This is a genomic window from Streptomyces bohaiensis (genome assembly GCF_012033785.1).
Taxonomy (GTDB): Bacteria; Actinomycetota; Actinomycetes; order Streptomycetales; family Streptomycetaceae; genus Streptomyces; species Streptomyces bohaiensis.
The window spans coordinates 1-51,945 of the sequence record NZ_JAAVJC010000008.1; the positions used below are offsets into that span (position 1 = coordinate 1).

A 51,945-nucleotide genomic window follows, 5' to 3' on the forward strand; every position below is an offset into this window, starting at 1 on the left:
GCCGGAACGGCCGCGGCGGCGACGCCGACCGCGGCTGACGGCGGACCGGGTCGAGGCCGGGCGCGGCGGCGCCGTCCGATGCCGTGCCGCGCCCGGAGGGTGGGGTCCCGGTGCGAGCGGCCCGTCCCCCGTGCGGTCAGGAGGAGAAGTCCACCCGGCTCGTCTCCCGTCACGTGCCCTCCCGCACCCGCTCCAGCTGCTCCGGGTCAGCGCAGCTCGGTGGCGGTCGCTCCGGTCTCGGTCACCACACCCACCACCTCGGCCTCGGTGTCCGCCGACGCCGGCACCGACAGGGCGCGCCCGTCCGCCGCGCCCTCGACGTCGCCGCGGACGGTCAGATCGCCGACCCCCGGGCTGGCGGCGGCGATCAGGTACCAGCGGTCCTCCGGCGACTGCCAGAGCGCGGACGCCGTGAAGTGGTGCTCCCGCAGCGTGCAGTCGGCACCGCCCCGGGCGCGGGCGGTCACCACCCCGGGCTCGCCGAACTCCCGGCCCGCACCGGCCTCCTCGTCGGAGCGGTCGACCGGCGGGAGCTGGAGCTGGGTCATGGTCCGGACGCCCTCGCCCCGCCAGGTCTCGGCCCGGGTGCACACCCAGCTCGCCCGACCGCCGTCGTCGGGCAGGTCCTGCGAGGCGAACTCCCAGCTGTTCACCAACCGGACCCCGCTGCCGACCAGTTCGGGCAGGTGGCAGGCGGTGCGGGCGAGCCGGTCCGCGGCCGGGCCCCGCAGCGGGTGCCCATGGCCCACGCCCGGGGCGGCGTCGGTGACCGCCGCCGGAACCAGCTCGCCCATGTCGACGAGGACGCCGGTCGGCAGACCCGGCGGCGTGGTCAGCTCCAGCAGCGGGGACGTGGCGCACTCCGCCGCTCCGACCGACGTGGGGACCGGTCCCGTGACCCCGTCCTGGTCCAGGTCGACCCGCGCGGGGTCCGCCCCGGGGGCCAGCAGGTCGTGGACGTCGGCGCGCTCGACCCAGGGCGCCGTCAGGTAGCGGACGCCCGCCGCCTCGCGGTGCAGGACCACCGCGGGGTGCCCCCCGCTGGCACCGTCCACCCGCGCCAGTTCCAGGCCGGCGCCCGGGGCGGGCTGCCCGCGCCCGCCGTCGGAGCGGTCGGCGCGGCCCTCTTCCGTTCCGGGAGTCCCGGCCGAGCCGTCCGCGGGCTCGGTGTACCGCGCCAGCCGGAGGCCGTCGTGCAGCAGCACCAGTGAGCGGTCCGCCACCCGGCCCGCGTACAGCAGCCTGGGCGCCGCCGGCGGCGGGCCGGTCGCGGTGCCCGGGGTGGCGGTGACCGGCACCGCCTGGTCGCCGCCGGCCCAGGCGGCCAGCGCCCGGCCGAGCAGCTCCTCGTCGTCCACGGACGACCCGCGCGGCTCCCAGGAGGAGAAGTCCACCCGGCTCGCCTCCCGCCAGGTGCCCTCCCGCACCCGCTCCAGCTGCTCCGGGTCGGCGCTCGCGACGAGAGCCGGGTGGCGGGGCGCCGCCTCGCCGGGCCGCGCGTCGTCCGCCGCGGACGGGCCGCCGGAGTCGTCCCCGCCCCCCACGGCCGTCAGCAGTCCCGCACCGAGCAGCAGCGCACCGGCGGCCGCGACACCCGAACGCCGGTACTGGCGACGGCGCAGCAGGTCGCCCGGGCGCGCGCGGAGCGCACAGGGGTCCTCCAACGGCGGGCGGTCGCCGCCGGGGAGCGCCGCCGCGTCGGCGATCGCCGCTCGGGCCTCCTGCGGCCGCAGCCGGGCAGCGGTCAGCAGCCCCTCGACGTCCTCGGGTCCCAGCCGATCCAGTCGCGCCAGCGCGAACGCCGCCCGCACCGCGGGCGTGGCGCCCAGCAGCGCCTGCTCCATGGACAGCGCCTCCGCCCCGCCGGGCAGCGGGGAGAGCCGCAACCCCAGGACCTGGGGGAGAAGGCGGGGCCCGCGGCCCAGGCGCCGCAGCGCGCCGGCCGGGCCGCGGCGCTCACCTGCCGACCGGCGGGCCACCGCCAGCGCGGAGGTGACCAGGCGTTCCCGGAGGCAGCCGTAGCCGGGGTCGGCGTTGGCGCGCCCGGTGCCGTCCTCGTCCTCGGGCGCGTGCCCGGCGGCGGGCGGCGGGGGGAGGGGCCGGGTCACCTCGGGGCGCGCCGGCCGTGTCCTCCGGGAGCGGGGCAGCGCCCGTTGCGCGAGCGCGTGGGCGGCGACGACCCGGCGGTGCCGTGCCAGGTCGGGCGGCAGGATGAGGTACCCCAGCCGGACCAGCCGTGCGTAGTGCTCGACGATCGCGGCCTCTGCCACCTCCAGACGCACGACGGTGCCGGCCGTGCGGGGCGAGGCCCCGGTGCGGGGAGCCGGGTCGGTGGGCGAAGGCTGAGAGGGAGTCACATTGAGCTGAACGAGTGGTCCGGCGGGCGGTTACTTCACGCCGGTGTGTTGACGTTGGTCACCCGTCCGGACGCACGCGGCGGTCGCGCCGCCGGAGGGCCGGGCGCACGCCCGCGCCCGGCCCGAGGGGAACGCGCCGCCCGGGACGGTCCGCCGGGGGCGCACGCCGCGCCCGTCCGCCTCAGCCCTTCACGCAGACGACCTGCTTGAGCTCGGCCTCGACGGCGACCAGGTCGCCCTGGCGCGAGATGACCTCCTCGATGGACTTGTACGCGCCCGGGATCTCGTCCACCACCCCCGCGTCCTTGCGGCACTCCACACCCCGGGTCTGCTCCGCCAGGTCGGCCGGGCCGAAGGCCCGCTTCGCCGCCGACCTGCTCATCCTGCGCCCCGCCCCGTGGGAGGCCGAGTTGAACGACGCGGCGTTGCCGAGTCCGCGGACGATGTACGAACCGGTGCCCATCGAGCCGGGGATGATCCCCCGGTCGCCGCGGCCCGCCCGGATGGCGCCCTTCCGCGTCACGAGCAGCCGGACGCCGTCGTGGACCTCCTCCGCGACGTAGTTGTGGTGACAGGAGATCACCTCGCCGAAGCGGGGGGCCGCGCGGCGGAACTCCCGGCGCACCACGTCCTGCAGCAGGGCCATCATGAGCGACCGGTTCAGACGGGCGTACTCCTGCGCCCAGTACAGGTCGTGGCGGTAGGCGGTCATCTGGGGGGTGTCCGCGACGAAGACCGCGAGGTCGCGGTCGACCAGCCCCTGGTTGTGCGCCAGCCCGCGCGCCACCGAGATGTGGTGCTCGGCCAGCTCCTTGCCGATGTTCCGGGAGCCGGAGTGCAGCATCAGCCAGACAGCGCCGCCGGTGTCGGTGCACACCTCGACGAAGTGGTTCCCGCCGCCGAGGCTGCCCAGCTGCTTCTCCGCCCGGTCCCGCCGGAAGGAGACCGTGCTCGCCACGTCGTCGAACCGCTGCCACAGCTGGTCGGCGTCCCCGGTGGGGACGCCGTGCAGCCGGGACGGGTCGACCGGGGTGGCGTGCATGCCGCGGCCGACCGGGATCGTCGCCTCGATCCGGGACCGCAGCCGGGACAGGTCCTCGGGCAGGTCGTCCGCGGTGAGGGAGGTCCGCACCGCGGACATGCCGCAGCCGATGTCCACGCCGACCGCCGCGGGGCAGACCGCGCCCTCCATGGCGATGACCGACCCGACGGTGGCGCCCTTCCCGTAGTGCACGTCGGGCATCACCGCCAGCCCGCGCACCCAGGGCAGGGTGGTGACGTTCTGCAGCTGCCGCGCGGCGCCGTCCTCGATCGATGCCGGGTCGGCCCAGCTCCGGATCGGTATCCGCACGCCGGGTATCTCGGTGTGTCCCATGACGTGTTCACCCCCGTGGTGTCGCTGATGGGAGGCCCATTGTGATCACCGGGACCGCCCACGGGGCAACGGGTTTTGGGCCGGGCGGGACCACCGCACCCACGGACCCCGACCGGGCCGCCACCCGCCGACGGAAGCCCGCCGGCCGTCCCGGAGGATGGCTTCCATCCGGTGGGACCGGGTGCCGGCCAACGGCGCCGGTCCGCACCGCCGTGACCCGAGAACGGAGCCCGACCGCCATGACCGACCCGATCCGCCGTGTCCTCGTCCGCGCGCTCGACGACATCACCCTGGAGGAGGTGCCGGCGCCGCGCCCCGCCGCGGGGGAACTGCTGGTGCGCGCCGTGCTCGTCGGTATCTGCGGCTCCGACACCCACGCCGCGCAGGGCCACCACCCGTTCGTCGCCCTGCCGTACCGGCCGGGGCACGAGGTGGTCGGCGAGGTTGCCGAGGCCGGGCCCGGGGCGGGCGCGTACGCGCCCGGGGACCGGGTGGTCGTCGAGCCCGGCCTCGTCTGCGGACGCTGCCCGCAGTGCCGCGTGGGCCGCTACAACATCTGCCGGGAGCTCGCGGTCTTCGGCTGCCAGACCCCGGGCGGGATGGCCGACCTGTTCACCATCGCGGCCGACCGGGTCCACCCGGTGCCGCCGGGGCTGACCGACCGTCAGGCGGCGCTGATCGAACCGCTGGCCACCCCGGTCCATGCCGTGGCCAAGGCCGGGGACCTCACCGGTCGCACGGTCCTGGTGCTCGGCGCCGGCCCGATCGGGCTGCTGCTGGTGATCGCCGCCCGGCTCGCCGGCGCCCGGCGGGTCGTGGTCACGGACCTGCTGCCCGCCAAGCGGGAGCGCGCCCTGCGGCTGGGCGCCGACGCGGCGCTGCCGGCGGACGCGGCGGACCTCGCCGAGCGCGTCGCCGCGTCGCTGGACGGCCCGGCGGACGTGGTCTTCGACTGCGTGGCCCGGGCGGCCTCGATCGCGCAGGCCGTCGAGAGCGTCACCAAGGGCGGCCAGGTCGTGGTGGTCGGCGTGGGGGCCCCGGGCCCGACGCCGGTCCGGCTCGACCTCGTGCAGGACCGCGAGATCCGGATCGAGGGCACTCTGATGTACACGGCCGACGACTACCGCCGGGCCATGGAGATCATCGCCTCCGGGGCCGTCGACACCGACGAGCTCGTCACCGCCACCTTCCCGCTGGACGAGGCGGCGGCCGCCTTCGCCGCCGCCTCGGACCCCGCACACGTCAAGGTGCTGGTGGCCGTCGGCGACCCCTCGGGTACCGGTCCCGCCCCGAGCGGGGAGTGAGCTCAGCCCAGTGACCGGTCCAGGTTGGTCGCCGCGCTGATCAGCGCGAGGTGGGTGAACGCCTGCGGGAAGTTGCCGAGGTGTTCGCCGGTGAGCCCGATCTGCTCGGCGTAGAGGCCCGTGTGGTTGGCGTAGGTGAAGATCTTCTCCAACGCCAGCCGTGCGCGCTCGACCTGGCCGGTCCGGGTGAGCGCCTCCACCCACCAGAAGGAGCAGATCGAGAAGGTGCCCTCCTCGCCGCTGAGGCCGTCCGGCGTCAACCGCGGGTCGTAGCGGAACACCAGCCCGTCCGTGACGAGTTCCTCGGCGATCGCCTCCACCGTCGAGTGGAACCGTGGGTCGTTGGGCGAGACGAACTTGACCATGGGCATCAGCAGCAGCGAGGCGTCGAGCTCCGCCGGAGGTGTCCCGCCCGGGGCGTCCGCCAGCCGCTGGGTGAACGTCCCGCGGTCGTGGTTCCACCCCCGCTCCATGACCTGGCGGTAGATCGCGTCCCGCTCCCGCCGCCATCGCACCAGGTCGGCCGGCAGCCCGCGCTGGTTGGCGATGCGGATCATCCGCTCCACCGCCACCCAGCACATCACGCGGGAGTAGGTGTGGTGCTGCTGGCCCGCCCGGGTCTCCCAGATCCCCTGGTCCGGCGTGTCCCAGTGGTCCAGCAGCCAGTCCAGGATGCGGCCGAGGTTGGTCCAGGTGTCATGGGAGACGCCGCCGCCGTACTTGTTGAACAGGTAGACGGAGTCGATGAGTTCGCCGTAGATGTCCAACTGGAGCTGCCCGGCGGCGCAGTTCCCCGCGCGCACCGGGCGCGATCCGCGGTACCCGGCGAGGTGGTGCAGCTCCTCCTCCGGGATGCGGGGGTCGCCGTCGATGGTGTACATGACCCGCAGCGGCCCCAGCTCGCCGTCGTGGGATCGGTCCAGGCAGCGCGAGAGCCAGGCGATGAACGCCTGCGCCTCCGCGGTGAAGCCCAGCCGCAGCAGCGCGTACAGCGAGAACGCCGCGTCCCGGATCCACACGTACCGGTAGTCCCAGTTGCGTTCGCCGCCCAGGTGCTCCGGCAGCGCGGCGGTGGGAGCCGCCACCACCGCGCCCGTGGGCTCGTGGGTGAGCAGCTTCAGCGCCAGCGCCGAGCGGTGCACCATCTCGCGCCACCGTCCGGTGTAGGCGGACCGTGCCAGCCAGCCGCGCCAGAACGCGACGGTGGCGTCGAACAGCTGCTGCGCCGCCTCCGGGGCCAGCGGGCCGCGCTCGTCCCCGGCGGCGCCGGGGCGCCCCGGCGCCGCCGCGCCTCCCTCGTCGCTGCTGCCGGTGCCGGTGTTCGTCCCGGTGCGGACGGCGTGCCGCCCGCGGTCGGCGGGACCCGCCGACTCCGTCACCGACCCGCCGTCCCCGGACCCCTCCCTCCCCTCGCCCGACTCGGTGTCGGGCTCGAGGACGAACAGCACGGACTCGCCCTGGGCGATCCGGAAGACACCGTGGGCGTCGCCCCCGCGGTCCTCCAACGCCACGTCGCTGTGCAGCGTCAGGGAGGGAGCGGCACCGACGAACCGCACCCCGGTGGCCGTCGGTTCGATCCGGTGGCGAGCCCGGCCGTAGTCCGGCCTGGGCGCCACCTCCACCCGCATGCGCAGGTGCCCGCGCACGCTCACCACCCGCCGCACCAGCCGCTGCCGGTGGTCGGGGTCGTGCTCGCGCAGCACCGGCATGAAGTCCTGCACCTCGACCATGCCGTCCTCGGTCAGCATCCGGGTGATGAGGATGTTGGTCTCGGGGAAGTAGAACTGCTGCCGCGTCGCCACCTCGCACTGCGGTTCGATCGCCCAGAAACCGCCCTTCTCGGCGTCCAGCAGAGCGCCGAACACGCTCGGGGAGTCGAACCGCGGCGCGCAGAACCAGTCGATCCGCCCGTCGGTACCGACCAGTGCCGCCGTCCTGAGGTCGCCGATCAGCCCGTGCTCACCGATCGGCAGGTAGGGCGGGTCCAGCCGGCCGGGGGCCGCGTGCGGAGCCTCGCCGCTCATCCGCGCGACACCCGCCAACCGCGCTCACCGGCGAGGTCGAGCGCGGCCTGCGGGCCCCACCCGCCCCGCGCGTAGGACACCGGTGCCGGCGGGTCGGCCAGGACCGGAGCGCACACCTCCCAGAGCCGTTCGATCTCGGCGGCGCCGGTGAAGAGCGTCTGGTCGCCTCGCAACGCGTCCAGCAGCAGCTTCTCGTACGCCTCCAGCGGACGGGACCGGGCGAACGCCTCCTCGAACCGCAGTTCCAGACTGGCGGACGCCAGGGCGAAGTCCGCCCCGGGTCGCTTGGCCCGCAACTGCAGGGTGATCTCGGGCTCGTCGGTCAGTTCGAAGACCAGCTCGTCCGGGCAGGTGTCCGCGACCCGGTCGGCGAAGAGCCCGGCCGGCGGTTCGTGGAACCCGATCGTCACCACCCGGCGCGAGGCGCTCAGCGCCTTTCCGGTGCGCAGCAGGAACGGCACGCCCCACCAGCGCGGACTGTCCACCCAGGCCCGCAGCGCCACGAAGGTCTCGACACGCGAGGCGTCGTCGACGCCGTCCTCCTCCCGATAGCCCTCGTACTGCCCGAACACCACCTCCGACGGGTCCAGCGGACGCATCGCCCGGTAGACGCGGAGCTTCTCGGCACGCAGGGCAGCGGCGGTGAAGGACACCGGCTGTTCGAGCGCGACGAACCCGAGCAGCTGGGAGAGGTGGGTCGTCAGCATGTCGCGGAAGGTCCCGGTCGACTCCATGAAGCCCGCGCGCCCCTCGATGCCGATGCTCTCGGGGACGTCGATCTGCACGTAGGCGATGTGGTTGCGGTGCCAGGCGGGTTCGAACAGGCCGTTGGCGAACCGCAGCGCCAGGATGTTCTGGACCGCCTCCTTGCCGAGGAAGTGGTCGATCCGGAAGACCCTCTCCTCGGGGACCACGCGGTGGACCGCCGCGTTCAGGGAGCGTGCCGAGGCCAGGTCCTCGCCGAAGGGCTTCTCCATGACCAGCGAGGCGCCCTCCGCGATCCCCGTGCTGCCCAGCATGGAGATCATGGTCTCCGCGGACGCGGGCGGCACCGACAGGTAGACCAGGGTCCGCACGCCCGCGCCGAGCCGTTCCCGTTCGCGGCGCACCCGCTCCGCCAGCGCGGCACCGTCCTCGGCCGAGGAGGTGCAGAAGGTGATCCGCTCCGCCAGTTCCCGCCACGCCGCCGCGTCGAACGCCTCCGGCGGCAGGTGGTCGGCCACGGCCTCGCCCAGGGTGCGGCGGAACTCCTCGTCGGTGCCGGGGGAGTGGCGTCCGGAGCCGATGACGCTCAGCCGGTCGGGAAGCATCCCCGACCGGTACAGCCGCAGGAGTCCGGGGAACAGCTTGCGCCGGGCGAGGTCGCCGGTCGCACCGAAGATCACCAGGACGTGGGGGTCGGAGGCCGGCGTTCCCGTGGGCCCGTCGTCGGTCATGGCTGCTGCTCGCTTCCAGCGGTGGTCGGTGCGCCGCCCCGGCGCCCCGGTGGCGGGGCTCGCGTGCCCGCCTGCCTCCTGGATAGCTCTCGACCCGGTGGTGCGGCGGCACACCACGCCGGGTGATCCGGCGAAGCACGGGGAACGACGGCCGGACGTGCGGCCGTCCGGGGGACCGGGGCCCCGGACGCGCGGAGCGGCGGCGGCCCCCGTGCGCTCCGGTGCCCGGTGGCCGCGGCGGGTGACGCCGGCGGTCGGGAATCGGCGAGAATCCCTCGACGCGTTTCAACGAACGGCCACAGAACGCGGTTAGCTGATCGCAGGGACAGGACGATCGACCGTCCCGCGACCGCGCATGGGCGCAACCGTGCCCCCGAAAGAGTGAGTTGGAGACCCCGTGACCCACGAAGACCGCCACGGCGTCAGGTCCGGCCCGGTCGCTGCGGCGCCCACCGTGCCGCCGTGTCATCCGCCGGGCGGCAGCCCCCGCCTGCCCGGCGCCCGCCCGGTCCGCTCCGGAGTCGTCGGCGAGGGGGGCGCGTGAACGACCTCCCGCGCCGTTCCGCCCAGACGGTCCCCGACCTGGTGCAGTTGCCTCCCGCCTTCCACGCGTTCCACGAGCTCCACTACCCGGCCTACCTCTCCTACGTCGAACTGCAACTGGGCGACCCGAGCGAGGCCCGGGGCGTGGTGGAGGACGTCTTCGTCTACCTCGCCGTCAACTGGCAGGCGCTGATGCGCACCGAGGTCCCCGCGGCCGAGGCGTGGGCGGTCGTCAGGACGGTGGTGGTCAGTCATCTCGAGGAGCGCGGCCGGCAGCCCGCCATGCCGGAGACCGCCGTCTTCCGCCGGGTCGCCACCGACGTGCTCCGGCAGACTCGCGGCCAGTTCGAGGTCATGGAATCGGTCATAGGGCTGTACCCCGCCATCGCACGTCTGCCCGAACGGCTGTTCGATGTGGTGGTCCTCCGCTTCGTCCTGGGCTATCCGACCGGTCAGGTCGCGGCGATCATGGGGTTGGAGGAGGGCACTGTCCGCAGCCACATCCACCACGCGCGGGGCAAGCTCTCCCGTGAGCTCGGCTGCGACGACCCCGGCGGACGGAGGACACCGTGAGGACCGCATCGCAGGACTTCGACGCGTTCCTGGCCAATGCGGCGATCCCCTTCGCCACCACCCGCGCCGAACTCGACGAGTCCCGGCGCCGCATCGAGGAGCGCCTCGCCGCGTCGCTGCCGCACCGGGCCGCGCCGGCGCCGTCGGCCGGCCCGGCGGTCGGCCGCGAACTGCCGGCGCACCGCCGGGCCGGCGAGGATCTCCGGCAGCTGTGCGCGCTCGTGGTCCGCGACGCCCGGGCGGCCGCCAGTATCGCCGGACTGGTGAACTCCGTGCGGATCGAGCCGGACGGCGCGCTCGTCTTCGCCTGCCTGCTCCATCTCGCCGACCGTCCCGACGGCGCGCAGTTCTGGTGGCAGTTCAGCGCGGGCGCCGGGAGGGGCACCTCGGCCGTCTGCCTGCACCTGCTGCACCTGCAACGCGGGGAGCACCGCGATGCGCGCTACTGGGCGGCGCAGTTCGCAGCCCTCGCGCAGGAGGCGCCGTGGTTCGTCCACGACATGCTGCGCGCCCACGCCGCGCTCGGCGACCGCCGCGGCGCCCCGGCGACGACACCCGCGCTGGCCGACGCCATCCGGCGGCTGGACGTCGCCACCGACCAGGACTTCGGCCCGGTGCCCCGCCCGGACCCCGGCCTCGCCGCCCAGCTCGGCCGCTGACCGGGCGCACCCGCCCCGCACGCGGGGGCGAGTGCGCCCGGCCCGCCGTCACGGCCCGGCGGGCGCCTGCTCGGGGGCGACGGGGTAACCACTGGTGAGCGCCACCCGGTTCCAGGCGTTCATCACGACGGCCAGCCAGGCGACCGCCGACGCCTGCTCCGCGCCGAGGGCCTCCCCCTCCGCGGTCGCCGTCGCGGCGGCCGGGGAGGTGACCGACTCCGCCAGCCGGAGTGCCGCGCGCTCGTCGTCGCTGAAGTACTGCGACTCCCGCCAGGCGCCGAGCACGGCCAGTCGGTCCGTGGTCTCGCCGAGCGCCAGCGCGTCCCTGGTGTGCATCCGCAGACAGAAGGCGCAGCCGTTGATCTGGGAGACCCTGAGCTTGACCAGTTCGGCCAGCAGCGGGGGCAGCCCCGCGGCCTCGACCCCCGCGTCGGCCTGCTCGCTGAGGCGGAGGAGCCGGCGGTAGGCGGCGGGGTCACCGGTGGTGAGGTCGACGGTGGTCATGATGTTCCCTTCGGAGCAGTGGCGGACGGTGGGGAGGCGCGGCGCGATCGGTGCGCCGTGCCGCCCCGGTACCTTCGACGAGACAGCGCGCCGGAATGTGAGGTGCCGACCGGATGCGGCGCCGCGGCCGGTCCCGTGAGGACAGGGGGTCCGAGGTGGCTCAGGAGCGCGGAGCCGCCCCCGAGGGGGCGGACACCGGCGGCCCCGGGTTGCCGGTCGACCGCGAACGCGCCCGGTTGACCGGCATGGCCCACCGCGTTCTCGGCACCGTCGCCGAGGCGGAGGACGCGGTCCAGGAGGCGTATCTGCGCTGGTACCGGCTCGACGTCACCGAGCGGGGGCGCGTCGTCAACCCCGCGGCCTGGCTCACCCGGGTCACCGGCCGTATCTGCCTGGACCACCTGAACAGCGCCCGGGTCCGCCGGGAGCGGTACGTCGGACCCTGGCTCCCCGAACCCGTGCCGGAAGGCACCTTTCCCGGGGTCGGGGACGGCTCCGTGCGACCCGTCGCCATGGCGCCCGCGGCCGACTCGCCGTCCGAGCGCGCGGTGGCGAACGAGCAGGTCGGCACCGCCCTGCTCGTCGTCATGGAGTCCATGACACCGGCCGAACGCGTGGTCTTCGTGATGCACGACGTCTTCGCCGTGCCGTTCGCGGAGATCGCCCGTGCCGTCGACCGCACCCCGGCCGCGACCCGGCAGCTCGCCCGCTCCGCCCGGGGACGCCCGGGCTCCGGCCGCCGGACCCCCGCCGACCGGGCCGAGTACGCCCGGGTGGTGGCGGCGTTCGGCGCTGCCTGCCGTGACGGGGACCTCGCGCGGTTGGTCGCGCTGCTGGACCCCGCGGCGGTGCTCCGCTCCGATGGCGGCGGAGTCGTCCGGGCCGCCCGGCGCCCGGTGTCGGGGGCCCTCGCCGCCGGCCGGTTCCTCGTCGGCGTTCTCGCGAAGAACCCGACGCTCCGCCTGGAGCCCGTCGCGACCGCCGACGGCCCGGGCCACCTGCTGGTCGCCGACGGCACGACGGTGGGCGTGCTCACGCTCGGCGTCCACCGGGAGCGCGTGACCGACGTGTGGATCCAGCAGAACCCGGCCAAACTCACCCGCTGGCCCCGCACACGCGCCGTGCCCGACGCCGCCCGCCCCTCCGACCCCGGCCCGGCCGCATCGCGGGGGCGGCACAGGGACCGCCCGTAATCGACTACGCTCGGTGCCGAACCCGGGACACCGTGTCAAACCCCGGTGCTCCGGCCTGCCGTCCGCCCACTGGGAGAAGCACGTGACCGCCCCGCACCCCGCACCCAGCCGTCGCGGCAGACTGTTCCCGGTGGCGGTCATTGCCGTCACCGCCGTCGTCGTCGCCCTGCTCCTGCTCGGACAGCGCGGCGCAGGCGAGGCGGACGCCGGCGCCGGCGGAGACCGGGCGGCCGCCGGGGCGGAGCTCCCCGACCTGACCGGCCTGGAGCGTCGCGAGGACGGCGACCCGCTCGCGGAGGGCCCCACCGATGCGCCCGTCGGGCTCATCGTCTACTCCGACTACCAGTGCGGCTTCTGCGCCGCCTGGACCTCCGACACCCTCCCCGCGCTGCGCGAGTACGTGGCCGCAGGCCACCTCCGCATCGAATGGCGCGACATCAGCATCTTCGGCGAACCCTCCGACCGGGCGGCCAGGGCCGCCTACGCGGCCGGCCTCCAGGGCGGGCACGACGCCTTCCACGGCGCGCTCTTCGCGGGGGGCGGGACCCGCGGCGCGGACGGGCTCGAGCAGCAGGCGCTGGTGGACCTCGCGGCGGAGGTCGGGCTGGACGCCGAGCGCTTCGCCGAGGACCTCGCTGCCGACACCACCCGGGCGGCCGTCGCCCGCAACGCGGCCGAGGCGGAGAGCCTGGGAGCCGTGTCCACCCCCTCGTTCCTGCTCGCGGGGCAGCCGGTCGTGGGGGCCCAGCCCCCCGAGGTGTTCACCGCCGTCATCGACGAGGCGCTCGCCGCGGGCGACGGCCGTCGATGACGGACATCGGCCCGGCCGCGGCGTTCGCGGGAGGCGCCCTCGCCCTCCTCAGCCCGTGCGGCGCGCTGCTGCTGCCGGCGTTCTTCGCCACCACGGTGGGCGCCGGACCGCGGCTGGCGGCGCACGGCGCCGCCTTCTACGCCGGACTGTGTCTCACGCTGGTGCCGCTGGGCATCGGCGCCGGGGCCGTCGGCGCGACGCTCGTCGGCCACCGCGACACGATGGTGCTCCTCGCCTCCGCCGCCCTGGTGGCCACCGGTTTCCTCCACGCCGCCGGGTTCGGATTCGACCCGGCGCGACTCCTGCCAGGTGTCCGGGCACTGCAGCGGCGGACGGCGACGACCCCCACCGGGCTGCTCCGCAGTCTGCTGCTCGGCGCCGCCGGCGGCGTGGCGGGATTCTGCGCCGGCCCGATCCTGGGGGCGGTCCTGACGCTGGCCGCCGCGCGCGGTGACGCGACCACGGCGGGTCTCCTCCTCGCCGTGTACGCGGCCGGGACCGTCCTGCCGCTGCTCGCCCTCGCGGCACTGTGGCACCGCCTCGGGGAGCGGGGCCGCCGGCGGCTGCGCGGACGGGAACTCCGGTTGGGCGGACGGCGGCTGCACACCACCTCGCTGGCGACCGGCGGGCTCATCGCCGGGCTGGGCGTCTACTTCTGGGCGACCGACGGCCTGCTGAACGCCCCCGACCCGGTGCCCACCGCGATCCAGACCTGGTTGCAGTACGGCGTCACCCGATGGGCCGGCCCCCTCGTGGACGTCCTGCTGGTGCTGCTCGCCGCGGCCGTCCTGCTGGCCGGCTGGGCGCTGCGCTCCCGGCGGCGGCCGGCCCCGGCCCCCGCCGGGGACCCGGCGCGGGAGCACCCATCGGGCGCCGCCGCGGGGGCCGGCGCCGAGCGGCGCTGACCAGCGCGCGGGAATGCTCCCGGCCGGCGATCTGTTGGCACCCCTCATGCACGAAGCCGCTTCCCAACTCCCTCCCGCCCCGTCCGGGCGGATGCCCGTCGCCGTGTACGTGCTCGGCCTGTCCGTCTTCGCGCTCGGCACCAGCGAGTTCATGCTCTCCGGGCTGCTGCCCGCCATCGCCGACGACATGGACGTATCCATCCCCCAGGCCGGTCTTCTCATATCGGCCTTCGCGGTGGGCATGGTCGTCGGGGCTCCCCTTCTCGCGGTGGCCACCCTGCGATTGCCGCGCCGCACCACCCTGATTGCGCTCATCTCCGTCTTCGCCCTCGGCCAGGTCGCCGGCGCGCTCGCGCCGACCTACGAGACGCTCTTCGCCTCCCGCGTCGTCAGCGCGCTGGCCTGCGCGGGATTCTGGGCCGTGGGCGCGGCCGTCGCGGTGCAGACCGTGCCGAGGAACGCGCGGGCCCGAGCCCTGGCCGTCATGGTGGCTGGGCTGTCGATCGCCAACGTCCTCGGGGTTCCCGGCGGTGCGTTCCTCGGCGAGCACCTCGGATGGCGCTCCGCCTTCTGGGCGGTCGGCGCGGCCGCCGTCGTCGCGCTCGTGGGCGTGGTCGCGCTGGTGCCCCGCATCCCGCTACCGGCGGAACGGCCCCGGATCCGGCGGGAACTGGCCGTCTACCGCGAGGGACAGGTGTGGCTCGCGATCACCGCGACCGCGCTCGCCGGCGGCGCCGTGTTCTGCGCCTTCTCCTATCTCGCCCCGCTGCTCACCGATGTGGCCGGACTCGACGCCGGGTCGGTACCCCTGGTCCTCGCGCTGTTCGGCGCGGGCGCCCTGGTGGGCGCGACCATCGGCGGCCGGTTCGCCGACGCCCACCTGTTCGGGGTGATGGTCAGCGGTGTTGCCGCCTCCACCGTCCTGCTCGCGGGTCTGGCGGTCCTCGCGGCGCACCCGGTGGCCGTCGTCGCCCTGTCGTTCCTGATCGGGGTGTCGGCCTTCTACACCGCGCCGGCGCTCAACACCCGCATCTTCGATGTCGCGGCCGCGGCGCCGACGCTGGCCGGCGCGACGGCCACCGCCGCGTTCAACGTCGGCAACACCGGCGGGCCCTGGCTCGGGGGCGCGGTGATCGACGCCGGTCTGGGGTACGCCGCGCCGGCGTGGGCCGGTGCGGGGATGGGACTCCTCGCCCTCGCCGTGGTCGTGGTGGCGCTGCTGCTGCGCCGGCGGGGCTCCGCAGGACCGGACGGCGGTGCCGTCCCGCTGGAACGGGCGGCCGTGACCGGGGACGCCGCGGCGGAGCGGGGCGCGGCGCTGAACGGCCCGCGGTGACCGTCCGGCTTCCGCGCCCGGCTCAGGGGGCGATACCGACGCCCGGGAAACGGGACCAGAGCGCTTCCTGGAGCGCGTTCATCGCCGGCCAGTGCCCTCCGGCCGGGCGGACGTTGACCCGGTCGTGGTAGCCCGCGGGCCGGTAATCGGGCTCGAAGTGGCAGCCGCCGGGGTGGGCGGACGCGAAGGTGGCGCAGGAGCGGGCCACGTCGCCCGGGGTGGGGCGCTGTCCGGTCCCGACCCAGCCGGCGAGCGCGTCGAGCGCGGTGGCGTACCCGGCCTTACTGAGGCCGCTGTGCTCCGACTCGCGGGTGAAGGTCTGCACCAGGTGCCGTTCGCGCCCCGCCCCGCGGAGCGTCGCGCGGTAGGCGGCCTCGTGCTCGACGAACGCCGTCGCGTCCCCGACGGCGTGCAGGGTGAGGACCGGAACCGTCACCCGTCCGGTCAGATCGCTGTCGTAGGAGAGGTCGCGCCGGGCGGCGGGGTCCGCCGCGAAGCGCGCCACGCCGCGGTTGAGCGCCGCGTCGTCGTGGGAGCCGCGGTAGCGCACGCCGACGGTGGAGAAGGGGTTCCGACCGTCCAGTCGCTTGTGGACGATGTCGGCGAATGTCACCGTGGCGAACCGCAGGTGGGACTCGAGGGAGGACTCCGGGATGCCGGTGACGGCGGTGATGTCGTCGAGGTTCCGCTGCTGGAGCGGGGTGCGGTCCTCGGGGGCCAGGGTGTGGCCGGTGCACTCCAGCAGCCGGGAGCGCAGGTCGGCGGTGGTCATCGTCTCGCCGGCCGGCAACCCCTGCCAGAGCGGGTACTGGCGCTCCTGCGGGCGCGGGTGGTTGTTGCAGTAGTACTGGTGCACCACCCGGAGGTCGACCCGGTAGTCGTAGCCGCGGGAACCGCCGGCGAGGACGCCGTTGGTCAGCAGGAGGCCGTCGAACGGGCCGCCGTCGCGCGTGCCGTAGACCTCCGCTGCCTTCGCCGCGACGTTGCCGCCCCAGGACTGGCCGTGCAGCAGCGTGAGCTCGGGCTCACCGAACCGCTCGACGAAGACCTGGCGGACCGTCTCGGTGTCCTCCGCCGCCATGCGGGTGCCGTAGCCGCCGCGCCGGTAGGAGGAGCCGGCCCACGCATAGCCCTCCTCGACCATGACGGTCCAGCGCTCGAGGTCCCCGGCGCTCCGCTCGGGGTCCGACCCGGGCGTGAGGCTCGGCCCGCCGTGGGCATGGACGACCAGCGAACCGTTCCACTCGGTGGGGACGGCGAGCGTGTAGTACGACCCGTTGCGGTCGATCCCGCCGTAGCAGGTGGCGCTCTCCGCGATCGCCTCCGGGCAGGCCGCCGGCTCCGGTCCGGCGGGCTGCCCCGAGGCCGTGGCGGTGGAACCGCCCGCCAGGCCGGCCGCGAGGGCGGCCGCGGCGGCCACGGTGGCGAGGGCGGTACGCAGATACCCGCGCGCCGTGTCACGGCGCGCGGGTCGCGTGGGGGAGGTGCTCTTCACGTGGGGTGCTCCTCGGCTGGCGGCCGTCCGGGGCGACACCCGGACGGCCGATCGGTGCGAGTGGGCATGCTACGCACCGCCTGCCTGTCCTGACCATGACGACGCGCACCTCACCCATGTGATCCGGTGTGCACGTCGACGATCACTCGTGGTCGATTCACGTGTGAGAACCATGGAGTTCGGATCGGTTCTGATGCGAACTCCGCCTCCCCGGGCGGGGGAGGAGCGCCCCTGCCCGGGGAGAGCCGTCGCGCGGTCGCCTCAGGGGCGGAAGACGACCTTGACGGCGCCGTCCGCCTTCTGCTGGAACATGTCGTACGCGTCCGACGCGTCGGCCAGCGGCAGGTGATGGGTGGCGAACTCGTCCACCCCCAGCGGGTCCTGGTCCGTCAGCAAGGGCATGATCTCCGGTACCCAGCGCCGGACGTTCGCCTGACCCATGCGCAGCGTCACCTGCTTGTCGAAGAGGGTGAGCATGGGCATCGGGTCGGCCATGCCGCCGTACACCCCGGAGAGTGAGATGGTGCCGCCGCGGCGGACCATGTCGATCGCGCTGGTCAGGGCGCTCATGCGGTCCACGCCCGCGGTACCGGCCAGTTTCGCTCCCGCGTTGCCCGGCAGCGCCGCCGCCGCGTCCTGGAGGAACTTCCCGGTCCTGTTGCCGTGCGCCTCCATCCCGACGGCGTCGATGACGCTGTCGGCGCCGCGCCCCTCCGTCAGCTCGCGGACGGCCTCCGCCGGATCGTCCAGCTCCCGCAGGTCCAGTGTGCGGACGCCGCGGGCGCGCGCCCGCTCCAGCCGCTCCGGCACCAGGTCGATGCCGATGACCTGCCGCACCCCGCGGTGCAGCGCGACTCGGCATGCCATGTCGCCGATCGGGCCCAGGCCGATGACCGCCAGGGTGCCGCCCTCGGGCACCTCCGCGTACTCGACCGCCTGCCACGCGGTGGGCAGCACGTCGGAGAGGTACAGGAACCGGTCGTCGGGCGCGTCGGAGGAGATCCGGATCGGCCCGTACTGGGCCTGCGGCACCCGCAGGTACTCGGCCTGTGCGCCGGGCACGGCCCCGTACAGATTGGTGTAGCCGAACAGCGCTGCGCCCGCGCCCTGCTCCCTGACCTGTGTCGTCTCGCACTGGGTGGGCAGGCCCCGATCGCACATGAAGCAGTGGCCGCACGCGATCTGGAAGGGGACGACCACCCGGTCGCCGACCGACAGGTCGCGGACTCCGGGGCCGACCTCCTCCACGACGCCCATGGGCTCGTGGCCCAGGATGTCGCCCTCGTTCATGAACGGCGCGAGCACCTCGTACAGGTGCAGGTCGGAACCGCACAGGCCACTGGAGGTCACCCGGATCACCGCGTCGGTGGGTTCCACGATGCGGGGGTCGGGCACCTCCTCCACCCGTACGTCGCGCTTTCCGTGCCAGACCGCTGCCTTCATCGCACCGCACCTCCGGGGCCGTCGTGTGGCCCGGCGCCCCGTCCCGTCCCCGCGCCCGGTCAGCGGCCGCGGGGGAGACCGCGCCGGTCTCGTCCGTTCCTCCCGGGTTGCCTGGATACGGGGGGATTACACGTGCGGAGTCGTGGCAATACGCACAGCAGGCACCGCGTCCGGAGTACGGCGCCCCGACGGGTGCCGGTCGTCACGGCCGGGCCCCTTCCGTCCCTCGGCCGCGGAGCGCCCGCGCTACGCGCCGGCCCCGGCGAGGAACTCCGGTTCGGTCGTCGCCACGGCGCGCAACAGCGCCCGGACGCCCGCGCGTGCCCGGGGGTAGGGGGCGTCGGAGCCCGTGAGGACGGACTGGGTGTTGGACGACTCCCAGAGTGCCGTCAGCTCGAAGGCCAGTTGCTCGGCCGACCGGTGCGAGGCGATCTCACCCGCCTCCTGCGCCTCCAGCACCGTCTGCTGCACGAAGGTGCGCCACGCGGTGTCGGCCGCCCGGACGGCGTCCTGCACCGGGCCGGGGCGCGAGCTGTACTCGACCCGGACGCGCTGGAAGAAGCAGCCGCCGGGGAAGACCCGCTCCGCGGAGTACCGGAGCCACACCTCGCTCAGTCCCCACAGGCGGGCCAGCCCCGGCGGCCGGGCGAGGGCGGCGTCGATCACGTTGTCCTGGTAGATCCGGGAGGCCGCCCTGACCGTGGCCAGCTGCAACTCCTCCTTCGAGCCGAAGAGGGCGAACACGCCGCTCTTGCTGAGCTTCAGCTCGGCCGCCAGCCGGCCCAGGGAGAGGGCCTCCAGGCCCTCGGACGACCCGATGCGGACCGTCCGCTCCAGCACCAGCCGCCTGGTCTGGTTCCCTCGTTCGACCCGCCCGTCGAGACGCCGTTCGGCCACGTCGGTACTCCTCGCTCCGCGGGGCGCCGCGGGCCTCGCTCTGTCCGGGTCGCCAGGGTACTGACAAAACGACCGTGCGGTGAGTTTCGACCCCGCCGAAGCGCTGTGGGGCCGGCGCGGCGGGCTCGTCGGCTCGCCCCGTCCGGCACAGCCGCGCCCCGGGGGCACCGCTGTGCCGGATGGGGGCGATGGGTGGCGACGGGCGGAGAAGGACGTGAGAAGCGAACTTTCCGTGGCCGGGGTAAAACCCCCGTCCCGGCGATAAGAAGATGTTATTGGCCTCCGGTCTGGCCCTTCTCGTAGTGTCGGGTCAGCCGCCGCAGACGCAGAGCGGTGCTATTCGGTATTCCGATGTCGGCACGCCTGCGTCTGCTGTCTTTTCGGCTTCCGTTCTTCATGGGAGGGGAACCATGATTGTCGCGAAGCAGCCCGGCAAGACGCTGGGCGTCACCATCTCCGATTTCGACCCGGCGACCGCGTCGGCCGCCGATTTCAGCGCGCTCAAGAAGATCGTCCACACGGAGAAGATCGCGGTCCTCCGGGGGCAGGACCTCACTCCGTCGCAGTACGTGGAGCTCGGGCGCAAGCTGGGCCGCGTCGAGCGTTACTACCAGAAGATGTACTGGCACCCCGAGGAGCCGGACGTTTTCGTCTCCTCCAACGTGCCGCACAACGGCGAGCAGATCGGCGTGCCCCGGACCGGCAAGTTCTGGCACGCCGACTACGAGTTCATGCCCGAGCCGTTCGGGCTGACCCTCATCTACCCGCAGGTCATCCCGAAGGTCAACCGTGGCACGTACTTCATCGACATGGGGCGGGCCTACGAGGCGCTGCCGCAGCGACTGAAGGACGCGGTCGCGGGCACGGTCTGCCGGCACAGCGTGCAGCGGTACTTCAAGATCCGCCCGACCGACGTCTACCGGCCGCTCGTCGAGGTCCTCGCCGACGTGGAGGCCGAGACCCCCACCGTCACCCACCCCACCGTGACGGTCCACCCCGTGACCGGTGAGCGGATCCTCTACCTCAGCGAGGGGTTCGCGCTCTCGCTCGCGGACGCCGAGGGCAACGAGCTCGACGGCGGGCTGCTGCGGGAGCTGCTGGAGGCGACCGGACAGACCGACGACACCTTCAGCCACCCGGGTATCCACCTCCAGACGTTCGAGCAGGGCGACATCCTCGTCTGGGACAACCGGTCGCTCATCCACCGGGCGCTCCACACATCGCAGCCGGAGCCGACCTCGTCGTTCCGCGTGACCGTCCACGACGAGCATCCCTTCTACGAGGGCATTCGGGTCTGATCGCCCCGGGCCGGGCCGCGAGGGGAGGGGAGCGATGCCGGGCGACGGGATGTCACCGGGACAGCGCAGGGAATTCGCCGCAGGGCCGCGTTTCCGTGCCCCGGCCGTACGGATTCCGGGTATCCGGAAGTACATGACGGAAAATGTCCGCTGCCTCCCGGGAGAGGGAGCGCGGGAAACTCGTGTCGAATTCACCGTCGTGCCGGGTGTGTCACCGCCCGCCGCGACGGAGAACCGTTCGCCGGCCGCCCCGCCCCGGTGCCGCAGCACGCCGCCCGCGCCGCCGACCGCCGAGCGGCCCCCACCGACGGGACCCTCTGTCGCGCCCGGCCGCACACGCTGCAGGACCACTCCCTGTCGCCGGGTGGGCTCCGCCCGCTCCGCCCCCGCATCGAGGCGGTGGCCGAGGAGCTCGTGGACGCTCTCGTGGCCCGTGGGGCGCGGGAGCAGTCGGTCGACCTCGTCACGGCGCCGGCGGTCCCGCCGCCCCTCATGGTGATCGCCGAGGTGTCCGGGGTCCCGGCCGAACGCTGGGCGGAGTTCCGGCGCCGGGGACGCCGGAACGGGGCGACGGCCGGCAGCGCGGGGGCCGGCGAGGGCCTCCCGGGCCCGACCGGCGGAACCGACCCGGCAGCCCTGCGCCTCGACCCCGGCGACGAGCCGGCCCGGGCGCAGATCTCCCTCGCCGTCTCCACCCTGTTGCGCCGCGCCGGCGGTCTGCGGCTCACGGTCGCACCGCAGGACGTCCCCCGGCGCCGCGCCCACTGCATCCGCACACCGCTCCGACTGCCCGTCACGCTCACCGTTGCCGAGAGAGGGCGAGAATGACCGAGACGAGACCCGCACCGGCCGATGGCTGCCCGGTCGCTCATCGGACCACCGAGCCCGTCTTCGACGAGGCGTACTTCGCCGATCCCTACCCGCTCTACGACCAGCTGCGCACCGCCGGTCCCGCGCACCGCGTCACCGCGCCCGACGGCTCGGCCGTGTGGCTCGTCACCCGCTACGCCGACGTCCGCCAGGGGCTGGCCGACCAGCGCCTGGCCCGGCATCCCAAGTACAACAAGGGCGGGTACTCGGGCATCCCGCTCCCCGAGGACCTGCGGGTCATCCTCGCCACCACCGACCCGCCGCACCACACCCGGCTGCGGTCCCTGATCAACGCCGCCTTCACCCGCCGACGCGTCGAGTCGCTGCGGCCGCGGGTGGACGAGGTCGTCGACAGGCTGCTGGACGCCATGGCGGACACCGACGGCACCGTCGACCTCGTCGCCGCACTCGCCGCCCCCCTGCCCATCACCATCATCTGCGACCTGCTGGGCATCCCCGAGGACGAGCGCGGCGCGTTCCGTGCCTACACCGACGGCATCGTCGGAACCGATCCCGCCGGCGCCGCCCAGGGCTGCCAGGACATGGTCGCCTTCCTCAAGCGGATGATCGCGCTCAAGCGCACCGAGCCGGACGACGCGCTGATCACCGGGCTCATCGACGCGCGCGACCAGGACGACAGGCTGACCGAGTCCGAGATGGTCGGCATGGCGTTCATGATCCTCATCGGCGGGTACGACACCACGCTCAGCATGATCAGTTCCGGGGCGCTCGCCCTGCTGCGCGACCCCGAGCGGGCGGCGCAGCTGCGCGCGTACCCCGGGCTCATGCCGGCGGCGGTCGAGGAGCTGCTGCGCTTCGAGGCGCCGGTCCAGAACGCCATCCGCCGCTTCGCCACCGAGGACCTGGTCATCGGCGGCGTGCCCATCGAGGCCGGCAGCGCCGTGGTGCTGTCCATCGGCTCCGCCGGCCGCGACCCCGAGCAGTACGCCTGCCCCGGCCGGATGGACTTCGAGAGGGACGACACCACCCACGTCAGCTTCGGGTTCGGCCCGCACTTCTGCCCCGGCGCGCAGCTGGGCCGGATGGAGGTGGGCGCCTCGCTGCGGCAGCTCCTGATCCGGTTCCCGGAGATGACGCTCGCCGACGAGGCACTGCGGTACCGCCCGGGCTTCACCTTCCGGGAGCTCTCCACGCTCCCGGTCGTCCTCGGGAAGCAGGCCGGCCGATGACCACCGCTCCGTCGCTGCCCGCCGGCGCCGGCGCCGCCCCCGACGCGGCCGGCCACGCGACCGACGAGGCGCTGCTGGCACGGGTGCTGCGCGTCTACCGCCCCGACTGCCGGTACCTCCGGACGGCCGTCGTCGAGGAGACCGAGGACGGACTGGCCCGGGCGAGGTGCACCTTCTCGATACCGGCGCCGTTCTACATCGATGACACCGGCCACTTCAACGCCGTCGAGTTCAACCTCTGCTACAACCAGATGATGTACTACGCGGTCGCGAAGGCCGTGAAAGAGGGCATCATGCCGCCGTTCGCCGAGTGGTCCCTGGAGGACTACTGGCAGCGGCAGCTGCCCGCCTTCCTGATCGTCGACTTCCGCAGCACCTTCGCCAAGGCCATGGGCTCCCACCGCTTCCACGGCGAGATCACCTTCACCCGCGCCCGGCGGTACACCGGGGGGCGCGACCGCCGACCGATGATCGTCGCCGACACGGCCTGCCGCTACTGGGACGACGACGGCGGTCACTGCCACGGCGAGGTGCGCCTGGTGGTCACCGACCCGCCGGCACCCGCGGGAGGTGCGGCGCCGTGACCGCCGTCCCGACCCCCTGGCTGCGCCGCCTCGCGGCGACACCGCTCCCGGAGCGCGCGGCACTGCTGGAGGACCTCGTCGTGAGCGAGTTCCGCACGGTGCTGCTCATGGGCGAGGACGACGTGCTGCCCCGGGACGAGAGCTACTTCGCCCACGGGCTCACCTCGCTCGGCGCCACCGAGGTGGAGCAGCGGCTGGAAGCGGCCATCGGCCGCCCGATCGACGCCTCCGAACTTCTCAACAACCCCACCGTGGACCACCTCCTGACCCACCTGCGGACCGACGTGCTCTCGGACCACTTCCCCGCGCCCCCCGCGGATCCCGCGTCCCCGCCGGACGGTGCCCCCGGCCCGGCGGACCGCACCACCCGGCTGCTGGTGGACGACCTCCTGAAGTCGCTCTACTCCTGAGTGCGCCCGCCCCCTGCCGGCGGACCCCGGCCGTCGAACCGCCGTCTGCCGCCGGCGCGGGCCACCGGAGCGCCCCCTCCGCCCGGTGCCCCGCACCGCCACCCCCTTCGACCCCATCCACGCGCCGCACAGCGGGAGAGACGCCATGACTGACTCGGTTCCGGCCTCCGACAAGGACCACCTGCTCCGGCGACTCCTGCTGGAGAAGTACGAGCCCATCGCGGTGGTGGGAGTCGGACTACGGCTGCCGGGGGACAACACCACACCCGAGGGGTTCGCGGAGTTCCTCGCGCAGGGGCGGGACGGCACGGGGCCGGTCCCCGCCGCCCGCTGGGACACCGAGGAACTGCACAGCACGGAGCGCGGCACCCGGGGGCGGATCACCACCGCGGGCGGCGGCTTCCTGCGCGACATCGACCGGTTCGACCCGCAGTTCTTCAACATCGCGCCCAAGGAGGCCGCCTACGTCGACCCCCAGCAGCGGCTGGTGCTGGAGGCGTCCTGGCACGCGCTGGAGTCGGCCAACATCGATCCCGCCGCGCTGCGCGGCGGCAACGGCGCCGTGTACATGGGCGTCAGCTCCGTCGACTACAGCCTGGAGATGAGCGCACTGCGGGCCGAGGAACTGGAGGCGGCGGTCGGCACGGGCACCGCCCACAGCGCCGTCTCCGGGCGGCTGTCGTACGTCCTCGGGTGGCGCGGCCCCAGCATGAGCATCGACACCGCGTGCTCCTCCTCGTTGGTCGCCCTGCACCTGGCCGCCGGCGGACTGCGTCGCGGTGAGTGCGACATCGCGCTGGCCGGCGGTGTGAACGCCATCCACCACCCCCGCAACCACATCGTCTTCTCCCAGGCGAACATGCTCGCCGCCGACGGCCGGTGCAAGACCTTCGACGAGAGCGCCGACGGCTACAGCCGCAGTGAGGGAGTCGGGGTCCTCGTGCTCAAGCGGCTCTCCGACGCCCGGCGGGACGGCGACCGGGTCATGGCGCTGGTGCGCGGCTCCGCCGTCCGGCAGGACGGCGAGAGCGGCGGCCTCACCGTGCCCAACGGCATCGCCCAGGCCGCCGTCATGCGCGCCGCGCTCGCCGACGCCGTGCTCGAACCCGCCGACATCGGCTACGTCGAGGCCCACGGCACCGGCACCTCGCTGGGCGACCCGATCGAGATCGGCGCCATCGAGAAGGTCTTCGGAGCCTCCCGCACGCCCGACGCGCCGCTCCCCGTGGGGTCGGTGAAGACCAACATCGGCCACATGGAGGCCGCCGCCGGCGCCGGCGGCGTCATCAAGACCGTCCTCCAGCTGCAGGACGCCGCCTTCTACCCCCACCTCAACGTCACCGTCCCCAACCGCCACGTGCCCTGGGACGACTACCACGTCACGCTGCCCCCGGCCGGCCGGCCCTGGACGGACGCGCCGCGCCGCGCCGTCGTCAACTCGTTCGGCTTCGCCGGCACCATCGCCTCCGTCGTCCTCGAGCAGGCGCCGCCCGCGCTCGGCGACGCGGACGACCGGGACCCGGCGGAGCCCACCGCCACCGAGGCGGTGCTCACCCTCTCCGCCCGCGGACCGGCGGCCCTGCGCCGGCAGGCGGCGGCCTGGCGTGCGGCGCTGGAGGAGCTCGACGAGCGCGACCTGGCCGCCTTCTGCCGCACGGCCAACCTCGGCCGTTCCCACTTCGCCACCCGGGTCGCCGCCCCCGTCGCGGACCTGGGGCAGGCGCGTGCCCTGCTCGACCGCGTCGTGAACGCCGACGAGCGGACCCGGCCCGCCGGCGGGGACGACGACCTGCGCGACGCCCCCGTGGCCTTCCTCTTCACCGGGCAGGGCTCCCAGTACTCCGGTATGGGGCGCCCGCTGTACGACCGCTACCCCGCCTTCCGCGAGCAGGTGGACCGGCTCGACGCCCTGTTCCACCCCCACCTGGGGTCCTCCGTGCGCGCGGTGATGTTCGGAGAGGGCCCGGAGGCCGAGGCGGACATCCACCGCACCCGGTACACCCAGTGCGCGCTCTTCACGCTGGAGTACGCCCTCGCCCACCTGTGGGCCGCATGGGGGGTGCGGCCGAACGTCCTGCTCGGCCACAGCATCGGCGAGATCGTCGCCGCCACCGTCGCGGGGCTCTTCGACCTGCCGGACGCCGTCCGGCTGGTCGCGGCCCGCGCGCGGCTGATGCAGTCCGTGACGGCGCCCGGCCGCATGATCGCGGTCCGTGCCGCGGCCGACGCCGTCCGCCCGTTCCTGGCCGGCGTCCCCGACGTCAGCTTCGCCGCGGTCAACGCGCCCGAGCAGTGCGTCGTCTCCGGCGGCCGCGACTCCGTCGACCGCCTGGAACGGCAGCTGCGCGAGCAGGGCCTCGACGTCAAGGGCCTGCCGGTCTCCCACGCCTTCCACTCGCCGCTGATGGCCGAGGTCTTCGACGCCTTCCGCGCGGAGATCGCCGACATCGAGTTCCACGAGCCCACGATCAGTTTCGTCTCCAACGTCACCGGGCGGATCGCCCAGTACGACGAGGTCGCGACACCGGACTACTGGGTCCGCCACATCGGGGAGCCCGTGGCCTTCGCCGCCGGGGTGCGCACCGTGCAGCAGCGGGGGCGCCACGTCTTCGTCGAGGTCGGCCCCTCGGGAGCACTCACCGCCATGGGGCGTCGCAGCCCCGACGCGGCCGACCACCTCTGGCTCGCCAGCCTGCTCCCCGCGGACACCGACGGCAGCACGCTCCGCACCGCCCTCGCCCGGTGCTACACCGCAGGGATGGCGGTCGACTGGGCCGGCCACCACCGGGGCCGGCCCGGCCGGCTGCTCGACCTGCCGACCTACGTCTTCGACACCAAGCGGTACTGGCTCCCCACCGGTGACCGTCGACTCGGCGTCCCCGGCGCCCCGCCGCCCGCGGCGACCCTGCTGGGCGCCGAGAGCACCACCGACGCACAGCGTGCCGCGGGCACCACCGAGTTCCGCGCGCTGATCGGCCCCGACGCCCCCGCGCACCTCGCCGACCACTGCGTCATGGGACAGGTCGTCTTCCCCGGCGCCGGCTACGTGGCCCTCGCCCTCGACATCCAGGACGCCGTCCTCGGCGAGACCTCCCGCCCGGTGCGGCAGCTGCGCATCCACGAGCCGCTGTTCCTGCCCGAGGACGCCGCCACGGAGCTCCGCACCCGGTTGAGGGCCGACCCTGCGGGCGGCCACTCGGTCGACGTCGTCAGCCTCGCCGACGGCGGCATCGAACGACTGCACGCCACCGCCGTCCTCGCCGACAGCGCCGACAGCGCTGCGGGTACCGCCGCCGAGACCGCCGCCCGGGACGCCCGGGCGCTGCTCGCCCAGGCGGGGGACGCCGACCGGCACCACCCGGCGGACGAGCTCTACGCGGACTTCACCGAGGTCGGACTCGCCTACGGCCCGCACTACCGGCGCATCGAGCGGGCACGCTCGCACCCGGACGGCCTCGCCACCGCCGAGATCCGCGCGGCGGGGATCGGCGACGGCGGCCGCCTGCACCCGGCCGTGCTGGACTGCGCGATGCAGACCCTCGCCGTCGTGGCACCACCCGGCGCGACCTACCTTCCCGTCGCGTTCGACGAGGTGGTCCTCCACAAGAACCCCCGCGGCACCCTCACCACCGTCCTGCGCCTGCTGCCGCAGGAGAACGCCGAGGAGCTCACCGCCGACCTCTTCGCCCTGGAGGGCGACCGACCCGCCCTGACCGTGCGGGGGCTGCGTCTCAAGCGGGTCACGCACACCGGCGCCGCCCGGCACCTCGTCCACGAGCCGCGCTGGACCCGGCGTTCGCTGCCCGCGGCCCGGCCCGCGCAGGACCGCCGCGTCCTCGTCCTCGGCACGGACCCCGCGCAGTTGCCGCCCGCCCCGGCCGGCGTCACGGTGCGGACGCTCGACGCGGCAGCACGCGTCGACGGTGCCCCGCCGGTCGACGCGCTGCCGGACGACCTCACCGACATCTGCTGGTTCTGGGAGGGCGGCGACACCTCCCCGGCCCCGGACGACCCCGCGGCGGAGGCCGCGGTCCTGCGGGAGGAGAGCCGCCGCAACTACACCGCGCTGCTCTCGCTGCTCGCAGCCCTGGGCGACCGCGCCCCGCGACTGCTGCTGGTGACCCGGGGGGCCCAGCGGCTGCCCGAGGACGACCCCACCGAGCCGCTCGACCCCCGCCGCCTGGCGGCCGCGTCCCTGTGGGGCTTCGGCCCGGTGCTGCTGAACGAGCACCCCGCGCTGCGGGCCGCCCTGGTCGACCTGCCGGCGCAGGCCTCACCGGAGGACCTGGCGGCGCTGTGGCAGGAGTGCGCCGCCGGGGACACCGGCGACCACCGGATCGGCCTGCGGGCCGGCGCCCGGCGGGTGCAGCGCCTGCACCGGACCCGCACCGACGCCGGCGACGGCACCGGACCCACGGTCGAACTCACCGTTCTCGACCACGGGTCGTTCTCCGGCATCGCGCCGGTGCCGGTGCCCGACCGCGCCCCCGAGGGCGACGAGATCGAGGTGCGCGTCCACGCCGCCGGGTTGAACTTCAAGGACGTCCTCAACGCGCTGGGCATGCTGCGCCGGCACGCAGAGGAGACCGACACCGCCTACGTCCCGCTGCCGCTGGGGTTCGAGGCGTCCGGCACCGTGCTGGCCGCCGGACCGTCCGCGGAGTTCGCCCCCGGCGACGAGGTGCTGCTCAGCCACCTGGGCTGCATGCGGTCCCGGGTGACCGTCCCGTCGGCCGTCGCGGTCCGCAAGCCCGCCGCCCTCGGGTTCGCGGAGGCCGCGGCTCTCCCCACCGCCTACGTCACCGCCTGGTACTCGCTGCACGACCTCGCCGGGATCAAGCCGGGCGACACGGTGCTGATCCACGCCGCCGCGGGCGGGGTCGGACAGGCCGCCGTGCGGATCGCCCAGCTCGCGGGCGCCGAGGTCCACGCCACGGCGAGCCCCGGCAAGTGGCCGCTGCTGCGCCGGGCCGGCGTCCGGCACCTGATGAACTCGCGCACCCTCGCCTTCTCGGAGGAGGTCCGCGAGGCGACGGGCGGCCGCGGCGTCGACATCGTCCTCAACAGCCTCAACAAGGACTTCGTCCCCGCCGGGCTCGACTGCCTGGCCGAGGGCGGCCGGTTCGTCGAACTCGGCAAGATCGGCATCTGGTCGGCGGAGCGCACGGCGGAGTACCGACCGGACGTCCGCTACCACAACTTCGACCTCAGCGAGCTCCCCGAGGCGCAGCTCAACCGGCTCAACAAGGAGATCCTCACCCGGGTCGTCGCCCACATCGAGGCCGGAGAGCTCGGTGCGCTGCCCACGACCGCCTACACCCTGGAGGAGACCGAGGAGGCGTTCGGCGTGCTCAGCCGCGGCGCCAACGTCGGCAAGCTCGTCCTCACCTTCCCGACGCCGGAGCCCGCGCCCGAACCCGTCCGGCTGACCGCCGACGAGACCTACCTCATCACCGGCGGACTCGGCGCCCTGGGGACCGTGGCCGCCCGCAGACTGGTGCGGGACGGCGCCCGGCATCTGGCCCTGGTCAGTCGTCGCACCGTCGAGGAGGCGGACGTCACCGACCTGGCCCGCTCCCTGGGGGACGGCGTCACGGTGCGCGTCCTCACCGGCGATGTCGCCGACCCCGCCGACGTCGTCCGCATCGTGGCGGAGGCCGACACCGCGACCGCTCCGCTCGGCGGCGTCCTCCATGCCGCGGGCGTCCTCGCCGACGCACCGATCGGGGGGCAGAGCTGGGAGAGCATCGACACCGTGCTGCGGCCCAAGACCTACGGGGGCTGGCTCCTGCACCGGGCCACCGCTGAGCTGCCCCGCGTGCGCTTCTTCGTGGCCTACTCGTCGGTCGCCTCGGTCATCGGCTCCGTCGGCCAGAGCAACTACGCCGCCGCCAACGCGTTCCTCGACGCGCTGATGCGCGAGCGCGCCGTCCGCGGCCTGCCCGGGCTGAGCGTCAACTGGGGCCCCTGGGCCGAGGTCGGCATGGCCGCCGACCTCACTGCCCAGCAAATCCGTGCCATCGAGGGACGCGGCCTGAAGTTCCTCACGCCCACCGACGGCATGCGTCAGCTCACGCGCGCCTGGGACCGCTCCGCGCCGCAGGCCGTGATCGGCGAGTTCGACTTCGAACGCCTGCTGTCCGGCCCCGCCGCCGCGGACGCCTTCTACACCGCGGTGCGACCCCGCGCAGCGGCCCGGGAGGACGAGATCGACCTCGCCGAACTCGCCGGCCTGCCGCCCGCCGAGCGAACCCGGGGCGTCACCGACATCGTGCGGGCGAAGGTCGCCGCGGTGCTGCACTTCGAGTCCGGCGACGACATCGACCCCGCCGCGAAGTTCCTGGAGCTCGGCGTCGACTCCCTGGCGGCGGTGGAACTCAAGAACGCGCTGGAGAGCGCCTTCCGCACCGCGCTGCCGACCTCGGCGCTCTTCGACCACCCCACCGTCGCCGACCTCGCCGGCCACGTCGCCGACCGCCTCGCCCCCGAGGCCGACGCCGCGGACGCGGCCGCGGACGCCGTGCGGACCGAGGACCCGCCGCCGGCCGCCGCGCCCGCCGACCTCACCGACGAGGAAGCCGACGCCGAACTCGCCGAACTGCGCGCGCAGACCTTCTGACGGGGCGGGGAGGAGAGACCGTGAACGACTACATCGACCAGCTGGACGGCCTGACCCGGAAACAGCTCATGGTCCTGCTGGCCCGGCGCCACCAGGAGAGCACCCAGGGCATCGCGGTCAGCGGGATGGGATGCCGCTTCCCGGGCGGCATCGACACCCCCGACGCGCTGTGGGAGGCGGTGCGCGGCGCCCGGGCCGTGCGCGCGGCCGGGTCGCAGCCGCCGACCGACAGCAGCGGCCGCCCCCGCTGGGACACCACCGCCCCCGACCTCGCCCCGCTGGCCCCGACGCTCGCCGCCGGCGCGTACCTCGACGACGTCGACCTGTTCGACGCCGACCGCTTCGACCTCACCCCCGAGGAGGCCGAGCACCTCGACCCCCAGCAGCGCCTGCTGCTGGAGGTCACGCTCCAGGCGCTCGCCGACGCCAACCTGACGCTCCGCGCCCTGCGGCGCCGCCGCGTCGGCGTCTACGTGGGCATCAGCACCGCGGAGTACAACTTCGCGGGGCTGCGCAACGGCATCGGCAAGGACGACCTCTCCCCGTACATGGGCACCGGCACCGCGCTCAGCGCCGCCTCCGGGCGCATCGCCCTGGCGCTCGGAGTGCGGGGGCCCGCCCTCACGTTGGACACCGCCTGCTCCTCCGCCCTCACCGCCGTGCACCTCGCCGCCGGAGCGCTGCGCGCCGAGGAGTGCGACATCGCCGTCGTCGGCGTGAGCCACCTGCTGCTCTCACCGTTCACCAGCGAGGTCTTCGCGCAGGCCGGCATGGTCTCGCCCACCGGCCGGTGCCTGCCCTTCACCGCCGAGGCGGACGGCTACGTCCGCGCGGAGGGGTGCGGGGTGCTGGTGCTGGAGCGCTACCGCGACGCCGCGGCCGACGGACGGCAGCCCTACGCCGTCGTGCGCGGCAGCGCCGTCCACCAGGACGGCGACCGGGAGCAGTTGGCCGCGTGGTCCGCCGCGTCGCAGCGCACCGTCATCGACCTCGCGCTGCGCCGGACCGGGGCGGCCGCCCACGACGTGCGGTACGTCGAGGCGCAGGCCAACGGCTCCCGGGTCGGCGGCGTCGTCGAGGCCGAGACCCTCGCCGCGGCGTACGACCGGCGCGGAGCCGCCGCGCCGGAGTTGTACGTCGGCTCCGCCAAGGCGAACCTCGGCTACCTGGAGACCGCGTCCGGGGTCGCCGGGATGATGAAGACCGCCCTGGCCCTGGCGCACCGGGAGATCCCGCCCCAGCCCGGCGCCGACCGCCCCGACCCGGCCATCGCCTGGGAGCGCACCGGCCTCCGGCTGGCCACCGCCCCGCGCCCCTGGCCGACCACCGCCCGCACCCTCGCCGGTGTCAGCGCCACCGGCTTCACCGGAACAGCCGCGCACGTGGTCATGGAGGCGACGCCGCTTCCCGGCTCCGCCCCGCCGGAGCGCGGCGGCCCGGCGCTGCTGCTGCTCTCGGCCCACACCCCGGCCTCGCTGTCGGCCACCGCGGAGCGCCTGCGTGCCCACCTGCTCGCGCGGGGCGGCTGGAGCCGCGGCGCGGTCTGCCGCACCCTGGCCGAGCGCCGCGACCACCTCGCCCACCGCCACGCCGCCGTCGTCCACTCCGACGAGGAGCTGCTGGCGGCGCTGGACCGTGCAGCGACCGCCGGCCCCTTGGTCCGGGCGCTCCCGGCCCCGCCCGGGGTGCTGCTCGACCTGCGGCGCGGCGCGCCGCAGGCAGGGCTCGGCAGCTCCGGCGCCCGTCGGCCGGCACCCGGCAGAGCACCGGGGGAGGACGCCGGCGACCCGACACCCGCCTGGCTCGACCGCGTGCGCGCCGCCGGGGCGCCGATCGCCGGTGTCGTGTGCGCCGCGGCGGTCGCCGCGCCGTGCCTGGCCGCCCTCACGCGGGACGGGGCGTCCGCCTGGGAGCGGAGCGAAGACGGCGACACCGTCACGCTGCGCCGCGCGGGCGCGGGGGAGGTGCCGCTCACCGATCCGGCCGCGCTCGACGAGGCGGACTGGTACGGACTGCTCGCCGCCGCCTACCTCGCGGGGGGCGACGTCGACCCCGGTGCCCTCACCCCCGACGACCCGCCGCCGCTGATGCGGCTGCCCGGCCCCGCTCTGCTCGGCAGCCGCTACTGGACCGACGTCAACATCTGGCGCTGACAGCAACCGGAACAGGACTCCTGATGTACTTCCCCGAGCTCCAGACGGTCACCGACACCGTGACGTTCCACGCCCGGCGCACCCCCGAGGCCACCGCCGTGGAGTGCGAGGGCCGCACCGTCAGCTACCGCGCGCTGGACCGGGAGAGCAGCCGGGCCGCGCACGCGCTGCTCACCGCCGGGCTCTCGACCGGGTCCCGCGTCGCGTACCTGGGCAAGGAGTCCGAGCTCTACTACGAGCTGCTCTTCGCCTGTGCCAAGAGCGGCACCGTCCTCGTCCCGGTGAACTGGCGGCTGACCACCCCCGAGGTCGACCACATCCTCCGCGACTCCGGCAGCGAACTCCTCTTCGTGGAGGAGGAGTTCCTCGCCGCCGTCCCGGAGCGCGCCGCGCTGCCCGCCCTGCGGGACGTCGTCCTGGTCGAGGCCGGCGGCCCGCCCGGCACCGGCTACGCAGCCTGGCGGGCTCCCCACCCCGACGTGCCGCCCGCCGTGGCGACCGGCCCGGAGAGCCCCGTCGCGCAGCTCTACACCAGCGGTACCACCGGCCTGCCCAAGGGCGTGGTCCTCGCCCACCGCAGCTTCTTCCGTGTCCGGGACGCTCTCGCCGGCGCCGGTCTGGACTGGATCGACTGGCGGCCCGGCGACCGCAGCCTCATCGGCATCCCCGGCTTCCACGTCGGCGGCCTGTGGTGGGCGGTCCAGGGCTTCGGCGCAGGAGTCACCAACGTCTCCCTGCGAATGTTCACCAGCCACGACGCCGTCCGCCTCATCCGCGACGGCGGGGTGACCACGGCCTGCGTCGTCCCCGCCATGCTCCAGATGATCCTCGCCGAACCCGGCACCGGGCCCGAGGACTTCCGCACCCTGCGCAAGACCGTCTACGGCGGGTCACCCATCTCCGAGAGCCTCCTCACCCGGGGCATCGAGGTGCTCGGCTGCGACTTCGCCCAGATCTACGGCCTCACCGAGACCGGCAACACCGCCGTCTGCCTGCCGCCGCAGGACCACGTCGTGGGAAGCCCCCGGCTCACGGCGGCCGGACGCCCCTACCCGGGCGTCCGCGTGCGGATCGTCGGCGAGGACGGCACCGGGCTGCCGCCGGGGGAGGTCGGCGAGGTCCACCTCCACACCCCGGCCGCCATGCTCGGCTACTGGGAACTGAAGGACGCGACCGACCGGACGCTGGTCGACGGCTGGGTCCGCACCGGCGACGCCGGCTACCTCGATCCCGACGGCTACCTGTACATCTGCGACCGCATCAAGGACACCGTCATCGTCGCGGGGGAGAACGTCTACCCCGCCGAGGTCGAGAACGCCCTGTGCGCCCATCCCGCCGTCGCCGAGGCGGCCGTCATCGGCGTGCCCCACGACCGGTGGGGCGAGGCGGTGCACGCCTGCGTCGTGCTGCGCCCGGGGCACCGGGCCACCGCCAGGGAACTGATGCTCGCCCTGCGGGACCGCGTCGCCGGGTTCAAGATCCCGACCTCCTACGAGTTCATCGACCGGGTGCCGCGCAACCCGAGCGGCAAGACGCTGCGGCGCGCGCTGCGCGAGAGGTACTGGGCCGGCCGGGAGCGGCAGGTCAACTGAGCCGCGGCGGCATGCGGCGGGCAGAGCCGAGAGAGGAGACGGTGGTGACGACGACCGACGGCACACCAGGCTGGTTCCCCTGCGGGCCGCCGCGCCCGGCGCCGGGCGTTCGGCTGTTCTGCCTCCCCTACGCCGGGGGCGGTGCCTCCGCCTACCGGGACTGGCCGGAGGTGTTCGGCCCGGAGATCGACGTCGTGCCGCTCCAGCCGCCGGGGCGCGGGGAGCGCCGTGACCAACCCCCGCACCGGGACATGGCGGAGCTGGTCTCGGATGCCGCCGAGGCCCTCGTGCCGTGGCTGGACGGTGCGCCCTACGCGCTGTTCGGGCACAGCATGGGCGCGCTCGTCGCCTACGAACTCGCCTGCCACCTGCGGGAACGGGGGACCGCTGCACCCGAGCAGCTCATCGTCTCCTCGCACCGCGCGCCGCAGGCCCGCTGGCCCGGCTACACGGACGACGCCGTCTCGGAGGAGCAGGCGGAGGAGATGCTGCGGCTGTTCGCCGCCCCGTCGCCGCAGACGCCCCGTCCGGTCGGGCCGGTCCGCCCGCTGCTGCTCAGCGATCTGACGCTCTGCGCGCGCTACCGCCACCGCGCGCGTGACCCGCTGGCGATGCCGCTCACGGCGCTCGGCGGGGCCGACGACCCCCTGGTGCCGCCCGCCACACTGGCGGCGTGGCGGGTCCACACCACCGGGCCGTTCCACCGGCGGCTGCTGCCCGGCGGGCACTTCCCGCTCCGGGACCGGCGTGTGACCGTCCGCGATCTCCTGCGGCCGGCACGGCCGGGCCCGCACGCGGACCGGCCGCCGGGCGAGCCCCGGCCCGCCACCGCCGCCGGCCGTGCGCGCGACCCCCACCGACACCACGCCGCCCGGGGGACCCGGGCGGCCGAGGAACACGACAGGGCAGGAGGAGAGGGATGACCGCCGCAGTACTGAGTGGGCTCGGGGGGTGGCTGCCGCCGCGCGTCGTCACCAACGAGGAGGTGGGACGGGAACTCGGTGTCACCGACGAGTGGATCCGCCGGCGGACGGGCATCGGGCAGCGCCACGTGTGCGACCCCGGCACGTCCACCTCCGACCTGGCGGTCCGGGCCGGTGCGCGCGCCCTGGCGTCGGCGGGCGTCGTCGCCACGGATGCCGTCGTCCTGGCGACCGCCACCCCCGACCACCAGATCCCGGGCACCGCGCCCGCGGTCGCCGCCCGCCTGGGCATGACGGGCGCCATCGCCTTCGACGTCAACGCCGTGTGCACCGGGTTCGTCTATGCCCTCGCCACCGGCGCCGCGCTGGTGCGCGGCGGGCTCGCGGAGACCGTCCTGGTGATCGGCGCCGACACCTTCTCCACCGTCCTGGACCCGGCGGACCCCGTGGTCCGGCCGCTCTTCGGCGACGGCGCCGGGGCGGTCGTGCTGCGGGCGGGCACCCCGGAGGAGCCGGGTGCGCTCAACGCCTTCGACCTCGGCAGCGACGGTCGGTACGAGGACTTCATCATCGTGCCCTCGGGGGGCTCGCGCCAGCGGTCCGGCGGGCGTCCCACCGACCCCGCCGGCTCCTACATGACGATGCGGGGCCGGGAGGTCTTCCGCGCCGCCGTCAGCCGGATGGCGGAGTCCTCCCGCACGGTGCTCGCGGAGGCCGGCCGAGACGTGGCGAGCGTGGACCGCATCGTCGGCCACCAGGCCAACATCCGCATCCTGCGGGCAGTGGCCGACCGTCTGGACCTGCCCGAGGACCGGTTGGTCAGCAACATCGACCGCGTCGGCAACACCTCGGCGGCCTCCATTCCGCTCGCGCTGGCCGACGGCCTCGCCGACGGCGGCGTGAAGGAGGGCGCCGCTGTGCTCCTCACCGCCTTCGGCGCAGGGCTGACGTGGGGCTCGACCGTCCTGGAGTGGCCCGAGATCCTGTTGAACGAGGGAGAGATGACACCGTGAGCACGAACCTGGAACGCGTCCGGAAGGTTCTCGCCGGGCACTGCGAGCTGCCCCCGCAGGGCATCGACGCACAGACGTCGCTCGTGGCGCTGGACCTGGACTCACTCACCATGATGGAGATCGGTTTCGGGCTGGAGCGGGAGTTCCGCACCAGCGTCGACGACGACGCCCTCTCCGAGGTCGCCACCGTCGGCGACCTGGTCCGGATCGTCGAGTCCTGCCCCTCGCCCGGTTGAGCCCGGGCCGGCGTGCCCGCGGCCCGCGCGCCCCGACGACACCCGCCGTCCCCGGTCACGGGCCGGGAGCGGCGGGTACGCACACCGCGGTGGCGACCAGCCGTCCGAGCAGCGCCCAGCGGCCGTCGAGCACGGTCGGGCCGTTCGCCTCCCCGGGCGCACCCCGCAGCCGTGCCCGGAACGCGCCCTGCGCGCCACCGTCCGAAGGCTGCCCCAGTGCGACCTCCGCGTCCCCGAATCCCAGGTGGCGGCGGGTCAGGGGGAACCACGCCTTGTAGACCGATTCCTTCGCGGAGAAGAGCACCTTGTCCCAGGGCACCAGCGGAGCGTGCGTCAGCAGCTCCCGCACCGAGTGCAGTTCCCGGTCACCGGAGCAGACCCGCTCCAGCACGCCGGGCCGCAGCCGCACGGCAGGCTCGGCGTCGACACCGACGGCCAGCAGATCACGCTGCCGTGCCACGGCCGCGCCCCGGTATCCCGCACAGTGCGTCAGGCTGCCCACCACCCCGGGCGGCCAGCCGGGGGCGCCCCGTGCGCCGGGCAGGATCACGGCCGGCGGCAGCCCGAGCCCTCCGAGGGCGGCGCGGGCACAGGCCCGCGCCGCGGCGAACTCGCCCGCCCGCCGCCCCGGGAACCGCGTGACGAGCGCTGCCTCTTCGGGCGGAAGGGCGGCCAGGTGCCCGGTGTCGCGCGCGTCGTCGGTCTCGGCGGTGCGGCAGACAGCGGGCACGACCCGGGCCAGCAGCCCCTCAGGTGTGCGCACGGGCGGCTGCGAACGGTGCGGGGACCCCCTCCGCGATGTCCTGGGCGAGCGAGACCAGCCGGTCGACCTCCGCGGGACTCGCCCATTCCGGCCAGCTCAACCGCAGCCGGTACGGGGCCGTGGCGCTCGCGTGGCCCGGCGCGGCGCGGACGACGATGTCCGCGGAGCCCAGCCCCCGCACCTGCGGTTCGTCGTCCGCGGGGCATATCCCCAGCACCGCCCGGCCCTCGTGCAACGCCCTGCGGTGCTCCTCGCGGTCGTGGCGGGCGATCCGCACCGTGGTGCGGAACAGCTGCTCGGCCAGTGCGGCGCCGAAGTCCTCCACGAAGGTGCCGATCCCGCTGTCCGCGTGCGGCACATGACTCAGCACCAGGGGCAGCCGGCTGCCCGCCCGGCGCCGGGTGGCGTCGGTCGTCTCGTCCAGGGCCCGGACGGCCGCTCGCGCGCCCCGGAGGAACTCGCGCCCCGCCGGGGTCAGCCACACCGTGCGGTTGGTGCGGCGCAGCAACGGCGTGGCCACGTCCTTCTCCAGCCGAACGATCTGCTGGCTGAGCGCGGGCTGGCTGATGTGCAGCCGCTGGGCGGCACGACCGAAGTGCAGTTCCTCCGCGAGGCAGATGAAGGAGCGCAGGCGGCTGAGGCCGAGGTCGGCCGACGGCTGCTTCACGGCGTGCCCGGGTGTTGCCTCTCGTACAGCGTCGGTGATCGACATTTCGTTCCCCCACGAGTGGTGATGAACGCCCCTGACCTGCGGCGGGCGAGAGCCGGACGAGAACCGGGATCAGCTGTCGGAGCGGTCGGGTTCCGTGTCGATCCATCGGTACGGGTGGCTCGTGGACGCGCCGGTCGGGCCCGAGACGCCGTGCTGCGGTCTGAGTTGGTGGAAGCTCTCCGGAGCGGCCGGGTCGTCGCTCGGGGACGGTGGCTGTGCGGTGGGCGAGGAACGCCCGGTCGGGCTCGGCACCGGCAGCGCCATCCCTACTATGCGAACGTTCGTGCGCATAGTAGGGTTCGCGATTCCCGGCGTCAAGGAGTGGCTGGTCGCGTGCGGGTCGGTGCGCCCTCGGGTGGTCCGGGCGCTCCGAAGAGGGAGCCTAGCGGCGGCTGTCCGGAGCCGGGGAGTGAACGGTGGGCCGCCTGAGGGGGAAGGGGATATTCCGTCGTTCCGGAATGTGAGGCCGCCCGCGGCGAATGTCCCGTCGGGTGTCGACGAGAAAGGACAAGGGCAATGGCGGAAGGTTGGCGACTGGAGGTCGATCGGTCGCGGTGTGTCGGCTCCACCATCTGCATCTCCACTGCTCCCGGCGTTTTCCTGCTGCGGGAGGACGGCCAGTCGCGCGCGGTGCGCGCCGAGGTGGCGCCGGACGCGCGGATTCTCCGGGCCGCGGAACTCTGTCCGGTGGAGGCGATATCGGTCATCGACGGTGCGAGCGGTGAGCTCATCGCCCCGGGGGATGACTGAGAAGCGCCCCCTGCCCGGTCGGTTGACGGGGTGGGGCGATGCGCACCAATAAGTGCGAACGATCGTGCTACTATCACGCGTCGTGATGCGGCTCCAGAAGGGCAGGACGATGGATCCGACCGTAGCAGTGAGCGCGGCCCTGAATGTCACGGCGAAGGTCGCCCCGGGGCTCGCCGGCAGGGGCGCGTTCGCGCTCTTCCGCCGCCCCATCGGCAAGGCCCGGGTCCGCCCCGTCGACGCTCCGCTGGTCGAGCGCGCCGACCGCGGTCGGTTGACCGTGGCGGGCAAGGGCGTGGAGACCTACCGGTGGGGGGACGGCCCCCGGCCGGTTCTCCTCGTCCACGGCTGGGGGTCGCGCGGGATGCGCTTCGGCGCGCTGATCGCCGAGCTCCAGGAGCGCGGACACAGCGTCGTCACTTTCGACGCACCCGGGCACGGCGAGTCCGGCGGCACGAGCACCACCATCCTCGAGTACGTCGACATCATCCGCGAACTCCAGCTGGAGCACGGCGTCTTCGGGGCGGCGGTCGGGTACTCCTTCGGCTCGCTCGCCACCTTCCTCGCCGTACGGGAGGGCGTGAAGACCGAGGCGCTGGTGGGGATCGCGGGAGTCAGCCGCTTCGACCACCTGGTCTCCGGCTTCATCGAGGAACTCCGCCTGGACACGCGCCTGGAGGGGTACCTGCGCCGCCATGTCGAGCGCGACCTCTTCCCCGAGGAGCCCGACCTCTGGCGCCGGTTCGCCGTGCCCCGTGCCCCCGAGGAGGTGGCTGTCGAACGGATCCTGCTCGTCCACGACGAGGACGACCGCCGGGCGCGCGTCCACCAGTTCCACGAGACCGCCGAGGCCTACGGGTCGCGCGCCGACCTGCTGCTGACGCAGGGGCTCGGGCACCATCGCGTGATCACCGACCCCCAGGTGGTCACCCGCGTGGCCGACTTCGTCGACGGCGCACGTGGGCCGGGCGCAGCCGGCTGACCACGCGTCGCATGCGCCGGAACCGCCCCCGGCCCGCTTCGGCGCATGCGGCGCGAAACCGGCAACGGCCGGTGGTGATAAACAATTCGAATGACCGAGGCGGTCGTCGGCCGTGCCGCCGACGGTAGGCTCCCATGCCATGGATGCGACCGAGCTCGATTCCTACATACGCCGGAAATTCGCCGAGCACGCCGAGGTTCCCGAGGCGGAACTCTTCACCCCCGACGTCACCTTGGCCGACGTGGTCGGCAGAAGTCCGCGGATGACCAACAGCATCGACCTCATGGAGTCGTTCGCCCGCACCGCGAATTCGCTCCGCAAGGACCACGGCATACGCGTGCGCCTCCCCGCTCTTCCGCTCGACACCCCGCTGGCCAAGGTCGTCGAACTCTTCCTCGCCGAGTGCGAGCAGCAGCGAGGGGCGACCGCATGACGGCCCCCGCCCGCACCGCCGCCCGGGACGCCGGCCGCACCGGCGCGCAGCCCGCGATCATCACCGACCTCTACGCCGCGCTGACCGAGCGCGGCATGTCGCTGGTCGACGTCACCTGGGAGCAGCACCGCCTCCACGAGTCCCGCCGGTGGAGCGTCGTCGACATGCTCTCCGCCGTCGATCTCGACAGCCTCACCGCCCGCGACCGGATCCTGGTCTGGAACGCCGGCCGTGCCGAGCTGACCACCAAGCCGGGCGCCGACCGCCTCGAACGCCAGGCGGAGGCGGAGTGCCGGCGCTGGGGTTCCGTCAACCCGTCGGTCGCCGCGGTGATGGAGGCGTGCGGCACCTGGAGCCGGTACTGGAACGAGGAGGAGGCGCATCACGAGACCGTCTTCATCCAGCTGGCGCAGGCCACCGGGATGGAGCCCATCTCCGACGAGACCTTCATCCAGTTCCGCCAGGTCTTCCCCGACGACGACATGCTGCGGACCCTGGTCCTGCTCGCGATCTCCGAGATCACCGCGGCCGTCAACTACGGCCAGTGCCAGCACGTCGTCGAGGACGCCGGGCTGCGCCGCATCTTCAAGCAGGTCGCCGCCGACGAGATCCAGCACCGCAACTACTTCGTCTCGTTCGCCAAGGCCCTGGTCGACAGCGGGGAGTACCACCCCAAGGACGCCTTCGCCGTCGCCCACCTCTTCCTCCGTGAGGACGGCGAACTCCAGGGCAGCACCCGGGAGCAGCGCGAGAACCGGGGTACGCACGTCAACTGGTGGGACCACCTGGAGACCGGAGGCAGCGACTTCCGGCCCGAGGCGATCGAGAAGAAGGAGCAGCTCATCTGCGGCGCCCTCAAGAAGATCACCGGCATCGCGGTCGGCTCGCGCGACGAGGTCGAGGACACGTGGATGGACCTGCTGGACACCTGATCGCCGTCGGCCACGACCTCCAGGCGATCGACCGGCTGCGGACCGCCACCGCGCTCCGTGGCCCCGGCGTCTTTTTCACCGGCCCCGAACTCGACCGGTTCGCCGCCGCCCTCGTGCCGCTCCAGAGCGCGGCGGCCGGGTTCGCCGCCAAGGAAGCGCTGTTCAAGGCGCTGCCCGCGACGCGGCGCCCCTGGTTCTGGACGGACGCCGAACTGGTCCACGACCGCCACGGCGCGCCCCGGTTCCGCGTCCACGGGGAGCTGGCTCGGCACCTGCGCCACGAGGGCCTGACCGTCGCCGTCTCGCTCTCCCACAGCGGCGACTACGTCTCCGCGGTCGTCGTCGTGTCCGGCGGACGGCCCGCCTCCCTGCCCCACCGCTCCCGGACAGGACGGACCCCCCGACGTGTACTCCGACGCATCGCAGCTCGACCTGGCCGTACGCCCCGGTGACCTGGACGCGCTGGGGCACGTCAACCACGCCGTCGCCCTCGCCTACCTGGAGGCAGGACGGCGGCACTGGTTGGAGAGCCGCGCCCCCGTCACCGGCACCGAGGCCGTCGCTGTCGTCTCCCGCGCCGAGGTGGACTACCGGGCGGAGATCCCCTACGGACCGGTGACCGTCCGCACCGTGCTGGCCTCGCCGTCGGCGGAGGAGACGGCCGCCGGGGACATCACCTACCGCGCGGTCTTCCGTCAGCGGATCCACCGCGGCGGCCACCCCGCCCCGGCGGTCGACGCGCTGATCACCGTCGCGTTCCTCGACACCCGGCTGCGCCACCTCGTCCCCCTGCACGCGTACCTGGCGGCGGTCCACCCGGACCGGGGGCAGCGGTGACCGCGGCCCGACCGGATCAGGAGTCACCATGAGCACCACCGCCGAGCCGGTGCGGACCGTCCACCGGGTGCCGACCTCCGACGGGCAGGCGCTGCATGTCGAACAGGTCGCGCCACCGACCGCGGACGACCGCTCCCCGGGCGTCCTGCTGCTGCCCGGGCTCTTCTCCGACACACGCTTCTTCCTCGGCCCGGACGGCCGGGGCCCCGCCGCCGCGCTGCTGGCCGAGGGGCACATCTGCTACCTCGCGGCGTTCCGCGGCCACGGGCCCGGCGACCCCGGACCCGGACGCTCCGCCGACTGGAACGTCGACACCTACGTCCGCCACGACGTTCCCGACCTGCTCCGCGCGGTCGGGGCCCTGCACCCCGGCCCGCTGTTCCTGCTCGCGCACAGCATGGCTGGCTACGTGGCACTGGCGGCGCTCGCCACCCGCCCGGAGCTGCAACAGCGCCTCGCGGCGGTCGTCACCGTCGCCTCCGCGGTCAACGACTACAGCGACGGCGGAATCCGCAAGCGCGCCCACCTGACCTTCGCCGCGGCCGTCTCCCGGCTGCTGGGCAGGTTCCCCGCCCGGGCGCTTCGGCAGGGGCGTCACGACGAACCCGCCGGCCTGATGCGGCAGCTCGCCGCGTGGGCGCCCCGCGGCGCCTTCCGCAGCGCCGACGGGAACACCGACTACTGGGCACAGCTCGCGGCGGTCACCCTGCCCGTCCTGGTCGTGGTGGGCGCCGCCGACACCTTCCACGCCTCGCCCGCTCGCGCCCGCCGGCTCGCCGACCACCTGGGGGAGGCGGCGGAACTCCGCGTGCTGGGCCGGAGCACCGGCCTGGGATGGGACCCCGGGCACGTCGACATCCTCCGCGGCGCCCGTGCCGACGCCGAGGTGATGCCGCGGCTCACGGCGTGGATGCGCGCGGCCGCCTCGCGCGGCGGGGCGTGAGGCGCGTGGTCCTCGACGCCTTCGCCGACGCCCACCGCCGACCGCCGGGCACCGGCCTCCACCTCTGCGACACCTTCGACGGAACGCCGCGCTTCGTGGACCACCGGGAGTTCCCGGAACGGATCGCCGGCCACGCGGACTTCTTCCTCGACCACGGGGTCCGGGCGGGCACGCGGGTCCTCTTTCCGTTCGAGACCACCGTCGACACGATCCTCGCCTTCCTCGCCCTCATCGAGATCGGCGCCGTGCCGCTCTCCGTGCGACCGTTCGCGCTGAGCACGCCGCGGAAGTCCTACCAGGACTTCCTCGCGCGCGTCGCCCGGGAGTTCCGGGCGGAGCGGGTGCTGCGGGTACCGAGCCTCGCCCCGGTCGACCTGCCCGCGCCGCCGCTGCCGCTGCCCCCGGGCGACGTCCGCCGCCCCGGCGCCCGGCTGCGCCACCCGCACGATCAGGAACTGGCGTTCGTCCAGTTCTCGTCCGGGTCGACCGCCTTCCCCAAGGGCATCCCGGTGCGCCACGGCCCGCTGCGGGCCAACCTCGCCATGATCACGCGCACCGACGGCCGCGGCCGAGGCGACCGGGTCAGCAGCTGGCTGCCGCTCTACCACGACATGGGACTGGTGGGAGGGATGCTCTCCTGCTTCGCCGTCGGCTGCGACCTGCTGCTCGCGGACCCCGCCACGTTCCTCTTCGACGCCCGCGGCTGGTGGGAGCACATGGCCCGCGAACGGGTCATGGGCACGGTCATCCCGAACTTCGCCATCGACTACTCGCTCCGGCTCATGGCGTCGATGACGCCACAGGAGTGCGCGGCCCTCGACCTCTCCGGGATCCGGGCCGTCTACCTCGGGAGCGAGCCGGTGAACCTGGAGCACCTGCGGGCGTTCAGCGCGCTGATGGCCCCGGCCGGGCTGCGCGAGGACGCCTTCATGCCCTGCTACGGGATGGCCGAGGCGGTCCTGCTGGTCTCCGCGCGCCCGCCGGGTGCCGGCATCCGCACGGTCGCCTCGCCCGCCGGGGTCACGGCACTCTCGGTCGGGCGCCCCATGCCCGAGTTCACCGTGCGCATCCGGGACGAGCGGGGGCAGGTGCGCGGCGAGGGAGAACTGGGCGAGATAGAGATCGCCGGCGGCAGCCTGGCCGCCGGGTACTTCGACCGGGAGGCCCCGCTCGCCGCCCCCGACGGCTTCTACGCGACCGGGGACATCGGCTTCGTCGACGGCGGCGAGCTCTTCGTCACCGGCCGCGACAGCGACCGCATCAAGGTGAACGGCCAGAGCCTCTTCGCTGTCGACTTCGAACAGACGCTGGAACGCCTGCCGTTCGTCCGCTCCGGCCGTTCCGTCGTCGCCCAGCGGGACGGCCGTGTGCTGGTGCTGCTGGAGGCGGACCGCACGGCCCGGCAGGACCCGGACGGCACCGCTGAACGCGTCGTGGCCCAGGTGGTCCGGACGCTGGGCGTCGCGGTCGCACCCGAGGACGTCCATCTGCTGCGCGCCGGACAACTGCCCCGCACCAGCAGCGGCAAGCTCCGCCGCCGCGACGCCGTCCAGGCGCACCTGCGCGGCGAGTTCACCCGCCCGGCCGCGGAGCGGCGGCAGAGCCCCGCATGACGTCGCGGCGGCCCGCCGCGGGGCGGGCCGCGCGTTTCCCGGCGTGTCCGGGGCGTCCCCGGGCGGGGCCCGATCCGGTGCGCCCCCGCCCGCGCGGAGCGTGCCGTCACACGGCTGTGTAGCCGCCGTCCACCATGTGGTAGCTGCCGTGCACGAAGGAGGCGCGCGGCGAGAGCATGAACGCGATCACCTCGGCGACCTCCTCCGGGGTGCCGAGCCGGCCGGCGGGGTGCAGCCCCACCAGACCCTCGTACTGGTCGCGGTCCATCTCCCGCAGCAGCGGGGTCTCGATGAAACCGGGGCCGACGACGTTGACGCGGATGTTCTTCGCCGCGTACTCGGCGGCGGCGGTGCGGGTCAGCCCGACCACGCCGTGCTTGGCGGCCACGTACGCGACGGATCCCGCCGAGGCCACGCTGCCGAGGATGGAGGCGACGTTGACGATCGCCCCGCCGGCTCCGCCGGCCTCGATCGCCGGGAGTTCGTGACGGAGGCAGTGGAACACCCCGTCGAGGTTGGTGCGGATCACCCGGTTGTAGGCGTCGATGTCGTACGCGCCGGTCGGTGTCACCGGCCCGCCGACCCCGGCGTTGTTGACGGCCAGCCGCAGTCCGCCGTAGGTGTCGGCGACGAACGCCACCGCACGGCGCACCGACTCCGGGTCGGTGACGTCCATGGTGACGGCGGCGGCCTCCCCTCCTTCGCCCCGCAGTTCGGCGGTGGCCCGTGTCGCGCCGTCGGCGTCGTAGTCGGCGACGACGACCGGGGCGCCCCCGGCAGCGAGGCGGCGGGCGGTCGCCAGACCGATGCCCGACGCGGCGCCGGTGACCAGTGCCGGCAGCCCGGCGAACTCGGTGGTGTAGTCGGGAAGGGGGGCGGTGGCGCTCATGGCGTGACTCTCTCTGCTGGGGGGTGCGGGGTCCCCGGCGTCGCGGCGGCGAGGGCCGCCTCGGCGACGAGGGCGTCGTAGGACCGCTCCACCAGAGCGGTCAGCTGGGCCACGGCCGCGGGGTGCTCGCCATGGGGCGTCTGCCGCGCCCAGAGTCGCAGCGCGGCCGTCAGGACGCCGGCGGCGGTGTCGACCACCACGGCGGGGCGGGGATCGGTGGCCGGGTCGGCGGTGAGGCGCTCGGCGACGATGGCGACGGACTCCTCCTGTGCGTCCACCCGGATGCGCTGGTAGGCGGCGAACAGCCCGGGGTCGCCGTCCACGCGGGCCAGCAGGACGCGGATCTCCGGGCGGTGGTGGGAGGCGGGGGTGTCGACATCGCCGAGCCACGCGACGACAGCGGCGCGGTAGGCCGCCAACGCGGGTTCGGCCGCGGGCCGCTCCCGCAGGAGCGCGTTGATCCGGCGGCCGTCCTCACGCACGAAGTCCAGCGCGGCCTCCGCCGTGCCGGCGAAATGGCGGCTGAAGGTCCGACGGGTGACATCGGCGCGCTCGGCGACGGCCGCGACCGTCACCGCCTCCGGGCCGTCGCGCACCATGAGCTCCAGGGCGGCGGCTGCCAGCGCCTCCCGGGTCCGGCGCGCCTTGCGTCGCCTGCCGTCCTCCCGGGGGGCGGGGATCGTCGGAACGTCGCTCTGTGCCGTCATACGACCGACGGTACACCCAGTGGTGTCTCAGTGGGACATGTGTCTCTCCGGGACAGCATCGTGGCGGCCGTCGGTCGCCCACGAGCTGCGCCGGCCCACTGCCCTTTCCGGCGGGTGGTGCCCCGTCGGGGCGCCACCCGCTGCGGGGCCTGGCGAACACGGGGCGGCCCCGCACACTCATCGCCGCACGCGCCTCACATCACCACTAACGGCTCGGACCTCCTCATCGAGATCTCCGACGGCGCCCACGACAGCTGACCCAGGGACCGTCCACTCGCCGAATGCGCTCCTGCCCCGTGTCGGGTAGGTGCGCATTCGGCTCCCTCGGGCGTGCGGTGCTCGCTGCCTCGGGCACCGCACGCCCGATGGTGCAGCGTGGGCGCCGGGGTGACGACACCCCTGGAACGCCACGGACGCGCCTGCCGGCGGGCCGCTGTCCGGGCTGCTGCCTGACGGCCGGCTCCGGCCCGCACCGCGGCGGCAGGCGGTGGCCTGCGATTCTCTCCACGCTGCTGGAGGTCATCCAGTGGTGTTGGTGGGACCAGGGCCACCCGCGATGCCCGACCGGGGCCACCGGCGCCTGTCGGCGCTCCAACGGCGCCCCAACGGAACCGTCCTGGTGGCGGCCGGGGCGCGCCGGGGTCCCGAGGCGGCTTGGCCAGCAGACCTGATCCGGCCCGTGACGGGCGGCAACGCCAAGGACTGCACCCGGTTCACCGCCGTGATGGAGGCGATCCGGGTACCTCGGACCGGTCAGGGGCACCCACGAGTCCGACACGATCACGTCCGGGCGACAAGAGCTACAGCTCGAAGGCGATCCGAACCTGGCTCCGCCGCAAGGGCATCGCACACAGGATTCCTGAGCAGGCCGACCAGGTCCGCAACCCGGCCCGACGAGGCAGGCGCGGAGGCCGCCCGTCGGTCTTCGACCGCGAAACCGTGGACCGGCGCTTCGAGCGCCTGAAGCGGTGGCGTGGCATCGCGACCCGGTACGACAAGACCGCCGAGCCCTGCGAGGCGGCCGGCGCCCTCGCATCACTCCTGATGGGGGCCTGACATGTGACGACAGAACCTAGCGGGCTCGGTGTGACAGGGGCCCGGGCCAGAGGTACTCGGCCGCTGGTACCTCGCTTCCGCGGACCCATGCGTCGAAGAAGCCCGCCAGGTCCTGGCCGGCTTCCTCGCTCGCCATCGCCTCGAACTCGTCCCAGGTGCGGACGCTGTGTGCGTTCTCCGAAGGCCAGCGCTTCAAAAGGCCGAGGAAGGCGTCCTCGCCGATGTGGTGCGACAACGCATGCATCATGAATGGGGACTTCGTGTACATCGATGCCCCGGACTCGATGGTCTCCCGCCACCACTGCGGATCGTCCTGATGCTGACGGATGCCTTCGCGGTAGCGGTCGTCGAGGTCGACCCCCGCATCGGCCTCCGCCCACATCCACTCCGCGTAGACGGCGAAGCACTCGCCGACGCAGCCGCTCGCCGGCCCGTCGCCGGTGACGGAGACTCCGAACCACTGGTGGGACAGCTCGTGCAGGAGCACGCTCTCGTCCGCCCAGGCAGGGGCGGGGAGGATGACCCGCCCCTGGGGTGCGTAGAACGGGGTGTCCTCGCTGAGCGCCTCCACGTAGATCCCGCCGAAAGTGTCGAACGGATAGGGCCCGAACCTCTCCGCCAGGAAGTCGAGCATGCGTGGAGCCTGATCGGCCAGGGGCTTCATGGCCTCCTTCTGACCCGCGCCGTACACGTTGGTCACGGGGGTGCCGTCGCTCAGCCGATCGTCCTCCGTCTCCCATGGCCCCATCCCGAGCACCGCGCTCTGCGGTGACAGCTCGTGCGACGTCCGCCACTGGAAGACCGAGGAGTTCTCGGTGCCCGCGATCCGGCTCCCCGTGCCGTTGGAGACGACGGTCCAGTCCGCGGGCACTTCGGCTGTCACCGTCAGGTCGGCCCGGTCGCGCGGCACGTTGTGCACGGGGAACCAGGTGCCGGTAGCGCCGTTGGTCACTGTCACCGACCCGCCGTCCGTCGTCGGTACCCAGGCGGGGATCTCACCCGGTAGCCCTTCGTACGCGATCTCCATGACGAACTCGTCGCCGGCGGCGATCGGTCGCGCCAGGGCGATGCTCAGGACGCCGTCACTCTGCCCGAACGAAGTGATGCCGTCGCCGTCGACCGCGACCTCCGTCGCGGGCACCTGCAGCGCCAGGTCCACCGTGTCCAGAGCACTGCCCGCAGTCGCCGTGATGATCGTCTCGCCTCGCAGCACCCCGGACTCGGGCGCGTAGACGATGTCTATCTCGTACATGCTCACGTCGTACGGGAGGGAGACCGCTGTGGTCCGGGGTTCAGCAGCTGCCTGCGGAACCGCGAGAAGCAGAGCGAGGGGCAGGGCAACGCCGGCGCTGATACGGCGCGCAGGTTTGTGCTTCATCAGGGGGTCCTTCATCGACGGTCGGCGACTCCACGGCCCCTGCTGGACTGGCAGGAAACAGCCACGCTAACGACGAGTCGGAGCCGAGGGGACGAGAATTCCGGACAGCTGCCGTCCGTGGTCCCATCACGGGCGCCGGCCCCCTCGCCGAGGGGCCCTCGACCGGCATGGAGAGGTCTCGCGGCGGCCGGCCGAAGTACCCAGCGGGGACCAGGACGGGGCAGCGGGTGGGCGCACCCTCGGCCGGGGCCCACGGTGCCCCCGGGGAGCGGACGGAGGCGTGGCGGGAGCGGGGTAGCAGCATGGAGGTGGAGGTGCCGCCCTGGAACTCGTGTGCCGGGGCGCTGTGGCGTAGCCGGTGGAGTGTCCAGCCGTCCAGGTCCTCGATGTTGTCGGGAGAGGCGAGCGGGTTGGCCGGCAGTCGGGTGTTCCTCTCGAAGATCTCCTCGGCCCGGCGGCATGCTGCTGCGCGGGCTACCGAGGCGGCGGACCGCTTGCAGACCATGCTCCGCTACGGCTGGGAGGCCAACGACGACCAGATGCGTGCCTGTGTCGAGCAGTGCGTGCGGGAGGCCGGAGGGGACCGGCTCAACGCGGGAGCACGGCCCGGACTTGTCGAAGACGTTACGCGGCGCTCCGTCACGCGCCGCGGCCACTGGTGGGTACGGCGGCCGGCTATCGAGGAAGTCGTGACTGTCACTGCTGTGGAGCCCGAGGCGGAAGTCTTCCCAGCCGTCGACGTGTACGACCGCCTCACCTGTCCGATGACGATCGTGCTGGCCGAGATGGTATTCACGCCTCGCGGCGCGACGAAGCGCGTGCCGTCGTCGATGCCGCCCCCTGGCTGCCGACGGCTGATCGACATCAGCTCGAACCACAGCGTCCCCATGCCCCGGCCTGCTGACCTCGCTGCGATCATTCGCTGTCTGGTGCGAGACCGAGCTGCGGCATCGGTCGGGAACGTCGAGTGATCCTCACCCCACCACTACAAGGAGCTGCTGTGCACCATTCTGATGCCCTGCCGGCTGCCAGGGAGATCTCCGTGGCGGACAAGGGTGCCGGGCCTTACGGCATCGCGACCGGACCTGATGGTGCGCTATGGCTCACCTTCGCGCACAGTGGTCGCATCGCGCGTCTCACCCTCGATGGCGAACTCAGCGCATACCCGTTGGACTCGTCTGAGTGTCGCCCTACGGTCATTACTCCCGGGCCCGACGGAGCATTGTGGTTCACCCGATCCCAGGACCACCGGATCGGCCGGGTCACAGCCGACGGTGAATCGGAGTCCTTCCCCGTACCGACGCCGGGCAGCGGACCCTTCGGTATCACTGCCGGCCCGGACGGTGCGGTGTGGTTCACGGAGATGAACACCGACCGTATCGGCCGCATCACCTGCAAGGGAGAGATCACCGAGTTCGTCCTTCCCCATGCGGGCGCCTTTCCCGCGGCAATCACCGCAGGCCCTGATGAGGCCCTGTGGTTCACCCTCAACCAGGCGAACGCAATCGGACGCATCACTGTCCACGGGGACATCGTGGTCCACCCACTTCCCACCCCCGGCGCTGCGCCCGTGGGCATCACGAGTGACGGCGCCGCCCTGTGGTTCGTCGAGATCGCAGCGGGTCAGATCGGCAGGATCTCGGTGGATGGCGGGATCAAGGAGTTCCCGCTCCCTGACCGCACGGCCAAACCCCACGCCATCGTCGCGGCGTCCACCGGGGAGTGCTGGTTCACCGAATGGGGAGCCAACCGCATTGGCCACATCACCGATAGCGGCGAGATCACCGAGTACAGCCTGCCGTCACCGTCGTCCGAGCCCCACGGCATCACCATAGGGTCCGACGGCGCTCTGTGGGTGGCGCTTGAGACGGGAGGGGTCGCGCGGTTGGAACCGTAGCTCGGGACGGAGAACCGCCCGGTTCAGCCATGTGTCGGTCTCGCGTCACGCCAGACGCGGCGCGGCTCGCTACGTGCTGTGCCTGCGCAGGTTCATGCTCTCTCCACGGTGGAGCGCAAGGCGCTGCCCGTCTGGGTCCGAGGGTTGGGAACGGTCGCCGCGGTGAGGTCGAGGCGGTGCAGTTGATCAGCGGGGAGTGGATGGCCGGCGACTCCTTCTCCACGTGCCAGTGGACGAGCACCTTGCGGCCGCCGTAGCGCGAGTGCCACTCGGTGAACAGGTTCTGGCCGAAGGCGCGCACATGGGTGGAGTCGGAGGCGAACGCGATCGAGCCCTGGCCCCACAACTCGACGCTGCGGGCGAACCGGGTGACCTCACCTGTCAGATGGTCGTCGAAGCCGGCGATCATCTCCGGCTCGGCGATCCGTCGCATCGTCAGGCCTGGCAGGTGGGCGCCGGGGCAGCTCATGTCCCTCGCAACCGCAAGCGTCGGGGCTCCGATCGAAGCCGGCTGGTCGAACGACCAGCAGTGTCCCGTGCTTGGTCCGGAGTTTCGCGGACAGCGCGCGGAGCTTGGGCTCGGCGTCGGGCAGGGGCTTGTCGAACGCCTTCTGCCCGGCCTCGCCCACGGCGCCGATCGCCACTTTCACACGACGAAGAACCTCCCGACCTGTGAAGAGTCAGCGGTCATGCCTCCGAGCAGCCGTTGGTCGGCGCCTTTCGGCCCGGTGACACCACCCCCGGGTCATGCCCCGTTGCGGGGCCACCGGAAAGATCATGGGGGCCGAACGAACGGCGACCGGAAACCGCTCATCGCCGCCGTCGTCCCGCCGTCCCGGCCCCGTACCGGCGACGGGTGCGCCCGGCCTGCCGACCCCACCCGGCCCCCGCGCACGCTCCGTGCGCGCCGTTTTCGGCCACCTGGCGCCGTCGCAGCGCGAGTTCCGGAACTCCATGCACTGGACGCGGGACCTTCACGACTCCTACGCTCCCACCGGGTTCGAGAGCGCTCCCGGCCTTCGCTGTTCCACCCCACTGAGGGAACAAAAGAAGGGCACTCCCCATGTCTCGCAGCACCTCACGTGCCAGGCTGACGCGCCGTTCGGTCGGCGCCGGCCTCTCCACGCTGCTCCTTGCCGCCGGTCTGGCCACCCTCGGCACCTCCACCACCGCTGCGGCGGCGGAGGACGCCGCGTCCCCCGGCCTCCTGGCCGCCATGCAGACCGACCTCGGCCTGACCGAGGACCAGGCGCTGACGCGTCTCGCCCAGGAAGCGGACGCCACCGAGATGGCCCCGCTCGCGGAGAAGGCGGCCGGGGACACCTTCGCCGGCAGCTGGTTCGACCCGGAGTCGGGTGGGCTGACCGTCGCCGTCACCGATGCCGACGTCGTCGCGGCGGTGGAGCGCACCGGTGCCACCACCGAGATCGTCGCGCACACCGCCGAGGAACTCGACGCGGTCAAGGCGGAGATCGACGCGCTGACCGACGAGGCCCCGACCGGGGTTGCCGGCTGGGGCGTCGACATCGCCACCAACCAGGTCGTGGTCCAGGTCGTCGAGGAGAACGCCGACGACCCCGCCGTCCAGGAGTTCCTGACCGCGGCCGGTGCGACCGGACCGGTCTCCGTCTCCACCCTCGCCGAGCCCATCACCACCGACGCGGCGGGCATTGTCGGGGGCGACCCGTTCTACGTCGGCAACTCCCGCTGCTCCATAGGCTTCTCGGTCCGCGGCGGCTTCGTCACCGCCGGGCACTGCGGCACCACCGGCAACGCCGTCCGCGGCTGGGACAACACCCACATCGGCCACGTCCAGGGCCGCGTCTGGCCCGGCAGCGACATGGCCTGGGTGAACGTCGGCAGCGGCTGGTGGACCGAGCCGGTCGTCCTCGGCTGGGGCTCCATCTCCGACCGGCTGGTCCGCGGCTCCAACGCCGTCCCCGTCGGCTCCTCGATCTGCCGCTCCGGGTCCACCACCGGCTGGCGCTGCGGCACGCTGACGGCGGTCAACCAGACCGTCCAGTACTCCAGCGGCCAGGTCGCCAACGGCATGTCGTTCACCAACGCCTGCAGCGCGGGCGGTGACTCCGGCGGCTCCGTCATCGCCGGCGACCAGGCGCAGGGCGTGCACTCCGGCGGCAGCGGCAGCTGCGGCTCCTCCAGCATGACCGTCTTCCAGCCGATCAACCCGATCCTCCAGCGCTACAACCTGACGCTGCACACCGTGTGACCCACCTCGGCACCCCGCCCGCCCCCGGGCGTGTGCGGTGCCGAGACCGCGCCGGCCCGGCCCCCCGCGCGGGGGACCGGGGC

The 51,945-nt window shown here is 73.9% G+C and carries 43 protein-coding genes and 2 pseudogenes; 30 read left to right on the top strand and 15 right to left on the bottom strand.

The genetic code is table 11. The annotated features are described in order from the left end of the window. Nucleotides 1-206: 206 nt before the first annotated feature. Nucleotides 207-2,270, bottom strand: a complete 2,064-nt coding sequence (locus HCN52_RS02225; protein WP_168086622.1) for a hypothetical protein — start codon at nucleotides 2,268-2,270, stop codon at nucleotides 207-209. Nucleotides 2,271-2,538: 268 nt separating this feature from the next. Next, a complete protein-coding gene (locus tag HCN52_RS02230; protein ID WP_168086623.1) occupies nucleotides 2,539-3,732 on the bottom strand; it encodes an RtcB family protein in 1,194 nt (397 codons plus the stop codon). A gap of 239 nt (nucleotides 3,733-3,971) precedes the next feature. Between HCN52_RS02230 and HCN52_RS02235 the strand changes: the two genes are divergently transcribed. Further along, nucleotides 3,972-5,036, top strand: coding sequence for a zinc-dependent alcohol dehydrogenase (locus HCN52_RS02235; protein ID WP_168086624.1), 1,065 nt, complete (start codon nucleotides 3,972-3,974; stop codon nucleotides 5,034-5,036). Nucleotides 5,037-5,038: 2 nt separating this feature from the next. Here HCN52_RS02235 and HCN52_RS02240 read toward each other — a convergent pair whose 3' ends face one another. Beyond that, nucleotides 5,039-7,060: a glycoside hydrolase family 15 protein gene (locus HCN52_RS02240; RefSeq protein ID WP_245174810.1), complete on the bottom strand. Its 2,022-nt coding sequence runs from the start codon at nucleotides 7,058-7,060 to the stop codon at nucleotides 5,039-5,041. Continuing rightward, nucleotides 7,057-8,496 (bottom strand): glucose-6-phosphate dehydrogenase, encoded by a 1,440-nt coding sequence (zwf, locus tag HCN52_RS02245; RefSeq protein WP_168086625.1) that lies wholly within the window; start codon nucleotides 8,494-8,496, stop codon nucleotides 7,057-7,059. Before zwf ends, HCN52_RS02240 begins: the two co-directional genes overlap by 4 nt. A 540-nt stretch (nucleotides 8,497-9,036) precedes the next feature. On the opposite strand from zwf, the gene HCN52_RS02250 reads away from it, so the two are divergent. Then, on the top strand, nucleotides 9,037-9,612 hold the full coding sequence (locus HCN52_RS02250; RefSeq protein WP_312876490.1) for a sigma-70 family RNA polymerase sigma factor: 576 nt from the start codon (nucleotides 9,037-9,039) through the stop codon (nucleotides 9,610-9,612). Further along, nucleotides 9,609-10,271 carry a hypothetical protein gene (locus HCN52_RS02255; protein WP_168086626.1) on the top strand — a complete coding sequence of 221 codons (663 nt, stop codon included), beginning with the start codon at nucleotides 9,609-9,611 and terminating at the stop codon, nucleotides 10,269-10,271. Before HCN52_RS02250 ends, HCN52_RS02255 begins: the two co-directional genes overlap by 4 nt. Nucleotides 10,272-10,319: 48 nt before the next feature. Here the strand turns inward: HCN52_RS02255 and HCN52_RS02260 are convergent, their stop codons facing one another. Further along, complete coding sequence (locus HCN52_RS02260; protein WP_168086627.1) at nucleotides 10,320-10,775, bottom strand: carboxymuconolactone decarboxylase family protein; 456 nt, start codon at nucleotides 10,773-10,775, stop codon at nucleotides 10,320-10,322. A 155-nt stretch (nucleotides 10,776-10,930) separates the two neighbouring features. Here HCN52_RS02260 and HCN52_RS02265 point away from each other — a divergent pair, with 155 nt between their 5' ends. From HCN52_RS02265 to HCN52_RS02280, 4 genes are all read left to right on the top strand, one after another. After that, the gene (locus tag HCN52_RS02265; protein WP_312876491.1) at nucleotides 10,931-11,968 is read left to right on the top strand and encodes a sigma factor; all 1,038 of its coding nucleotides are present in this window, start codon (nucleotides 10,931-10,933) and stop codon (nucleotides 11,966-11,968) included. Nucleotides 11,969-12,098: 130 nt separating this feature from the next. Next, the gene (locus HCN52_RS02270; RefSeq protein ID WP_168086629.1) at nucleotides 12,099-12,779 is read left to right on the top strand and encodes a DsbA family protein; all 681 of its coding nucleotides are present in this window, start codon (nucleotides 12,099-12,101) and stop codon (nucleotides 12,777-12,779) included. Beyond that, on the top strand, nucleotides 12,776-13,684 hold the full coding sequence (locus HCN52_RS02275; protein ID WP_168086630.1) for a cytochrome c biogenesis CcdA family protein: 909 nt from the start codon (nucleotides 12,776-12,778) through the stop codon (nucleotides 13,682-13,684). The genes HCN52_RS02270 and HCN52_RS02275 overlap by 4 nt, the downstream gene beginning before the upstream one ends. Nucleotides 13,685-13,775: 91 nt before the next feature. Continuing rightward, a complete protein-coding gene (locus tag HCN52_RS02280) occupies nucleotides 13,776-15,020 on the top strand; it encodes a Cmx/CmrA family chloramphenicol efflux MFS transporter (RefSeq protein ID WP_168086659.1) in 1,245 nt (414 codons plus the stop codon). 22 nt (nucleotides 15,021-15,042) lie between these two features. Here the strand turns inward: HCN52_RS02280 and HCN52_RS02285 are convergent, their stop codons facing one another. From HCN52_RS02285 to HCN52_RS02295, 3 genes are all read right to left on the bottom strand, one after another. After that, on the bottom strand, nucleotides 15,043-16,515 hold the full coding sequence (locus HCN52_RS02285) for a DUF6351 family protein (protein WP_168086631.1): 1,473 nt from the start codon (nucleotides 16,513-16,515) through the stop codon (nucleotides 15,043-15,045). Nucleotides 16,516-16,776: 261 nt separating this feature from the next. Next, a complete protein-coding gene (locus HCN52_RS02290; protein WP_168086632.1) occupies nucleotides 16,777-17,958 on the bottom strand; it encodes a zinc-dependent alcohol dehydrogenase in 1,182 nt (393 codons plus the stop codon). A gap of 246 nt (nucleotides 17,959-18,204) precedes the next feature. Next, on the bottom strand, nucleotides 18,205-18,855 hold the full coding sequence (locus HCN52_RS02295) for a TetR/AcrR family transcriptional regulator (protein ID WP_168086633.1): 651 nt from the start codon (nucleotides 18,853-18,855) through the stop codon (nucleotides 18,205-18,207). A gap of 410 nt (nucleotides 18,856-19,265) precedes the next feature. Between HCN52_RS02295 and scoE the strand changes: the two genes are divergently transcribed. The 11 genes from scoE (at nucleotide 19,266) to HCN52_RS02350 (ending at nucleotide 35,743) form a co-directional block, all read left to right on the top strand. Beyond that, a complete protein-coding gene (gene scoE, locus HCN52_RS02300) occupies nucleotides 19,266-20,153 on the top strand; it encodes a (3R)-3-[(carboxymethyl)amino]fatty acid oxygenase/decarboxylase (protein WP_168086634.1) in 888 nt (295 codons plus the stop codon). Nucleotides 20,154-20,567: 414 nt separating this feature from the next. Next, nucleotides 20,568-20,981: a hypothetical protein gene (locus tag HCN52_RS02305; RefSeq protein WP_168086635.1), complete on the top strand. Its 414-nt coding sequence runs from the start codon at nucleotides 20,568-20,570 to the stop codon at nucleotides 20,979-20,981. Continuing rightward, complete coding sequence (locus tag HCN52_RS02310) at nucleotides 20,978-22,213, top strand: cytochrome P450 family protein (RefSeq protein ID WP_168086636.1); 1,236 nt, start codon at nucleotides 20,978-20,980, stop codon at nucleotides 22,211-22,213. Before HCN52_RS02305 ends, HCN52_RS02310 begins: the two co-directional genes overlap by 4 nt. Beyond that, the gene (locus tag HCN52_RS02315; RefSeq protein WP_168086637.1) at nucleotides 22,210-22,797 is read left to right on the top strand and encodes an FcoT family thioesterase; all 588 of its coding nucleotides are present in this window, start codon (nucleotides 22,210-22,212) and stop codon (nucleotides 22,795-22,797) included. Before HCN52_RS02310 ends, HCN52_RS02315 begins: the two co-directional genes overlap by 4 nt. Next, nucleotides 22,794-23,207, top strand: coding sequence for an acyl carrier protein (locus tag HCN52_RS02320; protein ID WP_312876492.1), 414 nt, complete (start codon nucleotides 22,794-22,796; stop codon nucleotides 23,205-23,207). Before HCN52_RS02315 ends, HCN52_RS02320 begins: the two co-directional genes overlap by 4 nt. Before the next feature lie 145 nt (nucleotides 23,208-23,352). Next, nucleotides 23,353-29,826 carry a type I polyketide synthase gene (locus tag HCN52_RS02325; protein ID WP_168086638.1) on the top strand — a complete coding sequence of 2,158 codons (6,474 nt, stop codon included), beginning with the start codon at nucleotides 23,353-23,355 and terminating at the stop codon, nucleotides 29,824-29,826. A 20-nt stretch (nucleotides 29,827-29,846) separates the two neighbouring features. Beyond that, nucleotides 29,847-31,979, top strand: a complete 2,133-nt coding sequence (locus HCN52_RS02330) for a polyketide synthase (protein ID WP_168086639.1) — start codon at nucleotides 29,847-29,849, stop codon at nucleotides 31,977-31,979. A gap of 23 nt (nucleotides 31,980-32,002) precedes the next feature. Beyond that, nucleotides 32,003-33,571 carry a fatty acid--CoA ligase gene (locus HCN52_RS02335; protein WP_168086640.1) on the top strand — a complete coding sequence of 523 codons (1,569 nt, stop codon included), beginning with the start codon at nucleotides 32,003-32,005 and terminating at the stop codon, nucleotides 33,569-33,571. A 44-nt stretch (nucleotides 33,572-33,615) separates the two neighbouring features. Further along, nucleotides 33,616-34,494 carry a thioesterase II family protein gene (locus HCN52_RS02340; protein ID WP_168086641.1) on the top strand — a complete coding sequence of 293 codons (879 nt, stop codon included), beginning with the start codon at nucleotides 33,616-33,618 and terminating at the stop codon, nucleotides 34,492-34,494. Continuing rightward, the gene (locus tag HCN52_RS02345; RefSeq protein ID WP_168086642.1) at nucleotides 34,491-35,507 is read left to right on the top strand and encodes a beta-ketoacyl-ACP synthase III; all 1,017 of its coding nucleotides are present in this window, start codon (nucleotides 34,491-34,493) and stop codon (nucleotides 35,505-35,507) included. The genes HCN52_RS02340 and HCN52_RS02345 overlap by 4 nt, the downstream gene beginning before the upstream one ends. Continuing rightward, entirely contained in the window at nucleotides 35,504-35,743 is a 240-nt protein-coding gene (locus HCN52_RS02350) for an acyl carrier protein (protein WP_168086643.1), read from the top strand. Before HCN52_RS02345 ends, HCN52_RS02350 begins: the two co-directional genes overlap by 4 nt. 55 nt (nucleotides 35,744-35,798) lie before the next feature. Here HCN52_RS02350 and HCN52_RS02355 read toward each other — a convergent pair whose 3' ends face one another. Further along, nucleotides 35,799-36,506, bottom strand: a complete 708-nt coding sequence (locus HCN52_RS02355) for a 4'-phosphopantetheinyl transferase family protein (RefSeq protein WP_312876493.1) — start codon at nucleotides 36,504-36,506, stop codon at nucleotides 35,799-35,801. Continuing rightward, complete coding sequence (locus tag HCN52_RS02360; protein ID WP_168086644.1) at nucleotides 36,493-37,218, bottom strand: LysR family transcriptional regulator; 726 nt, start codon at nucleotides 37,216-37,218, stop codon at nucleotides 36,493-36,495. The genes HCN52_RS02355 and HCN52_RS02360 overlap by 14 nt, the downstream gene beginning before the upstream one ends. Nucleotides 37,219-37,734: 516 nt before the next feature. On the opposite strand from HCN52_RS02360, the gene HCN52_RS02365 reads away from it, so the two are divergent. The 8 genes from HCN52_RS02365 (at nucleotide 37,735) to HCN52_RS02400 (ending at nucleotide 43,705) form a co-directional block, all read left to right on the top strand. Beyond that, nucleotides 37,735-37,968: a ferredoxin gene (locus tag HCN52_RS02365; RefSeq protein WP_168086645.1), complete on the top strand. Its 234-nt coding sequence runs from the start codon at nucleotides 37,735-37,737 to the stop codon at nucleotides 37,966-37,968. An 85-nt stretch (nucleotides 37,969-38,053) separates the two neighbouring features. Then, nucleotides 38,054-38,947 carry an alpha/beta fold hydrolase gene (locus HCN52_RS02370; RefSeq protein ID WP_245174819.1) on the top strand — a complete coding sequence of 298 codons (894 nt, stop codon included), beginning with the start codon at nucleotides 38,054-38,056 and terminating at the stop codon, nucleotides 38,945-38,947. Nucleotides 38,948-39,086: 139 nt separating this feature from the next. Then, entirely contained in the window at nucleotides 39,087-39,380 is a 294-nt protein-coding gene (locus HCN52_RS02375; protein WP_168086646.1) for a hypothetical protein, read from the top strand. Beyond that, nucleotides 39,377-40,312, top strand: coding sequence for an acyl-ACP desaturase (locus tag HCN52_RS02380; protein WP_168086647.1), 936 nt, complete (start codon nucleotides 39,377-39,379; stop codon nucleotides 40,310-40,312). Before HCN52_RS02375 ends, HCN52_RS02380 begins: the two co-directional genes overlap by 4 nt. Beyond that, the gene (locus tag HCN52_RS02385) at nucleotides 40,288-40,764 is read left to right on the top strand and encodes a 4'-phosphopantetheinyl transferase superfamily protein (RefSeq protein WP_168086648.1); all 477 of its coding nucleotides are present in this window, start codon (nucleotides 40,288-40,290) and stop codon (nucleotides 40,762-40,764) included. Before HCN52_RS02380 ends, HCN52_RS02385 begins: the two co-directional genes overlap by 25 nt. Beyond that, nucleotides 40,718-41,149, top strand: coding sequence for an acyl-CoA thioesterase (locus tag HCN52_RS02390; protein ID WP_168086649.1), 432 nt, complete (start codon nucleotides 40,718-40,720; stop codon nucleotides 41,147-41,149). The genes HCN52_RS02385 and HCN52_RS02390 overlap by 47 nt, the downstream gene beginning before the upstream one ends. A gap of 28 nt (nucleotides 41,150-41,177) precedes the next feature. Then, nucleotides 41,178-42,092, top strand: a complete 915-nt coding sequence (locus HCN52_RS02395; protein ID WP_168086650.1) for an alpha/beta fold hydrolase — start codon at nucleotides 41,178-41,180, stop codon at nucleotides 42,090-42,092. Next, nucleotides 42,089-43,705, top strand: coding sequence for an AMP-binding protein (locus HCN52_RS02400; protein ID WP_312876494.1), 1,617 nt, complete (start codon nucleotides 42,089-42,091; stop codon nucleotides 43,703-43,705). The genes HCN52_RS02395 and HCN52_RS02400 overlap by 4 nt, the downstream gene beginning before the upstream one ends. Nucleotides 43,706-43,811: 106 nt before the next feature. On the opposite strand, the gene HCN52_RS02405 is transcribed toward HCN52_RS02400, so the two are convergent. Both HCN52_RS02405 and HCN52_RS02410 read right to left on the bottom strand, forming a co-directional pair. Further along, nucleotides 43,812-44,594, bottom strand: coding sequence for an SDR family NAD(P)-dependent oxidoreductase (locus HCN52_RS02405; RefSeq protein WP_168086652.1), 783 nt, complete (start codon nucleotides 44,592-44,594; stop codon nucleotides 43,812-43,814). Continuing rightward, the gene (locus HCN52_RS02410; RefSeq protein WP_168086653.1) at nucleotides 44,591-45,301 is read right to left on the bottom strand and encodes a TetR/AcrR family transcriptional regulator; all 711 of its coding nucleotides are present in this window, start codon (nucleotides 45,299-45,301) and stop codon (nucleotides 44,591-44,593) included. The genes HCN52_RS02405 and HCN52_RS02410 overlap by 4 nt, the downstream gene beginning before the upstream one ends. A gap of 654 nt (nucleotides 45,302-45,955) precedes the next feature. Between HCN52_RS02410 and HCN52_RS26320 the strand changes: the two genes are divergently transcribed. Continuing rightward, on the top strand, nucleotides 45,956-46,357 hold the full coding sequence (locus HCN52_RS26320; protein WP_168086654.1) for a transposase: 402 nt from the start codon (nucleotides 45,956-45,958) through the stop codon (nucleotides 46,355-46,357). A gap of 16 nt (nucleotides 46,358-46,373) precedes the next feature. Here the strand turns inward: HCN52_RS26320 and HCN52_RS02420 are convergent, their stop codons facing one another. After that, a complete protein-coding gene (locus HCN52_RS02420; protein WP_168086655.1) occupies nucleotides 46,374-47,609 on the bottom strand; it encodes a M1 family aminopeptidase in 1,236 nt (411 codons plus the stop codon). Nucleotides 47,610-48,178: 569 nt separating this feature from the next. On the opposite strand from HCN52_RS02420, the pseudogene HCN52_RS02425 reads away from it, so the two are divergent. Together HCN52_RS02425 and HCN52_RS02430 are read left to right on the top strand one after the other, a co-directional pair. Then, nucleotides 48,179-48,706 (top strand): annotated as a pseudogene (locus HCN52_RS02425) (alpha/beta fold hydrolase); the annotation flags it as partial. A 29-nt stretch (nucleotides 48,707-48,735) separates the two neighbouring features. Then, nucleotides 48,736-49,632: a Vgb family protein gene (locus HCN52_RS02430; protein WP_312876495.1), complete on the top strand. Its 897-nt coding sequence runs from the start codon at nucleotides 48,736-48,738 to the stop codon at nucleotides 49,630-49,632. Here the strand turns inward: HCN52_RS02430 and HCN52_RS26325 are convergent. Then, entirely contained in the window at nucleotides 49,562-50,065 is a 504-nt protein-coding gene (locus tag HCN52_RS26325) for a Tn3 family transposase (RefSeq protein ID WP_376767078.1), read from the bottom strand. The two genes, HCN52_RS02430 and HCN52_RS26325, sit on opposite strands and share 71 nt — an antisense overlap. Then, a pseudogene (locus tag HCN52_RS25135) lies at nucleotides 50,048-50,252 on the bottom strand (IS110 family transposase); the annotation flags it as partial. The pseudogene HCN52_RS25135 and the gene HCN52_RS26325, both read right to left, overlap by 18 nt. Nucleotides 50,253-50,695: 443 nt before the next feature. On the opposite strand from HCN52_RS25135, the gene HCN52_RS02440 reads away from it, so the two are divergent. Continuing rightward, nucleotides 50,696-51,862 (top strand): S1 family peptidase, encoded by a 1,167-nt coding sequence (locus tag HCN52_RS02440; protein WP_168086656.1) that lies wholly within the window; start codon nucleotides 50,696-50,698, stop codon nucleotides 51,860-51,862. The last annotated feature ends 83 nt before the right edge of the window (nucleotides 51,863-51,945 follow it).

Coding starts and splice junctions, on each gene's coding strand:
- HCN52_RS02380 (WP_168086647.1), top strand. CDS start 39,377: ATGACGGCCCCCGCCCGCACCGCCGCCCGGGACGCCGGCCGCACCGGC.
- HCN52_RS02375 (WP_168086646.1), top strand. CDS start 39,087: ATGGATGCGACCGAGCTCGATTCCTACATACGCCGGAAATTCGCCGAG.
- HCN52_RS02240 (WP_245174810.1), bottom strand. CDS start 7,060: ATGAGCGGCGAGGCTCCGCACGCGGCCCCCGGCCGGCTGGACCCGCCC.
- HCN52_RS02405 (WP_168086652.1), bottom strand. CDS start 44,594: ATGAGCGCCACCGCCCCCCTTCCCGACTACACCACCGAGTTCGCCGGG.
- scoE (WP_168086634.1), top strand. CDS start 19,266: ATGATTGTCGCGAAGCAGCCCGGCAAGACGCTGGGCGTCACCATCTCC.
- HCN52_RS02440 (WP_168086656.1), top strand. CDS start 50,696: ATGTCTCGCAGCACCTCACGTGCCAGGCTGACGCGCCGTTCGGTCGGC.
- HCN52_RS02395 (WP_168086650.1), top strand. CDS start 41,178: ATGAGCACCACCGCCGAGCCGGTGCGGACCGTCCACCGGGTGCCGACC.
- HCN52_RS02360 (WP_168086644.1), bottom strand. CDS start 37,218: ATGTCGATCACCGACGCTGTACGAGAGGCAACACCCGGGCACGCCGTG.
- HCN52_RS02365 (WP_168086645.1), top strand. CDS start 37,735: ATGGCGGAAGGTTGGCGACTGGAGGTCGATCGGTCGCGGTGTGTCGGC.
- HCN52_RS02345 (WP_168086642.1), top strand. CDS start 34,491: ATGACCGCCGCAGTACTGAGTGGGCTCGGGGGGTGGCTGCCGCCGCGC.
- HCN52_RS02310 (WP_168086636.1), top strand. CDS start 20,978: ATGACCGAGACGAGACCCGCACCGGCCGATGGCTGCCCGGTCGCTCAT.
- HCN52_RS02280 (WP_168086659.1), top strand. CDS start 13,776: ATGCCCGTCGCCGTGTACGTGCTCGGCCTGTCCGTCTTCGCGCTCGGC.
- HCN52_RS02420 (WP_168086655.1), bottom strand. CDS start 47,609: ATGTACGAGATAGACATCGTCTACGCGCCCGAGTCCGGGGTGCTGCGA.
- HCN52_RS02335 (WP_168086640.1), top strand. CDS start 32,003: ATGTACTTCCCCGAGCTCCAGACGGTCACCGACACCGTGACGTTCCAC.
- HCN52_RS02325 (WP_168086638.1), top strand. CDS start 23,353: ATGACTGACTCGGTTCCGGCCTCCGACAAGGACCACCTGCTCCGGCGA.
- HCN52_RS02315 (WP_168086637.1), top strand. CDS start 22,210: ATGACCACCGCTCCGTCGCTGCCCGCCGGCGCCGGCGCCGCCCCCGAC.
- HCN52_RS02370 (WP_245174819.1), top strand. CDS start 38,054: ATGCGGCTCCAGAAGGGCAGGACGATGGATCCGACCGTAGCAGTGAGC.
- HCN52_RS26325 (WP_376767078.1), bottom strand. CDS start 50,065: ATGCGACGGATCGCCGAGCCGGAGATGATCGCCGGCTTCGACGACCAT.
- HCN52_RS02260 (WP_168086627.1), bottom strand. CDS start 10,775: ATGACCACCGTCGACCTCACCACCGGTGACCCCGCCGCCTACCGCCGG.
- HCN52_RS02230 (WP_168086623.1), bottom strand. CDS start 3,732: ATGGGACACACCGAGATACCCGGCGTGCGGATACCGATCCGGAGCTGG.
- zwf (WP_168086625.1), bottom strand. CDS start 8,496: ATGACCGACGACGGGCCCACGGGAACGCCGGCCTCCGACCCCCACGTC.
- HCN52_RS02235 (WP_168086624.1), top strand. CDS start 3,972: ATGACCGACCCGATCCGCCGTGTCCTCGTCCGCGCGCTCGACGACATC.
- HCN52_RS02275 (WP_168086630.1), top strand. CDS start 12,776: ATGACGGACATCGGCCCGGCCGCGGCGTTCGCGGGAGGCGCCCTCGCC.
- HCN52_RS02410 (WP_168086653.1), bottom strand. CDS start 45,301: ATGACGGCACAGAGCGACGTTCCGACGATCCCCGCCCCCCGGGAGGAC.
- HCN52_RS02290 (WP_168086632.1), bottom strand. CDS start 17,958: ATGAAGGCAGCGGTCTGGCACGGAAAGCGCGACGTACGGGTGGAGGAG.